This is a genomic window from Peptoniphilus gorbachii (assembly GCF_016908115.1).
GTDB classification, from domain to species: Bacteria; Bacillota; Clostridia; order Tissierellales; family Peptoniphilaceae; genus Peptoniphilus_A; species Peptoniphilus_A gorbachii.
In genome coordinates this window covers 57,672-115,191 of the sequence record NZ_JAFBDH010000003.1, presented here as the reverse complement: position 1 = coordinate 115,191, position 57,520 = coordinate 57,672, and the positions used below count along the sequence as shown (strand labels likewise).

The following is a 57,520-nucleotide window of genomic DNA, read 5'->3' as shown; positions in this document are numbered from 1 at the left end:
TTTTTAAGTCTCTTAATAGTTTTCTTGTCTATGTCTTTTAAATCAAGGTCCACTAAAACTTGGTAGACATAATTAATTTCACGTCTGGCATCTAGGGATTTTTTGTAAATTTTATAGTCAAAATCCTTTTTGTTTAGTTCCTTTTCAATTTTCCCTCGCAAAAACTTTTCGTCCTTGTCGTAGGGAACTTTAATATTTCTTAAAATAATCATATTTTCACCAAAAACATTATAACACGAAAAAATCCCATTTTAACAAATTGTCCTTAATGCTATAATAAAAAAGGAGGTAATAATGAAAAAAGATTTATCTTACATAAAAATTATAATTATTGCAGTCATACTTGCCCTTGTAATAAGGACTTTTCTCTTTAATATAGTTAGAGTTCAGCAAACTTCAATGTATCCAACTGTAAAACCCAATGACATAATTTTGTCCTCATCCCTTTACAGATTCAAAAGAGATTTTAAGAGAGGAGACATTGTTGTCTTTAAATCTTCTTCTGAAAATAAAATGCTAATTAAAAGAATTGTTGGACTTCCTGGAGAAAAGATTGAAATTTATGATGGCTCAATTTATATTGACGGAAAAATTTTAGAGGAAAAATATTTTAAGGAAAAACCCTACACCCTATCACCAACAAGGGATTTTGAAATAAAAGAGGATGAATTATTTGTCCTTGGCGATAACAGAAGTCCTGGAGGATCTGTGGATTCGAGGATTTTTGGTCCCATTAAAATAAAAGATATAAAATCCCATCCTTTTTATAGAATTTTTCCAATAAATTCAAAGAAATTTATAAATGAAATAAACTAAAATAGAGACCTCATTGGGTCTCTTTTATTTTTGGCAAAATTATTTCAAATATGGTTCCTATACTTTCGCCCTTTTCATTTATATTGTCTAAAATTTTTATATCTCCTCTTAATTTTTCCATAATATTTTTTACGAGATTTAAGCCAATTCCGTATCCTCCACTTTTTCGATTTCTGGATCCATCAACTCTATAAAATAAATCAAAAACTTTATCTTTATCTTCATCACTTATGCCAATGCCAGTATCTCTTACTTCAATAAAATAATTTTTTTCATTCTCTTTAAAATAAAAATTAAGACTTCCGCCCTCAATGTTATAAAGTATTCCATTTTTACCAAGATTAAAAAGAACTCTCTCTAACAAAATGTCATTAGAATAAATTATTTTATTTTCCACATTAGAAATAATCTTAACATTTTTTTCTTCTGCCCTATCCTCCAAGTCAAAGGCAACTTCTTCCACTAAATCTTTTATGTTAAAATTTCTTAAAAGGGCATTTTCCCTGCGATTTAAAAATAAAAGTGATTCAATAATTTTTGAAATCCTATCAATATTTTCGTCAAAATTATCTATTAAATCTTTTAACTCTCCATCAGAAATTTTATTTTTCATTAGATAAATTTCAAGAGAGGACTTCATTATGGAAATTGGTGTGTTTAACTCATGGGCAATTGCCGATGAAAGAGATTTTTCCCTTGCATAGCTTGAATAAATTTTATCAAGGGACTTTTCAAAGGCAAGAGAAAGTTCCTCAATTTCCTGAGACTCCCCTGGCATATATATATTTTCTTCACTCTTTATATTATCTACATCAATTTTTTGAACTCTTTCCTTTAATTTTTTTAGTGGTCTTAAAAGTCTTGAAACTAAGACATAATAACCAAGAGATCCAAGAGCAATTGTTGAGGAAATAACTATAAGAGAAAAGTTTTTTATCTCTTTTGTAGATTTTAATTTAGAATCTTCAAGGACTATGAAATAATTGTCGCCCTTTTTCCCTTCTTCCTGGACAATTTTTTCGCCAATATCTAAAATTCTTTTTTCTTGATACTTGCCAATAATGTAATTAGATGTAGCAGTCATAATTATAAAAATTAAAATTATGGAAAAAATCAGCTTGAAAACCAGAGTATTCTTAATATCTTTAATTTTCTTCATCAATAATATAGCCCTTTCCTATTTCATTTCTTATAATATTTTTTCCTAATTTTGCCTTTAATTTTTTTCTAAGGGCAGACATGTGAACTCTAACAACATTGGAAAATATATCTACTTCATCATTCCAAACATGTTCCATGAGTTCTTCTGTTGTGACATATCTTCCCAAATTGAAAAATAAATATTCCAAGATGCCGGCTTCCTTAGCTGTAAGTTTTAAATTTTCTCCCTTTATATTAAAAGTTCTCTTTGTTGTGTCAAAACTTATGCCCTTTGTTTCTATCACTGCATCTTTTATTGTAGTTTTTCTTCTAAGTAGTGACCTAATTCTCGCCTTTAATTCCTCAAAGTGAAAGGGCTTTAAGACATAGTCATTTGCTCCAAGATCAAAACCCCTTACCCTATCATCAATATCAGAAAGGGCAGTAAGCATAATAATATTTACTTCCCTATCCCTAGCTCTAACTTCTTTTAAAATTTCAAATCCGTCTTTTTGGGGCAAATTTATATCTAAAATAATGAGGTCATAATCATTTGTAAAAGCCATAAAAGATCCTTCTTCACCATCAAGGGCTGTGTCAACAGCATAACCACAGTGAACTAAGCCTTCTTTTATAGTTTCCAAAAGTTTTTCTTCATCTTCAACAAGTAAAATTTTCATTTTTTTCTCTTCCATTTTTCGTGATAAACCCTGTAATTTGGATCAAAGATTTCAGATTTATCCAGCAATTCAAAATCCTTAAAGTCTGGAATGAAAGTATCTGCACCTTCAACTACAGTGTCCACTCTTGTCACAATAAGCTCATCAATCCTATCCCACAAAAGTTTTACTATTTCTGCTCCACCAATTACAAAAACTTCCTTGTCTGGATACTTTTTCATAATATTTTCAAGTTTTTCTATTGAATCAACATAAAATAAATCTTTTTTATCTTCTCTATTTGATCTTGTAAAAACAACAGAAATTCTATTGGGAAGTTGTCTTCCAATAGCATCCAGGGTGTGTCTACCCATTACAATAATATTATTTGTAGTGTATTCTTTAAACATTTCTAAATCATTATCTACAAATAAAATTTGTTCTCCATCCTTTGCAATGGCATTTTTATTGTCAACTAATATAAGTAATTTCATTTTATCCCCCTATAAATATGTCTTAGATTAATCCTATCTTACCAAAAAATATTCAAATTGTTTTTATAATTAATACTTTTTATAAAAAATTTTTACACAAATGAATTTATTGTAAATTTATCTTGAAATTTTTATCTTTCTCTGCTATACTAATGTTGTTATGGCGACATAGCCAAGTGGTAAGGCACGGGTCTGCAACACCCTTATCACCGGTTCAAATCCGGTTGTCGCCTCCATAATAATCTACTGATTTTTATTCAGTAGATTTTTTTTTATTTAAATTACTTAACACTTTCTATTGCTTCTAAAATATTTCCATCGGGATCGTAAAAATATATTGCCTTGCTTTTTCCAAATCCATATTTACTTGAATCAAAAACTTGTGGCTCTGACATAACTTTTACACCACTATCTACTAAAAAATTATAAAACTTTTCAATATCTTCTACTTCAAAGCAAAGTTCTGAAATAGAAGTTTTAAAAAGAGATGGACTATCTTTTTTAACTTGTTCTCTTTCAAAGTTTATTAACTCCACATCTGGGTATCCATCACCTTCCTTAGAACTTAAATAACAAACTTTTACGCTTAAATCTTTGCCATTAAATAATTTATCTGTGGACTCACCTTCCATATACATATAGGTAAGAAAGCCCTAGAATATCTCTATAAAATTTTATGGATCTATCAAGATCTGTTACAGTGAGACCAATGTGTGCAATACTTTTTATCATAAAAACCTCCAAATTTCTATCTTAAAAAATAAAATAAATACAAACTTTTGTAATTTTTCAGTCTTATATAAATTTATACCCTGAAAAATAAAATTTTTATAAAAAAAGCAGCCCGAAAGCTGCTAATTTCATTTTTCCTTTATAATTTCTATTGCTTTTTTAAGTTGAGTGTCTGTGTCCATGTAATCAATTCCAATTCCCTTAATATTTTCTGGAAGTTCAATTTCTATGTCTGGTTTTATTCCAATTTTATTAATGGACTTACCCTTTGGAGTAAAATATTCTGAGGTTGTAAGTTTTAAACCATCGCCTTCAGGCAAAGATATTACATTTTGCACTACGCCTTTTCCATAAGTTGTCTTTCCAATAATTTTTGCTCTATCAAGATCTCTTATGGCACCAGATAAAATTTCTGATGCAGAGGCAGAGCCTTCATTAACAAGTACAACCATTTTGATGTCATTATACTTGTCGTCTAATTTATAATCTTGAACTATTTCACCCTTGTTGTCTTTTAAAGTTACAAAAGTGGATTTTGGAAGAATCGCATCGCCTATTTCAACTGCAGCGTCAACTACGCCGCCAGGATTTCCTCTCATGTCAAGGATTATTCCCTTTACGCCTTCTTTTGTAAGTTCATTTAAAGCCTTTACAAAGTCCTTTCCAGTTTCTTCATCAAACATTGTTATGCCAATGTAGCCAATGTCTCCAATTTTATTTTTTATAATAGAATCGATTTTAATTTCTTCTCTTTTAATTTCAACTTCTTTTGTCTTTAAATTTTTCTTTTTTAGAAGCAAAATTTTAACAGTAGTTCCCTTTTCGCCACGCATTTCCTTTGATGCTTCATTTATTTTTTCTGCAGAAAAATCTTTTCCATTGATTTTTAAAATTTTATCTCCAGATTCTACTCCAGCTCTATCAGCAGGCGAACCCTTAATTGGCGAAATTACTGTCACAGTTCCGTCTTCATCGGGAGAAATTATAACTCCAATGCCTTGAAATTTTCCCGTAGTAGTTTCAGATAATTTTTTCATTTCATCTGATGTAAGATATTGTGAATAAGGGTCAGCTAAACCTGCAACGAGACCTTTTAAAAGACCAGCTTCTAAATTTTCATCTTTAATATCTTTATTGTAAAGATAATTTTCTCTCAAATATTTTTCTAAGACTATTACCTTGCCAAAATTTTCATTGGAAGATAAAACCTGTCTTACAGTTATTATTCTTGTAACAAAAGCAGTTGTAATCACAAGAAGTACAACTGCTATAATTTTTAAAAATTTATTATTTTTCATTAAACATATCCCAATGGATTTACAGGAGATCCATTAACCCTCACTTCAAAATGTAAATGTGCTCCTGTTGAAAGACCAGTTGAACCAACAAAGGCAATAACATCGCCAGCTTTTACAGATTCGCCAACACCTACATTTAGAGTTGAACAGTGAGCATACACTGTAACTGTGTCGCCATGATCAACCATTACTACATTTCCATAACCACTCATTAGCTTTGACATAATTACTGTACCAGACTTGGCAGCAACAATTGGCGTGCCACTTGGTGCAGGAATATCTACTCCTGAGTGAAATTTTGAATAGCCAAGTATTGGGTGTATTCTATATCCAAAAGGTGAGGAAATAGAATAGTGACCAGGTACTGGCCAAGTATAACTTTGTCCATTTCTAGGTGCAGAAGATACGGAAATATTGCTGTGAACTCTAGTAGCCTTTCTTGCTCTTGCAGCAGCTTCTTCAGCCTTCTTTTGTTCTGAAATTTGTTTTTGAAGTCTTACTATTTCTGCATCTAAACTATCCCAATTTGCTTGAGCTTTTTCAAATTCTGCCTTGTATAATTCTAAGTTTGACTCTAAAACCTTCATGTAATTATTTTTTGCATCAATAGCAGCTTGATAAGTTTGTCTTTCATTTATGACTGCTGCCTTATTTGCTGATAATTTAGCCTTATCTATTTGAAGTCTTTGTTCACTTTCCTTTATAGTTTCAATTTGTTCACCAATAAATTCAATTAATTCTCTATCAGCCTTAGCTATAGAAGAAATAATTTCATTATTTCTAAGTAATTCTTCTATGTCCTTAGAGTTTAAAATTACTTCAAGGAAATTAACATTACCTCTCTTATACATTTCTCTTAGTCTCATACGAAGTGCTTCTGTATTTTCCTCAAGATTTACTTGAGCTTCTTCTAGTTTATCTTGATTTTCTTTTATGTCTTTATTTAAACTACTAATTTCACCTTCTAAAGTTGAAATTTTTGCAGAAGTTACTTGAATTCTTTCATCTAAATTGACAATTTCATCATTTACAACTTTCTTTTCACTTTCAGTATTTGAAATATTGCTTTTTTGCTTTTTTATTTTATTTTTTACTTCTCTTTGTTCTTGTTTCTTTTTATTTTTTTCAATAGTTAGACTCTTTGAACTCTTAGCAATAGCACCACTTGGGACAGCCATAAGTGCTGCTAGACATATTGCAAGAATCTTTTTCTTACTATACATCACTAATTTTCACCTACACATCCAAAAATTTTTTAGTTGAAAATAAACTTCCAAAGAAGCCTATTCCCACTCCAATACAAAGGAAGATTATAAATAAATCTGTCCTAATAGCAAGAGCGGACACCAAATCCACATGAGTAATATCATAGAGTTGAGGATTTAATCTGTCGAATAAAATTTCATAGAGTTTCATAGTTATAAATCCTGCTATCAAAGCACCAACTACACCAAAAATTATTCCATTAATTAGGAAAGGTCCTCTTATATAGGTATTAGTTGCCCCAACATATTTCATGATGTTTATTTCTTTTCTTCTATTTGAAATTGCAATCTTAATAGTATTGTGAATAATTAGAACAGATACAAGAAATAAAATAAGAACTATTCCTGCTCCAACATACTTTACTCCATTTTGAACTTTTATCATTTGAGTAACAAAATCATAATAATAATTGTGATCTTCAACAATTGGAAGGTCCTTGTATTTATCTTCTATTTCTTTTCCATAAGATAATTTCTTCATTTCAACAGTAACTGATGCTGGTAGAGGGTTTCCACCAGGAATATTTTCTAATATTTTGGAATTATCTCCAAAACTTTCTTTAAATTCCTTTAAAGCTTCATCTCTTGAAACATAAGAAACTTTTTTAACCTTATTATTGTTATGAAGTTCGTCAATAAAATCATTGACATCACTTGGGCTTGCCTCATCTTTTAAGAAGAAAACAACCTTATCCAACTTTTCTCCAGTTTGGTAAGCAAATCCATTTAAGTTTACTATCATAAGCATTACAACGCCAAAAAGTGTCAGCATTGCAGCAATGGATATAATAGATGTAAAAGACATTGTCTTATTTCTCCAAAGGCCAGAAAAAGATTCTTTCACAACATTAAAGAACTGTCTTATTATTTTCATAATAACCTCCTTCTTTAATATCTGAAATAATTTGTCCTTGATCTAAAGTTACAACTCTCTTGTTAAATTTATTTACAATATTAACTGCATGAGTTGCCATTATGACAGTTTTACCATCATCATTAATATTTTTTAAAGCACTCATAATGTCCCAAGCTGTAGACTCATCAAGATTTCCTGTTGGTTCATCACATACAAGGTAGGGTGCTTTATTTACTATCGCTCTTGCTATAGAAGCTCTTTGTGATTCTCCACCAGAAAGTTCAGATGGATAAGCTTTTTTCTTGTCACTTAAATTTACAAGATCAAGAGCATAATCAACTTTTTCATTTATTTCTTTTTTTGACTCTCCAAGAATTTCAAGGGCAAAAGCCACATTTTCATAAACAGTCTTTTTTTCTAATAGTCTGTAGTCTTGGAACACAACAGAAATATTTCTCCTTAACTTAGGTATCATATATTTAGATAGTTTTGTTATTTCATTGTCGCCAATATAAATTTTTCCACGATTAGCTTTTTCTTCTCTAATTAAAAGTTTAATCATAGTAGATTTTCCGGCGCCAGATGGTCCAACTAAAAATAAAAAATCACCACGAGGTATTTCTATACTTACATTTGAAAGTGCAGTAACACCATTGTTGTATTCCTTAAATACATTTTCAAATTTAATCATAATTACACCTTTCTATAATCTCTAATAATTATATTACAAAGTGGTTACAAATGTACAGTGAATTTATTAATTTTATGTATTTTTTCAATTATTCTAAATATTTTTAAATTTTTTCAAAAAAAATATTTTACATTTCAAAAGACATCGTGTATAATTTTGAAGTAAAAAAGTAATTTATTTAAATGTTGTTTAAATGTAGGAGGAATTATGCAAAGATACATTGGAACAGTAGTACGTGGAATCCGTACACCGATTGTAAAAAGTGGAGACAATCTAGTAGATATTGTCGTTGATTCCCTAGGAAAAGCTCTTGAATCAGAAAATATTTCTATGAAAGATAGAGATGTTGTCGCAGTAACAGAATCACTTGTTGCAAGAGCTCAAAATAATTATGTCTCTATAGATGACATTGCTTGTGATATTAATAATAAATATGATGGAGAAATCGGAATTGTATTTCCTATTTTAAGTCGTAACAGATTTTCAACAATATTAAGAGGAATCGCAAAATCAGGAAAGAAAATCCATTTTCTATTCTCCTACCCTTCTGATGAAGTTGGAAACTCACTAATGGATCCAAACCTTCTTTATGAAGCAAAGATCAATCCTTTCACAGATGTGCTAGAAGAAAAAGATTATAGAAGAATTTTTGGTGAAGTTGTTAAACACGAATTTACAGGTATTGACTATGTAAGTCTTTACAAAGAAATTTGTGGCGGCAACTGTGAAATCCACTTCTCAAATGATCCTAAGACAATTTTAAATTATACAGATGAAGTTCTTATTGGTTCAACTCACACAAGATTTTCTATTAAGAGACTTCTAAAAGATGCAGGAGCAAAAGTTGTTCTTGGCCTTGATGATATCTTAAATGAATCAATTAATGGCAGTGGTTTTAATAAAGATTTTGGTCTTCTTGGATCAAACTTTGCATCTGAAAGCAAATTAAAATTATTCCCAAGAGATGGTGAAGAATTTGTAAATGCTGTTCAAAAGAAATTAATTGATAAATACAATAAAGAAATCGAAGTAATGATTTATGGCGACGGTGCCTTTAAAGATCCAGTAGGAAAAATTTGGGAACTTGCTGACCCAGTAGTTTCTCCTGCTCACACTAAGGGACTTGCTGGAACACCAAGCGAACTTAAAATAAAATATATTGCAGATACTGATCTTAAAGACATGGATGCAGAACATGCAACTGCTGCAATGAAAGAAAAAATTTCTCACAAAAATAAAGATTTAGTTGGAACTAATGAAACTCTTGGAACAACACCAAGAAGAATCACTGACTTATTAGGAAGTCTTTGTGACTTGACTAGTGGTTCAGGAGACAAAGGAACTCCAGTAGTTTTAATTCAAGGTTACTTCGATAACTTTGCAACTGAATAATTAATCTAAAAATATAAATTTAAGGAGCCTCGGCTCCTTTTTTTTTTTTGTATATTTTTAAAGCTCTATTTTTATCTTTACTATTCTTTTAAGATTTTTATTATAATAAATTTTAAAAAAATCTTCCTTTTCTTTGATAAAACCTTTTCATTGTATTACAATTAAATAAGAGGTGGTAGATATGAAGTTAAAAACCATGAGCCTAGATAATGCTCTCTTAAAGAGTTTAAAAGACTACATAGATACTTTTGATAATAAGGAAAACAATATTATTAGTATTCTTCACTACGCTCAAGATATTTTTGGATATCTTCCAAAGGAACTCCAAATTTATATAGCAAGACTTACTAATCTTCCTGCAAGCAAAATAAATGGCATAGTAACTTTTTATTCCTTCTTTAATGAAAAGAAAATGGGAAAATTTAAAGTCGACGTCTGTCTTGGTACAGCTTGCTTTGTTAAGGGCTCAGAAGAAATTATGAAGGCCTTTAGAGATGAATTAAATGTGGATGGAGATGGACTTAGTGAAGACGGTCTATTTAATGTCAATTCTATTAGATGTGTTGGTGCCTGTGGCATTGGTCCAGTAGTTCGTGTAAATGACAAAATTTATGGTCATGTTGAAGTGGCAGATGTAAAAGAAATTATTGCATCTCACAGAAAAGAATTAGAAGAAGTAAGTAAATAGAAAAACTATACAAAGGAGGTAATTATGGCAAAAATAGATTCCTTGGAAAAACTTCTTTCTATAAAAGAATCAAGGCATCACCAAACTATTTTAAGAGATATTGGCGAAATGCAAGACGATGATGTTATAGAAATTTTTATAACTGGCAACGAAAGTGAAAAATATGCAGAAATAGAAAAAGTTTTTGATGACTTAAAAAGTTTTGTACGCGCAAAGGGTATGCGCAACTGCAAATTTTTATTTAAAGATGATCCAAATCAAAAAGAAAAGTTTAACATTGAAATAAAATTTAATGTCTGTGCAAATGTAAAAAGCGATTCTCTTAACACTGATGCTATAAAAGATTTTATCTTAAATGTTGCTTCTATGAAGAGTCAAACCCTCGAATACGAAAAAGAGGTGTCACATGAATAATTTAAGATTACAAATACTTATTTGCAAGGGTACTGGTTGTGTCTCTGCAAGAAGTGATTTAATTAAAGAAAATTTTGACAGGGCAATTGAGCACTATAAAATCAGAGATGTTGAAGCAATGATAACTGGATGTTTTGGCTTTTGTGGCGAAGGTCCCATTGTAAAAATAGAACCCGACAATGTTTTTTACACTCATGTAAGTCCAGATGATGTAAATGAAATTGTTGCTGAACACATTATTCATGGTAGACCTGTCAAGAGACTTCTCTACAAAAATCCAAAAAACAAAGAGCCGATTTACAACCAAAAAGAAATGAGTTTTTATGGAAAACAAACTCGTGTCGCTTTAAAAAACTGTGGCAAAATTGACCCAGAAAATATTGACGACTATATTTCCTACGATGGCTATCAAGCCCTTTTAAAAGTTTTAACTGAAATGACTCCGCAAGATGTAATTGATCTTATAAAAGCATCTGGACTTCGTGGTCGTGGTGGTGGAGGTTTCCCAACTGGAATAAAATGGCAAAATACATATAATTCTCCAGGAGAAGAAAAATATATTTTCTGCAATGCTGACGAAGGCGACCCTGGTGCCTTTATGGATAGAAGTATTTTGGAAGGCGACCCAAATTCTATTGTTGAGGCTATGACTATTGGAGGATATGCAACTGGTGCAAAGCATGGCGTAGTTTATATTAGAGCAGAATATCCCCTTGCCATTCATAGACTAAAAACTGCCATTTCTCAAGCTAGAGATTATGGATTTTTAGGCAAAAATATTTTTAATTCTGGCTTTGATTTTGATATTGAAATTAGGTATGGAGCAGGCGCCTTTGTCTGCGGCGAAGAAACTGCACTTATACATTCTGTTGAAGGCAAAAGAGGCGAGCCTACTAGAAAACCACCTTTCCCTAGTGTAAAGGGCTATATGGGTAAGCCTACTACTGTAAATAATGTAGAAACTTATGCAAATATTCCAAAAATTATTTTGCGTGGAACTGACTGGTTCACTTCCATGGGAACAGAAAAATCTAAAGGCACAAAAGTTTTTGCCCTAGCAGGAAAGGTAAATAATGTTGGACTTGTTGAAGTACCTATGGGCATAACTATTCGTGAAATTGTCTACGACATTGGCGGCGGTATTCCAAATGGCAAAAAATTTAAGGCAGTACAAATTGGCGGACCTTCTGGTGGCATGATTACCAAGGAAAATATTGACACGCCAATAGATTATGAAATTTTAAAGGAAATTGGTGCCATGATGGGTTCTGGTGGGCTTATTGTCATGGACGAAGACAACGACATGGTTGAGATTGCAAAATTCTATCTTGAATTTACCCAAGACGAATCTTGTGGAAAGTGCACACCTTGTCGAGTTGGAACAAAAAGACTTCTTGAAATGCTTAAAAATCTTTTAGATGACAAGGGTTCAGAGGAAGATTTACAAAAAATTGAGGATTTATGTCACAACATAATTAATTCGGCTGCTTGTGGACTTGGACAAACTGCCCCTAACCCAATTTTATCCACTATGAAGTATTTCCCTGACGAATACTTAAAATATGCAAGACATGAAGTTAAGAGAGCCTACAAAATAAATAAGGATAAGTGCATTGGCTGTCACAGATGTGCAAGAGAATGTCCTGTAAAATGTATTTCAGGTAATCCTAAGGAAAAGCACGAAATCAATGAGGACAAGTGCATAGCCTGCGGAACTTGCTTTAAGACATGTCCTGTAGGTGCAGTTGTGGAACCTAAATAGAGGTGAATTATGATAAATTGTGTTATTAATGATAAAAAATTAAAAGTTAAGGAAGGCACGACAATATTAGACGCCGCAAAAGAAATTGGCATCGACATCCCTACACTTTGTCATATGAAGCTTCCTAACTTTAATTACAAAAATAAACCATCAAGCTGTAGAATATGTATGGTTGAAGTTGTGGGAAGACCAAAACTTTGTACAGCTTGTTCTGAAGAAATAACTGAAGGAATGATAGTAAAGACAGATACTCCAAAGGCAGTTGAGGCAAGAAAAATTAACCTAGAGCTTCTTCTTTCCAATCATCCAAAGGACTGTCTAGTGTGTCCTAAAAATTTAAACTGTGAACTTCAAGCCTTAGCAGAAAAAATGGGCATAAGAGAAATTGCCTACAAGGGCGAAAGAATGCAGCACAAAGTTGATGCTTCTTCAAATTCTATTTACAGAAATCCCAATAAATGTGTAATGTGTAGAAGATGCGAAACAATGTGTAATGAAGTTCAAACTGTAGGAACTCTCAGTGGACTAAATCGTGGCTTTGACGCCATAGTTGCCCCTGCCTTTAATATTTCTCTCGCTGAAAGTTCTTGTACCTTCTGCGGTCAATGTGTGGCAGTTTGCCCAACTGGTGCAATAGTAGAAATTGATGCAACGGATAAAGTTTTTAATGCAATAAAAAATCCAAAGAAACATGTAGTAGTTCAAGTTGCCCCATCAATTAGAGTTGCTATTGGAGAACTCTTTGACATGGAAGCTGGCGAAGTTACCACAGGAAAACTTGTCACAGCTCTTAGAAAACTTGGCTTTGATGTAGTTTTTGACACAGACTTTTCAGCAGACTTAACAGTTATGGAAGAAGCAAGTGAACTGGTTGATAGAATCGAAAACAACAAAACTCTTCCAATCTTAACTTCCTGCTGTCCAGCCTGGGTTAGATTTATTGAAATGAATTATCCCGATATGTTAGACATTCCTTCAAGTTGTAAGTCCCCACAAATTATGATGGGTTCCATGGTAAAAACATATTATGCAAATAAAACAGGAATCCCTTCCAAGGACATTGTCATGGTTTCAGTAATGCCTTGCACAGCAAAAAAAGCTGAAGCAGCAAGATCAGAACTTGGCACAAAGGATATTCGCGATGTGGACTATGTCCTTTCAACTAGAGAGCTTGGCAGAATGATAAAACTTTACGGCATAGACTTTAAGGGCCTTGAAGAAGGCAAATTTGATAAATTAATGGGCGAATCTTCTGGCGCAGGAACAATTTTTGGCACAACAGGTGGAGTAATTGAAGCAGCTATAAGAACTGCCAGCGAATGGTTAACTGGCAAGGAACTTGAAAAAATTGAATTTGAAGAACTAAGAGGTCTAAAGGGCATAAGAGGAGCCCAAGTTAAAATTGGCGACTTGAATTTAAAAGTTGGCATTGCTCATGGACTTGGCAACGCAAGAAAATTATTAGATGGCATAAGGAGCAAAAAGTACAACTTTGATGCCATTGAAATTATGGCTTGTCCTGGTGGTTGCATTGGTGGCGGCGGTCAACCTTATCACCATGGTCACGAAGAAATTCTTTTGAAGAGACAAAGAGCCCTTTATGACATTGACAAAAATAAAAAATTCAGAAAGGCTCACGAAAATCCAATGATAAAAGAAATTTATGAAACTTACCTAGGAAAACCTTATGGTGAAAGAGCTCACGACCTACTTCATACATCTTACTCACCAAGAGAAAAAATTTAATGTTATTTAAAAAAAATAAAAAGTGGAGGCTCTTGCTTCCACTTTTTTCCTTGCACATTAAAAATTATATGAAACAAAAAAGGCTCCATTAATAGAGCCTAAAATTTTATTTTTCTACTGTAACTTTTACTTCTTCCCTAACTCTCTTACTTACATCCAAATAATGCTTAGTTTTTTTCTTGTCGCGAAAATCCACTTGGGCATCTATTGCAATTCCTTCAACTGTCTTTATAGGTCCCTTAGAATCAATAATCTTATACATTTCATCGTACATTACATATTGACCCTTTTTCTCATGGACTTGCTCATAAAATCTAATCATACCATAAAAAGTAGGATCTCCTTCTTGAGCAGTTTTTTTGTCGCGAATATAAAGAACTGGTCCATTAACTCCTTTATTTTTTTCAACAATTAAATCTTTCATAAGATCTTTAGGAATTTTTATAGTGACCTTAGGATTTCCAAAAGTAAAAGTAGAGTAATCCTTATCTATTTCCTTATTTACAACTTTTTCCTCACTTTTAGTTTTTACTTCTGTATTTTTTGTCTTATTAGAATTATCTAGATCAAATTTAGGAAAAATATTCTTGCTTGGAATTTCAAAAGATTCCTGGAATAATTTTAGAACACTGTCGCTTCCCTTTAGATTTGGGTCCAATTTTTTTAAACTACTGTCAGAAAATTCATATCTAACAAGCACTTTTCCATCTTCATGATAGACATTAAGTGCTGGGAATATTGCCCTTTCATTTTCTGTTCCAATAGATGCAACAAGTCCATTCATGCTTCCTTTTTTATAAAGATTCTTGTCATAAAAATTTACAAGTTTTTCTTGAGGTGATTCTTCAATTAAAATATTTTTCTCGAAGTCTTTTTTTACATAAAGATCAAATCCATATTTTGAAAAATCTAATTTTTTAAATATAGAAAAATCTTTCCCGTCAGCTTTAAGAGCATTTCCTATATAAACAGCCTTGTCATTAGGATTCCAACTTATATCAACATTAAGAGCTTCTGCAACATATCTAATTGGTATATAAGTGCGGTTATTATAAATAATTGGAGCGACATCCATAGTTTTTTTCACGCCATTTGTCTCATAATCTTTGCTCTTTGTATTCATTTTCACTTCATATCCATTAGCTGAAATTTTAATGTTGCGGCTAGCTTCTTCATAGTTGACTTTAAAATTTAAAGTTTCACTTATAAATCTCAAAGGCACATAAGTTCGATCATTGGAAATAAATCCATAATAATTTTGATCACTCTTATAGGCTGTCTCACAATCCACACCATTTATAACAAGGGGTGTGTCAAAGTCATAGGCATAGACCCTTGCACCTAAAAACAAAATAAATATAAGTGCAAAAAATAATTTCTTAAATTCTTTCATTCTTATCCTCCTTCATAAATAAAAGTATTTTATAACTAATATTTTATCATATTAAATTTTTTCTTTAAATTTATATTAAATCTAAAGTTTTTAATTTTATAGCTTTTAAAGGCACAAAAAAACCGCAACAAATGCTGCGGTTTTTAGTCTTTTATTTAAGAGTCGGAATTAATACCATCCTCTAAGTTTCATAGCTTTATCAATAGATCTGATTGCGTACATGTAAACTCCTTCTCTAGGAACTACATCATATTCATCACAAACATGGAATACGCCTTCAATAGCTTTCATCATGTCAGCTTCTTGTTTTGCTTCAACTTCAGCTTCAGTCCAGTACATTCCGTATTGGTTTTGAACCCATTCGTAGTAAGAAACAAGAACTCCACCAGAGTTAGTTAAAATGTCTGGAGTAAGTTTAATTCCTCTTTCAGCAAGAACTTTATCTCCTTCTGGAGTAGTAGGACCATTAGCTGCTTCACAAACTAATTTAACATTAAGTTTTTTAGCAACATCACCAGTGATTACATTTTCAAGAGCAGCTGGAATTAAGATATCCCATTCTCTTGTCCAGAAATCGTCAGCAGAAATTTGTTCTGCATCTGGGTAACCAATTAGAGTGTGGTGTTCGTTCTTATAATCAAGAAGTTTTTTGAAATCTAGTCCATTTTCGTTATATAGAGCATAGTTTCCTTCTTTTTTGTCCCATTCAGCTAAAGCGTAAACTGTTCCGCCTTGTCTTTCAATGTTTTTAACTGTGAAAGATCCAACATTACCGAATCCTTGAACTGCGATTTTAGCGTTTTTGAAATCAATTCCTTCACGTTTTGCAGCTTCTCTAGTTACTACAGCAACACCAAAACCTGTTGCTTCGTTTCTTCCTTCAGATCCGCCAAGTCCAACTGGTTTACCAGTTAACATTCCGATATCTTGTCTGTCTCCGTTAACTTTGATCCATTCATCAAGGAACCAAGCCATGATTTGTCCATTAGTGTTAACATCTGGTGCTGGAATATCAATTCTTTCACCAAGATATTTGTAAAGTCCTCTTATCCAACCTCTTGAAAGTTGTTCTAATTCTCTATCAGATAGTTCAGATGGATCTACACAAATACCACCTTTTCCTCCACCGTATGGAAGGCCAAGTGCTCCACCTTTGAAAGTCATCCAAAGAGAAAGAGCTTTAACTTCATCAAGGTTTACATTTGGATGGAATCTAACTCCGCCCTTAGAAGGACCAACTGCTGATGAGTGAGCTGATCTCCAACCTTTGAAAACTTTTACTGAACCGTCATCCATTTTTACTGGAATAGAAATTTCAATAACTCTTTCAGGTTCTTTTAGAAGTTCATAAACTGCTGGGTCGCAACCTAGCTTGTCACATGCAGCCTTAACCTTTTGTTGAGCTGCTACTAACGGATTTAAAGTATCTGTCATTTTTTTACACTCTCCTTTATGTATATCGTGATAACCATTTCTTACAGTCATAATTATATCAAATAGGCAAATTAAGTTCAAGGATTGAGAATAACTTTAACGATTTGTTTATATTTATACTTTTAGGTTTAATTTTTATTTTTTTTTCCTATAAAATAATTCAATTCGTAAACAATAGTAAAGTTTTTTTATTTTTTTTATTTATTTATTTATATTTTTCCTATTAAAAATTCTATTAATTATTTTACTGTGAGAATATGTAATCATTTTCATCGTCTTCTTAAAAATAAAAAAAATGTAACCTTATAAAAAAACCACGACTAAAAAGTCGCGGCTTTATTTATTTTATCATTTGCCCTGCGGCAATATATATAAAGATTAAAGTCCAATCGTAAATTATGTGAATAATATAAGTTACACTTAAATTTTTCGAAATAACATAGGACATACTTAAACCAGTTCTAATTATTGAAATTATTAAAACTGCCTGTAAAATATTAAAATCATAGGTTGAAAGGTGCATTGCCCCAAAAATTATTGATGAAATTAATATTGCAAGTATTGTCTTAATTATATTATTTTCAATTTTTACCTTATTTATAACAAATAGAAAAGGGATGATGAAAATAATCTCTTCAGCAATAAATTGAATCAATGTTGAAAGGAAAAAGCTTTTGAAATTATCTTCTGTCAAAACATCAAAAATTGGATTGTTACTGCCCTCTATTCCAAGTTTTTGCACTAGAATTGATGAAATTAAAATTGCTATAAGGGAAAAACCAAGTCCAATAATTATATAAAGTACATCCTTGGCCCTTATAGGTAAAAATATTTTCTTAATAAATTTTTTATCTATAGTTAAAAGTGATAGAAGAGAAATTGCACTAACAGCACTTGCCATTATTATTTCATTGTTTATTTTTAAGGCATAAAATAAAAGGCTAACTCCATAAAAGGAAGCAAGAGTTAAAATTAGCGCAAGAATCCACTTCCAAGTTTTTGCTTCTATTTTTGGGTAATCTCTATTCATTTAGCACCAAATTTTACTAAGCCTTGATCTGTCAAAAGATAGTCTAGTTTTTTGTCATAATCTTCGTGAATAACTTTTTCTACAATTTGATCTGAATAGCCAATGCCCATTTTTATGGTATCAACTTTGGCAAAAAATTTGTCATAATATCCTCCGCCATAGCCAAGTCTATAGCCTTCTTTATCAAAAGCAAGTCCTGGTGTAATTGTTAAATCCACATCTTTTACCTCTTCACCAGACTTTGGTTCAAGTATTCCCATTTTATTTTTTTCTAAGTCCTCTATTCCCTTAACTTCAACGGCAATCATTTCACTGCCTTTTACAAGGGGTACCAAGAGTTTTTTGCCATCTTCAATTATCATATTAATGATTTTTTTTGTATCCACTTCACTTTTATAGGATATAAATATAAATACAGACTTTGCATTTTTATAAATTTCTAAATTTTTTAGTTCTTCTCTAATTTTTTCATTTTTTTCATCTCTATTTTGAATTTCTGCTCTTACTTTTGTATATTTTTTTCTAAGTTCTTTTTTATCCATTTAAATCTCCTTATTTTCACAAATTTCTTTGTAATCACACTTATCACAGCTACATGTAGAATTATAGTCTCCAGAAGTAATGCTATTTGTCATATAAATTATCTCTTCTTCAACTTTTTTTAGCAGTTCACTTAATTCTTCCTCTGAAAAATAATATTTCTTACTGTCATCTTTTGGCAAAATATCAGAATTTTTTATAACAGTATCAAGTTCTGCCTTTTTTATAGATCCATAACTTGCCATTGCAATTTTCTTACCCATTTTTCTTCTTGCTATAGCATAAAGTGGCATTTGAAAAGATTTTAAATCTTCAATTTCCTTTTTTGTTCTTCCCTTTGACCTCTTGTAGTCAATTAAAATTTCTTTATCTCCTAAGGCATCAATCCTGTCAATTCTACCCTTTATTTTTAGTCCCCTTACATCCATTAAAAATCCTTCTTCAAAATATTCCGGCATGAAGCCATATTTTTTTTGCTCTTCCAAATCCTTTTCGATGTAATTTTTCAAGGTATTAAAGCTATTTATAACAGAAATTTTTTCAAGGAAGGATAAATTTTCATAATCGCCTAGATTTTCTTCTTCAAGAATTAATTTCTTTAGAGTTTCTATATTTAAAGCACTTTCTCTTTTAAAATACTTCTCCAAAATATGATGATATTTGTCACCCATCTTAATATAATATTTATCCTCATATTCTTTTTGCAACTCTTCAATTTTATAAACTCTCTCAAAGAGAAATCTCCTTGGACAATCCTTTAAGATGTCAAAATCTGTAACAGAATAATTTCTGTCTCTAATTTTTTTATTAACTCCACTTAAATCCTCTGAAGTCATATTGTAATCTAAGTTAAAGCTTTCATGGTCAAGATCTACTCTTGAAGTCCAATAAATTTTTTCATGCTCTTCTATTTTTAAGTCAAGATCGTAAGTCAATTTGTTTAAAAGTTTTGAAAGACCCTTTTCATAATCCTCTATTAAAATAAAAATTTCCTCTGACATAATTAAATCGTAAATTAAATAAATATAGTCCCTTTCAAAATTATCCTTTATAAGACCGATTTTTTTCATATCTTCTTCAGATTCTCTTGAATAAATAAAATTATTTTTACTACTTTTTTCAAAGTTCTGATCAAGACCAATTAAAATGAGATCCTTAAATTCCCTATAATAATTGGAGGCATAATTTGCAATTTCTATTGCATCTAAATTTTGCACATCATCTACTTTTGATTTTTCAATATATTTTTTGCAAATAAGTATAAACTCAAATAGGGAAATTTCTTTATAAATTGAAGAAAGTTTTTTCATTTTCAAAAAGTTTTCTTCCATTTTTTCTATAAATCTTAGGTCCCTTAATGCCAAGCTTTCAGGATTTTCTTTAACTTTTTCTTGGACTCTTTCTCTTGCAAAAGCTAAATATTTTTCAAAAAACTCAAAATAATAATTTAAGTCAGCCTTCTCTTTTATTTCTTCATTTTTTAAAAAGTCCACTCCCCTTAAAAAGTTTTCTACAGAGTCTGATTTTATTTCAAGACTTTTTATTTTTGAAAAGTCTATTTCATAAATTTCCTTAAAATCATAGGCCATAAGAGCCACTTCTAGTGAAATTTCATCTACCTCTATTGGAAAATAAGATAGTCTAAGTCTTTTTAAGGAGTTCTCTTTATTTTTATTTAAAAAATAATCCATTAAAATAATAAATTCACTTTTTAGTAGAGAATTTTCGCTTTTAGCTAGATTAAAATCTAAGCCTTCAAAGTTTTCTCTTGATTTTATTTTCTCTGCAAGCTTTTTTGATCCAGTTAAAATTTCAATATCTTCATTTTTTTTATCCTTTAATAGAATTTTTAGCTGGGAGAAAAATAAATTATAAAAATCATTTTTAGAAGAAATAATTTTTATAGGCTTATTTTTTAAATAATCCTTATAAGCTAAAAATCCTCTGTCCTCTAAAATAAAGCCATCTTCCTCTAAATTTTTTATTGTTGAAAAAATTAAATCAGACTCCATAAAATTAAAGGGCAGGTCAATGTAAATATTTTTGTCATCAATTTTTGAGAGTTTTTTAATAATTTCTTTTTCCTTTTGTCTAAATTCCAAAAATCCAGAAATTATAATGCTATCATAGGAAATATTTTCCACAGAAAATTCCTTTGGTCTTCCGTAAATGTCATACCCCTTCTTATAAAAATAATCTCTGTAAATTTCAAAGGCCTCTCCAAGAGCCTTAAAAATCTCACCATTATTCTCTAGTAGGTCCCTACTTTCCAAATTGTTTTCACAAATATCCTCAAAAAAATCCAATACTATATCTACAGTTTCTGGAAAAATTTCCATATTTTCAAAATTTTCCTTTAAAATCCTTGATAGAATTATGTACTTTAAAATTGGATCAGGCATTTTATTTCTAATTTTTTTACCTATTCCGTCAAAGCTATCAAAATTTGTCTTGGTAATGTCTATTCCTTTTTTTAGCATATTTCTTATGTAAAAATTTATTGAAGCTTGTGAGGGCAAGATAAGTAAAGTATTCTCGCCCTTTAAATTTTTAAAATCTAAATCTTCTCTTGGATTTCTAAAAATTATTTTTTTCATTTAATAAATCACCTAAATTTACATCAAAAATTTCTTCTGCTATATTTGTCATTTTTTTCCCTGGAAGATAAATAAATTTTTTCCCCTTTAAATTTTTAAGCTTATCACTTTCAAAAGTTATTAAATAATTGTGTAAAAATTGGCTGTCAAGACCCTTTTCTCTAAAAATTTTATTTACCTTTTCTAATCCATACTTTCTATCTCCAATTATAAATAGATTTTTTTCCTTTAAGGATGCCCTAATTTGGTGGGTTCTTCCAGTTATTAAATTTACAGAAAGAAGGGAGTAGTCGCCCTTATTTTTTAAGAGATGAAATTTTGTTATTGACCTTTTTCCTTCCTTATTTTCATCAGATTTTTTCATGACATTATTTTTGCCTTTTACTAAATTTATAAAGACATCAAAATCTTTATTAACCTTTCCAGCAACAATTGTCACATAATATTTTTTTATCTCGCGATTTTTTATGGCTTCATTTAAAATTTGTAGGCTTTTTAAATTTTTTGCCCCTATTAAAATTCCTGAAGTATTTCTATCAAGCCTATTTACAAAGGCAGGTCTAAAGGATTTTTCAAGCCTTGGATTATAGTCTTTTTTTGCAATTAAATAGTCAACCATTCTGTCAAGGGCATTGTCTTGATAGGACTTGCTGTCGTTGTGTGTCAGCATATTAACAGGTTTTTTTACAAGAATTATATCCTCATCTTCATATAAAATATCAGGTAGTTTTGAATTTTTTGATTTTTTAATTTCCTTTTTAAATTTATTTATTGTATCTTCTGCCAAAAATAATTTTATTTTATCTCCCTCTTTGATAATATCTTCGGGTTTTGCCTTTTTTCCATTGACAGTGATATTTTTCTTTCTCAAATTTTTATATATAAAGGACAGTGGTGCTTTTTCAAAATATATTTTAAGAAATCTATCAAGCCTTCTGCCATGGTCGTTTTTATTTACAGTAATTTCTCGCATAATATCTCCAAACTTTTCATTTTTTAACTTTGCTGTTATAATTATATCAAAACATGATGAAAAGAGGTTTATTTTGAAAAATTTTAGTAGAGGCAAGCTCTTTTTAATTAAATTTTTGCAAGTTTTGTTGTCAATTTTATTTTTCCTATTTTTGGTTTTTGTAATCAAGTGGAGAATTGACTCTCTTTATCTAAATTCAATTTCAAGTCGCAAAGTTGAAATAGGTATAGTTGATGAATTTAGAAAAACTACAGACGAAATTTTAGTCTTAGCTGGTCTTAAAGAAGAAAAATATGTTAAGCCAATTGTAGTAGTTGACGAAAAAGAAGAGAAAGAAAATCAAGAAGTAGAAAAAGCAACAGCTAAAATTACAATTCCAGAAGGCACAAACGCCCAAGGTCTTGGTGAAATTTTAATGTCAGAGGGCTTAATAAAAGATTTAAATGCTTACAATGCATTAGTAGATGATATGCAAATTGGAAATAAAATTGTTCCTGGAGCTTATGATCTTAGCAAAGAACTTACTGTAAGAGAAGTTCTTGCTATAGTTTCTAACACAAGTCTTGAAAGTTACAGCATAAATATTAGCGAAGGGGCAAGTCCAGCTGATGTAGCAAATACTTTAATGGAAAATGGTGCAATTAAGTCAACGCAAGCCTTTGTAGATGAATGTAATAAGCTTGGCGTAACAAAATTTGCAGCTGGCAGTCATGAAATACTTATGCCATCAAAAGTTTCAAACATAATTAAATCACTTGCACAAAAATAATCTGTGGGAAACCACAGATTTTTTATTGTATTTTACTTAATGGATATTGTGGAAATTTTGTGATATATTTTAAAAAAGAATGGAGGATATATTATGCACAAAAATAGAATTGATAGACTTATTAAAAAAATGAAAGAAAATAATTTAGCTCACTTGATAATCAGTGATCCTTATGCAATTTTTTATCTATTGGATATAAAAATTGAACCTGGCGAAAGAGCTCTTGCTCTTTACCTTCATAAAGATGGCGACTTAAAACTTCTTATAAATGAACTTTTTCCACAAGATAAAGATATTGCTGCCGACTTGATTTGGTATAACGATGTGGAAGATGGCATTGAAAAACTTTCAAAATACATTAAGGAAGATGAAGTCATTGGCATTGATAAATTTTGGCCTGCAAAATTTTTGCTTAGACTTCAAGAAATTTTCCCTGACAAAAAATACATCAACGGATCAGATATTGTAGACGCAGTAAGACGTGTTAAAGATGAAGAAGAAAAAAATTTAATGCGTGAATCTTCTGCTATAAATGATGCAGTTATGGAAGAAATTATACCTTGGGTTATAAAGGGACTTAACGAAAAAGAACTAAGTGCTAAATTAAAGGAAATTTACAAGGCTCACGGTGTTGAAGAAGTTTCCTTTGAACCTATTACAGCTTATGGAAGATCAGCTGCAGATCCTCATCATTCTACAGACGACACTTGTGGAAAATTAGGCAATTGTGTTGTTCTTGATATTGGTGGAATGTATAAAAATTATGCATCAGACATGACTCGTACAGTTTTTATTGGCGAAGCAAGTGAAAGAGCAAGAGAAATTTACGAAATCGTAAAGGAAGCTAATCTTCGTGGCATTGCAGCAGCAAAACCTGGCAATAAGATGTCTGATGTTGATAAGGCTGCAAGATCTTACATTGAAGAAAAGGGTTACGGAAAATATTTCACTCACAGAACTGGCCACTCTATTGGACTTGAATGTCATGAAGCAGGCGATGTTTCTTCAGTTAATGACAGTGAAATTGAAGTTGGACAAATTTTTTCAGTTGAACCAGGAATTTATCTTTTAGACGAAGGTATTGGCGTTCGTATAGAAGATCTTGTATTAATAACAGAAGATGGTTGCGAAGTTCTAAATAAGGTGTCAAAGGATTTAAAAATAGTCCAAGCTTAAAAATTCGCAATAAAAATACAATAAAAAAAAGCTGTGTCTCCACAGCAAATTTTAAAAATCAATTTTATCAAGTATCCCTTTGAAATAGGCTATGACAATGCCATAATTTGTAATTGGGATACTTTTTTCTTGGGCAGTATTTATTCTATTTTTTATATTTTTTGAATTTAACATACAGCCGCCACATTGAATAATAAGATCGTAGTCAGAAATATTTTCTGGGAAGGCTGACCCACTATTAACATCAACTTTTAAATTTTCCCCTACTTTTTTTCTAATCATATTAGGAATTTTTATTCTTCCAATATCTTCTTCTGCTGGAGCATGAGTGCAACATTCAGCAATTAAAATTTTTGAATTTTCATTTAATTTTTTAAGCGCTTCTACTCCCCTCATGTATTCATCAATATCGCCCTTTAACTTGGCAAATAAAACAGAAAAGGAAGTGAGTTTAACATCAGCTGGTTTTTTTTCATAAACCTCTAAAAAAACTGAGGAGTCGGCAACAATTAAATTCGGCTTTTTATTTAAAATTAAAAGGATATCTGACAGTTCCTCTAGCTTTACCATCATGACCATTGCATTTTTATCTAAAAGCTCACGTATTGCTTGCACTTGTGGCAAAATCAATCTATTTTTTGGAGCGGCAATATCTTGAGGAATGACAAGCAAAACTAAATCTTTCTTTTCAACTAAACCATCAAAAAGTTTTTCCTCTTTTTTTGGTTTAAATTTTAAAAGCTCTTCTAAAAAAATATCAAAGCCTTGATTTTTTATTGCAGAAACTTCCACAACTTTAAAGGCAGAAAAATCATCTCTAATTTTTTTTATATCCTCTTTAGATAACTCGTCTATTTTATTTATTAGAACAAGAACTGGAGTCTCCTTAAATTTTTTTATCAATTCTTTTTCACTTGATGTATCTCTGTCAGATACAACTACAACTGCAATATCTGTTTTTAAAATTACTTCTTCAGTTCTCTTTAATCTTTTTTCTCCAAGTTCAGTATCATCTGTTATTCCTGGCGTGTCCATTAAAAGGCAAGGTCCTAAGGATTTTATTTCCATTGACTTATAAACTGGGTCTGTTGTAGTTCCTTTTTTATCAGACACAATGGATATATCACGTTTTGCAAAGGCATTAATAATAGAACTCTTTCCTGCATTTACTTTTCCAAAAAATCCAATGTGAATTCTATTTCCAGAATTTGTCTTATTAAGCTCCATTAAAATCTACCTTTCTTTATTATAGTCTCCTCTTTCAGAAGAAATTTTATAAAAAATCTTATTTAACTTTTCCTCTAAACCCTTAAAATCGTCAGAGTTTTCAACTTGCGTTCCAATTTTATTGTCATATAATTTATAATTTTTCCTTAGTTTTTCTGCACCAACATTGGGCATAAGGACATTTGCACCTGCAAGAATTCCCTTTTCTCGTCCAAAATCGTCAATGCTTCCTAGGGCAGTTGTGGCAGGTAAAAGTAATTTTTCGTCTGCAATTCTTACGATTGATAAAATTTTTAAAACGTCTTCTAACTTTCCCCTCTCAAAATCTCTAAAGGGAGTATCATGTTGAGGTATAAAGGGACCTATGCCAACCATTTGAGGTTTAAGCTTTAAAATGAAATTTAAGTCATCATATAAATTTCTCATATTTTGGAAGGGAGATCCAATCATCATTCCACAGCCAGTTTGAAAACCCAATTCCTTCAATTTATAAATTGAGTTAATTCTATTTTCAAAGCTCATTGAAGATGGATGAAGCCTTTCATAATGACTTTTAGAAAAAGTTTCGTGACGCAAGAGATACCTATCTGCTCCAATATTTTTTAGGACTTCAAAATCCTTAAAATCTCTCTCTCCAAGAGAAAGAGTAATGGCAACATCCTTAAATTTTTCTTTTATTTCCCTTAAAATTTCTTTTAAATATTCTAAATAATAAAAATCATCTTCTCCACCTTGCATAACAATTGTCTTAATTCCAAGATTTACAGAATGTTCTGCTAGTTCTAAAATTTCATCTTTAGAAAGTCTTACCCTCTTGGCATTTTTATTTGCATTTCTAAGTCCACAGTAATAACAATTATTTTTACAATAAGTGCTAATCTCAATTAGACCTCTTATATAAATTTCCTTGCCAAAATTTTTTACAGCCAATTTTCTCGCAAAAGAATAAAGTTCTTCAGCATCTTTTTCATTTAAGTCCATTAAGAATTTAAAATCTTCAAAGGAAATTTTTTTACTTTTATAAAATTTTTCACAAATATCTTTAATTTTATTCATACATATCCAATCTTAGTTAAAAAGTTCACAATCTATTATAATACTTATAAATTAATTATCAAGTGATAGAGAAAAGCCTTTTGAATTTATAGAATTTTGTAATTTTTTTACTTTTAAAGTACAATATTATTTATTCGTGATAAAATTTTTTAGAAAAATAAATTTTAAATATAATGGAATGATTAAATTGAAGGATAAAGAAATATCTAATCTCGAAAAAAATTTAATGACAAGTGGAAGTATTTGGAAGACAATTCTCATCTTCTCCATTCCCCTCATACTAGGAAATCTTCTTCAACAAACCTATAACACCATTGACTCAATGATAGTTGGGAATTTTGTGGGAAGTAGTGCCTTGGCAGCAGTTGGATCAAGCACAGCACTAATAAACTTACTTATATCCTTTGCTCAAGGTATAGCTGTTGGTTCTGGCATAATAGTTGCCCAATCTTTAGGATCAAATGCGAGAAAAGATGTTAGAGTCTCCATCCACACTTCTATGGCTCTTGCCCTTGTACTAGGACTTGTGATTTCTATCATGGGCTATGTCTTTGCCCCATGGCTTTTGGAAAAGATGCAGACTCCAATTGAAGTCATGCCTGAGTCTATAGAATACCTTAGAGTTTTTTCTCTAGGACTAATTTTTAATGTCATCTACAATATGGAGGCAGGCATTTTAAATGCTGTGGGAAATTCCAAGAGGTCCCTTTTGTATCTTTCTATAGCATCCTTTACAAATGTTGTCCTGGATTTTATTTTTATAAAATATCTTGGCATGGGCGTAAGAGGTGCAGCCATAGCTACAAACATCAGCCAATTTATTTCAGCCCTACTTGCCCTCTTATTTTTACTTAGGGTTCCTGAAATTTATAAAGTTAGCTTAAAGAAAATAAAAATTCATAAGGATATGTCTATTCGCATAATCAAAGTTGGCATACCTACAGCAATTCAAGGCACAGTAATATCCCTATCCAATGTAATAATGCAGTCTAGCGTAAATGTTTTTGGTGCAATGCCTATGGCAGGCTTTGGTGCCTTTATAAAAATCGACGGCTTTAACATCTTGCCAGTCCTAAGTTTAAGCCTTGCTATAACCACTTTCGCAGGACAAAACTATGGCGCAGGAAAAATCGATAGGGTCAAAAAAGGAATGTGGACTACTCTTTTTATGACAATAATATACACAATAATTTCTGGCACCATGCTTTATAACTTTGCACCCAAGGTTATAGCGCTTTTCACAAAGGAACCAGACGTAATAGCAGCAGGCGTTCTCGCCACGAAATTTTTCTGTCCCTTCTACTTTTTACTTGCCATTATGCACTCCCTTGCAGGCACAGTGAGAGGCACAGGAAGGACAGTTCCACCAATGCTAATAATGATTTTATCCCTTTGCGTATTTAGGATTCTGGCAGCAAAATTTGTAATCCCACATTATAACACCATAGAAAATGTCTATCTTCTCTATCCAATCTCCTGGACTATTGGAGCCATCTTAATGATAGGATACACAATAAAGGCAGACTGGACAAAAGAAGTTTAAAAAATAAAAAAACATTGTTTGAATAAGATCAAGCAATGTTTTCTTTTTGTAAATTTTTATTTATTCTCCTTAAAACCTTCGTAAAGATTTCCTTCTTCTTCGTCAATATATTTTTGTGCATTCATGGCAGCAACTGCACCGTCACCAGCAGCGTTTACAACTTGGCGAACACTTTTCTTTCTAATGTCTCCGGCAGCAAAAACTCCTGGCACATTTGTCCTCATTTCTTCGTCAGTTTTGATGTATCCATCATCTGTTAACTCCACTTTATCCTTAAACATTTCTGTCATAGGAATATAACCAATGAATACAAAAATTCCAAAAGGATCATCAGATTTAATTGATCTGTCTTCTCCAGTTTTTGTATCATGCAAAATCATTTCATTTACAATTTTGTCGCCCTTAATTTCCTTTACAGTTGTATTCCAAATAAAATCAATTTTATCGTTATTAAAGGCTTTTTCTTGAAGAACTTTTGAAGCTCTAAGTTCATCTCTTCTGTGAATGATGTAAACTTTTTTTGCAAAGTTTGTAATAAAAATTGCCTCTTGAACAGCTGAGTCGCCGCCGCCAACAACATATACAGTTTCATCTTCGTAAAAAGCAGCATCACAAGTAGAGCAATAACTTACGCCACGACCCTTATATTCTTTTTCTCCAGGTGCACCAATTTCTCTTGGAGAAGCTCCTGTTGCAATGATTACAGCCTTAGCTTCATAAGAATCAACATGACCCTTAATTTTTTTTACTTGACCTTCAAGTTCAAGATCCTCAACCTCGTCCATAACAATTTTTGCGCCAAACTTTTTCGCTTGGTCAGCCATTCTCTTTCCAAGTTCAACTCCATCAATAGTATCAATTCCTGGATAATTTTCAACTTGGGTAGTTTCAGCAATTTGTCCGCCTTCAATTCCCTTTTCTATAATTAAAGTTTTCTTTTTACTTCTAGCAGCATAAAGACCTGCAGTTAAACCTGCTGGACCTCCGCCTATTATTATAATATCGTACATCCTATCCCTCCAATATATTTATTATACCCAAAATTATTTTTTTGTATATAATATATAGAGGTGATTAAATGGATTTTAAAATTAACTTATCAAGTACATACTTTTTTATAATAAATATATTATTTATATTATTATCTCTATTAATGAGTTACTTTCTTTTACGTAAAAAAAATGACTCTAGTCTAGAAAGTGATATAGATTTAAAATTCTACGAAAAAAGTTACCTATATAAGGGACCAAATTTTATATACAACACAATTATCGCAATGATTTTAAAAGTTTATGGCGACGGAAATTTAGAAATAGAAAAAAATTTTTATAAAAGTAAAAGTGGAGAAGAAAAAATATCCTACGAATTAAAAAACTTAAATTTTGATGCCCTTGATCCTGCCGAAAAAAAACTTTTCCAAATACTTTTTTCCTTTGAAGAGGATAAAATTTCAACTAGAACTTTAGATAGATTAAGAAGGACAGAACCAGATAATTACAACAAAAAATTTAACGAATTTATATATTTTCTTGAAGATGACATGGTTTTAAAAAAACTTTTAACAAAAGAAAAAAAGACTTTTAAAATTTTAATTTCCTTTGTAATCTTCTCCCTACTATTTTTCATAGGAGTAATAAGTGTATATAATGAAAAATTTTTTGGAGTTATTAGCATAATTCTATCCCTAGTTTTTTATGCAAGCTTAATAAGCAGTTTTTCAAAAATGACAGCTTTGGGAAACAAAAAATTTAAGGAACTAGAAAAAGTTGAAGAAGATTTATGTAAATGTAAGGTCTCAAAATCTGATGATTTTCTCCTTGCTCTTGCCTTTGGATTAAAAATTGAAAATTTAAAAGCACTTTATGAAAAATTAATTTTTGAAAATAAAATAAATAAAGATTATCAAATATTTTTTGACAGCGAATTTTATACAATTTTTAAAAAATCCCTAGTTGGCGATCACTTATTAGTTAGAAATTAAAATTAAAAAAAGAGTTGTGAAAAATCACAACTCTTTTATAATTATAAACTATTTAATATCACTCTTATTTTCTAAAAAAATCTTATTACTGTTCAAGAGATTTTTGTAATAACTATTATATGAAGGACTAATTTTTCTAATCAAGGGAATCCCTTCTTCATAATAATTATTTTCAATCATATATTTTCTTATCTTATCCCTAACTTTCTTTAAGATGCTATTTTCATAGGCTTCACTTTCCAAAAATTCTTCATAAGCCTTTACATTATCTTTGTTTTCCCTTAGCCAGTCCTCTATATTATAAGCCGCCTTAATTTTTTCACTGTTTATTTTTTCCAAATCTTCATTATTAAAATCTCTAGTCAAATTTTCTATATAATTTTTTTCTTCTTCTGTAAAATCAATTTCAGGAAGATGGTCCAAAAAATTTATATAATCATTAAAGGCTTTCTCTTCATCTTCTTTTAACTTTTCTTTTAAAAAGGGTTTATAAGCCATAAAAAAAGCTTGACCAAAATATCCTGGAAAAATTCTTGTAAGTTTCTCATAAATACTCTCTTCCTTTTCCAAAGAATTTAATTCATCAGTGATTTCTTTTAAATCATCGCCCATAATTATTCTTTCTAGCAAATCCTTTTTGACTTTTTCTAGTTCAACTTTATAATCCCTATCTCTTAATATTTTCCCGGTTTCATTTTTATTTGTATCTAAAATATTTTTTATTTCAGAAACATTTAGCCCAAGTCTTCTGTAAAGGGAAATTTTTATAAGCCTATTTAGGTCTTCCTCTGAATAATCCCTATAATTATTTTCCTCTATGGCTGGAGATATCAACTTTTTCTCTTCATAATACAAAATTGCCTTTCGTCTAAGTCCAGTAATTTTTTCAACTTCATTTCTTTTCATAATCCACCTCCACTTATAGTCTAAGCCTGCCCCTTGGGTTCAAGTCAATAAAATTTATAAAAAAAGATACCCACAAAGGGTATCTTCTTTAAATTATTTTAAAATATATTATTTATCTTATCTTCTGCCAAGTTCAGCATCGTAGATATAAAGACCTGCCCAGCTTTCGTTGATTCTTTCAAGTCTTTCGATAATTCCTCTGAAATTATCTTCTTCTTCAACTTGTTCGTCAACATACCATTGTAGAAGTGAAGTTACTCTGTGATCATTTTCTTCAACTGAAAGATCCACTAGTTTATTAATTCTTCTTGTAACTTCTTGTTCATGTTCATAAGCTGTCTTAAAAGTTTCTGTGAATGTTCCAAATTCAACTTCTGGTTTTTCAATTCCTTCAAGTTCTGGTCTTACATCTATTTCAAATAAGAATTGTCTTAACTTTTCTGCGTGAGCAAATTCTTCTTCTGCTTGTTTATTAAAGAAGTGAGCAAATCCATCCATTCCTTTATCTTTTACATAATTGGCCATTGAATAATAAATGTATCCAGATGCTACTTCAAAATTATATTGTTCATTTAATCCCTTTAATAATTTACTTTCCATAATAATAAACCTCCGCAATTTAATTTATTTTATACTATTTAGCCTCAAGCTATAATACTCATATTACTATGTTACCCTCATTTTTTTATTTAAAACATTTAATTAGAAATTCCTAAATTATCTATTGAAATTTTTGAATTACCCATAAATTTAAACTCAATTTTATTTATTTCATCTAAATTTATTTCACTATTTTTATTTTTAAAATCTTCTAGTGGAATTAAAACTGTCTGTGGCATAAATCTCTTTACATAATCACCTGTTAAATAGTCAGTTTTGTAGATAAAGGATTTTGTAATTGGACTTAAAATTTTATATTTTGATAAATTTAGTGAAGATGAATTTCCCCAAGTGTCTTGAATTTCTACACTAATTTTATCTGAATTTTCTTCATAATTTAAATTTTCCATGTCAAATTGTAAAAATTTTCCCCTTGGAATTTTTTCTGTAAATCTCAAGCCATAATTTGAACCTTTTTTTGCCTCCATAAAAACTGCAGTAGTTTTGGAATCACTTTCTCCATAATCATGACTATCTTCATAAATTTGATTTAAGTCATAAAAATTTATAATTCCGCCTTCTATTGAGCTTGTATTTAAGTCGTAATCTTCTTCAAAATTTGCAATTTTATAAAAACTTGAGTCCATATATCTGTTGTAGTAATTTGTCTTTGGAAGGTCATTATATTTATTTGGTCCTTCCCTAAAAATTTCTCTGTTATAAGTTTTTCCAAAGGCATTTTCCAAAAAGTTAAGGCTATAAATTGATAAAATTTCTCTTTGATCGTCGCCCTTTAATAGTTCTTTTCTGTTTAAGAAAAATCCCTCTGCTGGATCTAAATCATAATCGCCCCAAAGTGAATTGAAGTTGCCATGATTTCCATATCCAAAGTAAAGAGCTGCTTTAAAATTATCTTTCTTACCAGAAAATATTACATTGTCATAAAGAAGCATACCTTCAAAACCGTCTACGTCGGCGTCATTACTGCCAGCTATTGTAAGATAGTCTACATCCTTTAAAATTATACTCTTATCTGATGGTTCGTATTGATCGTAAGTTGGAGAAACTGTTATAACTGCCTTTATATTAAAATTATAGGCGTGATAAATATTTCCATCGTCAGGATGAAGATTTAGTTCATTGAAATTATAGGCTATAGCTGCTGCTTCTCCACCACGAGAATGGCCAAGTAGGGCTATATTTTCTGAGTCGAATTTGTTATAAAGGACGCTATCTTTAATTTTATTTCTCGAAAAAATATTTTTTATATTTTCTAGAAGTAGAACTGCTCTGGCGTCATTTTCATTGGAAAGACCAAATTTAAAAAATCCATTTAGCATATTTTCATCAACAGATACAAGGGCAATTCCTCTCTTGGCTAAATAGTGTCCTAAATAATCATAGCCCAAATAATTTTTTGTAGTGAATCTGTGATTTCCATGAAGGACAAATAAAACTGGCGCTTTTTGTAAATTTTTTGGAGCATAAATTCTTCCCTTAACTTCTGTTTCCTTTAAAGTCTTGCCAAAATATTTGTCTCTTACTTTTTTTATCCTACCACTATATCCTACAAAATCAGATAAATCTACAGGTCTTCCTTCATAATCAATTACTTCAACTTCATATTTTTCTGCTTTTGTGGCAATTTTATTTTTTTCACCTGCTAGATCATAGATTTCTCCGCTATTAAATCCAGGAAATAACATAAAATAAATAGAAGCTCCAATAATAAACGTGCTTGGAAGTAAAAATATAAGTGCCTTTTTCTTTTTATTCTTTGCAAAAGAAATTAAGGATTTTGCAAAGGCGACTATGACGATAAAAGCTATCCCAATAAAAATTACTTCAAAATAATCTATATCAACATAATATAGACACTCCTCATAAAAATATTTTATTCCATAAATTAAAAGCCCATAAACTGCGAGATTTTTTGTCCTAATTCTCTTTAAAAGTAGAAAAATAAATTTAAGTAAAAAGCATACTATAAGATAAAAAATAAAAAATAGTACCGCAAAAATTGTAAGAGAAAGAGCTTTAGGCACCTTAAAATCTTCTATGTAGTAATAAAAAAATGTGGCAGAAAATAAAGACATTATCGCCACAATTATAAAAGCAAATCCACTAGCTCTCCCAAAGTGTTTTTTGAAAAAATTATTTATTTTATTTGATATTTTTATTAAAAAATTATTTATTCTCATAATAAGGGGATAAGAAAAAACTTATCCCTAATCCCTCTCTAATTCTACAAGTTCACTTTCGTCGTACTCTTCTACATTAAGTGATTTTGATTCATTTATAAAAGTTTTGTTAAATTCACGAGTTCTCTTAATCTCATCAAGTTCAAGATAAACAGTTTCTTTTTCATCTTCAACCTCATACATAACCTTTACAAGTTCTTGTATTGTATAAGTTGATACTACTGTTGCCTTACCTCTTTTTGTTTTTACAATTTCGCCAGCTCTAGGCATTTTTTTGTTTATACATTCGTAGCCATCTTGTTCATACTTTAGGCAGCACATAAGTCTACCACAAATCCCTGAAATTTTTGTAGGATTTAAACTTAAATTTTGATCCTTTGCCATTTTTATTGACACAGGAGAAAATTCACTTAAAAAAGTTGAACAACAAGTTGGTCTGCCACAACAACCAAGTCCTCCAACAAATTTAGCTTGGTCTCTTACTCCAATTTGTCTTAGCTCAATTCTTGTTTTAAAAATTGAGGCAAGATCTCTTACTAATTCTCTAAAGTCAACTCTACCATCAGCTGTGAAGTAAAATAATAATTTTGAGCGGTCAAAAGTGTACTCGCATGAGATTAATTTCATATCAAGACCATGCTCTTCTACTTTTTGTTCACAAATTATAATTGCTTCCTTGGCCTTATTCCTATTTTCCACATTGATATTTTTATCTTCTTGGCTTGCTAAACGTATAACAGGTTTTAATTCTCCCTTTATACTTTCTTCATCTATATCTTTTAAAAGCTCAACTGCACCAAACTCAAGTCCACGAACAGTTTCAACTATTACATAATCTCCAATTTTTAAATCTATATCAATGGGATCAAAATAATAGATTTTGCCAGTTCTTTTAAATCTGATTCCAGCTATTTCTATCATCTAATTCCCCCTAATTCCATTAAAAGTGTCTCCACATTTAAGTCAAAATTTATATTTTTTTCCCATCTAATAAGGGCATTTATAATTGCATCATAGGATTTTATAGCTCTTTCTATATTTACATCCTCTAGTTTTAATAAATCTATTTTATCAATATTTACAATTTTTTCTTCTCTTCCACTTTTTACATAAACTAAATCCAAATACCAAGTTAGCATAAAATTTAATATCTCAGGAAAATCCTCACGATTATCTTTAAAAAATTTATGCTCGTCAAAAATAAATTCAGTATTTCTAATAATTTTATCAAGAACCTTTATTAGGTCCTCTCTTTTTGACAAAAGTTCTGGATCTTCAGAATATTTAAGGGCAAGACTAACATTTCCATTGGAAAGGCGAGAAAAAAGTCTTGCATTTTTTTCTGTAATATTTGCTTTTTTTAAAAAATTTTCTATTCTTTTTACTGTAACATCAGAAAATTTTAAAACCCTGCACCTAGAAATAATTGTCGGAAGAATTTTTTTCATGGTGTTTGAAATTAAAATTAAAATCAAATAATCCATTGGCTCTTCCAAAGTTTTTAAAAGTGCATTTTGTCCTTCTACTGTTACCTTGTCGAAGTCGTCAATAATTACAATTTTATGGCTTCCAGTATAGGGTTTAGAAAAAGAATTTTCAATAATTTCTTCAATTTCTTCTTTTTTTATATTGCCCTCACTTTTTACAATAAAAAGATCAGCATCCTCATAATCATCTATTCCACTAAAAAATCTAATAGATTCACTATCTTCTTTTAAAATAGCTCTCGCAAAATTTTTTGCGTGAGAAAATTTTCCTATTCCCTTTGGACCACAAAAAAGATAAGCGTGGCTGTAAGACTTATTTACTAAATCTTTTTCCAAGCTATTTATTATTTCATTATTTTCTAAAAACATTAAATTCTCTTAGACTCTTCTAAGTCCACAACAAAAATTGTTGCTCCAGAAACTTTAAAGTCACCTTCATCTATGTGAATATCTTCTGGTTCAGTTAGTTCCTTAAATATAGAATAGATTTTATCAAGATCACTTTCTTCACATCCTAATAAAAGTGTAGTATTACCTGATTTAAAAAAACCTCCAGTGGAAGAAAGTCTTGTAACATAAATATCTTCGTCTAAAAATCTATCAATTATGTCATCTGTGTATTTTTCTTGCACTATTGCTATCATCATTTTCGTATTCATAATATCACCTAAAACTTTTTAAAATCAACTACATCTATTACAAAAATTGTAGCTCCGCCAACTTTTACACTTATTGGCACAGGAATCATTGCTTGACCGGGAATATTTATTGGTTGAATAGTTCTTTTAACTTCTCTAGTTTTTGAGTTTTCTTCCAAAATTCCCATAAACTTATCTTTTTCTTCGTTTTCAATACCCGAAAGAAGTGTAACATTTCCAGATTTCAAAAAACCTCCAGTTGAGCTTATTTTTGTAACCTTAAAATTATTTCTGTTGAGTATTTTTATTAAATTCTCGCTGTCTTCATCTTGAACTATTGCGATTACAAGTTTCACAAAATCATCCTTTCTTTTAGAACTTTCATGCAGTCGCAAAAAACTTCCTCAATACTTTTACTAACATCTATAAAATAATAGTTGTCTTCTTTTTCCAAGTTGTTATAGTAGTCGCGAACTTTTTTGTGAAATTCATCTGGCTCTCTTTCAAGTCTGTCATAAGAAGACTCATCTTTTCTATTAAGAGTTTCTCCCCTGCTTCTAAAAACAAAGACAATATCTGGCTTAATCCTTCCCGTTGCAAAATTATTTATAGAAAGAATATCTTCCAAATTTTGACCCCTTGCATAACCTTGATAAGCAAGAGATGATAGGACATATCTCTCACAGAGAACTGTAGTTCCCTCCTCTAAGGCAGGGATTATTTTTTCATAAGTATGTTGAGCTCTTGATGCAGAATACAAAAGAGCTTCAGTCCTCATGTCCATTTCACTTAAATCTTTATCTAGTATGATTTCTCTAATTTTTTCAGAAATTCTTGTTCCACCAGGTTCTCTAGTTTTTATTGCTTTAACTTTATTTTTTAAAAGTTCTTCATAAACTAAATTGCAAATTGTGGATTTTCCAGACCCATCAGGTCCTTCAAATGTAATAAATGCACTCATTTAACTACCTCAATTTTATCTTTGTGAAGTCCAATTACTTCTATTCCTTCTCTTAAAAATCTTTCAATGCTTTCTATCGCGTTATTATCTATAATTTCACCAAAACTCACAAGAGGCACTCCTGGAGGATAAGCTGCAATAATTTCCTTGGAAATTCTTCCATAAGAATCCTTATAGGAAATATATTCTCCCTGAGATAAATTAGCTTCTCTTGGACTTAGTCCCATCTTTGGAATATCAAATTTAAAGGGCAAAATTTTCTTAAAATTATAATTGTTATAGGATAAAATTGCATTTCTTAATTTTTCTATTTCCTCTTTAGTATTTATTGGAGAAATTATGGCAAGAGCGTAATATAAGTCTCCCATCTCAAGCCTTATATTTTTATTTTTTAAAAAATCTTCTACAACTTCTTCGCCACTCATATCCCCAATTCTAAATAAAAATTTCATGGGGTCATTTCCTATTATTGACTCATGATATAAGTCAATATTATAATTAATATCTCTCTTTAAATTTTCAAGGTCTCTAGTCCTATTTTTTAGCTCAATTCTTCCGACTTCATCCATATATTTTAAACCTGCTTCAATTGAAAGCATAAATAAATAAGATGGCGATGTTGAGTTATAAATATTTACATACTTTAATAATTCTTCATGAGAAAACCTATCTGTTCCCCTGTGAATTAGGGCAGTTTGCGTAAGTGACGGAATCATCTTGTGAGTAGAATTTATAACTAAATCTGCTCCTGCATCTAGGGCAGAATATTTCTTTAAGTCTGAAAAATAAAGATGTGCCCCATGAGCTTCGTCTACAATTACTGCAATATTTTTTTCGTGAAGAATTTTTATTATTTCTTTTAATTTTAAAATTCCGCCATAGTAATTGGGACTTACTAAGACACAAGCAGAAATATTATTTTTTTCTATCTTATCTCTTAACTCTTTTTCATCAATGCCAAAATACATGGCCCTGTTTTTGTCATAAATTGTATTTAAATAAACTGGCTCTAAATCATTTAAAAGAAGAGCATTATAAATGGACTTGTGGGCATTTCTCTGGATTAAAATTTTATCTTTTGCTCTTGTCGCCATAGCTATAGAAATGTGAAGTGCGCCAGTAGATCCATTTGTAGTTATAAAGGACTCCTTTGATGTGAAAAGTTTTTCTATTTCCCTGTGAAGGTCCTTAATTGCTCCCTTTGGATTTAGGAGATTATCTGTGTCTAAAATTTCTGTCAAATCACTTTTTATGTCTAAATCAAAAAAATTTTTGCCCTTGTGAGCAGGCATACCAAAGGAAATTAAATTTTTTACTTTATCAATTTCATTTTTCAAAGGGCTCTTCATCTTTTCTCCTCAACTTCCTTTAATTATACTATAATTTAAAAGCATTTAAAAGTTATCCCTTTTTATAAAAATCTCCTTTTATAGAAACTTCGCCACTAGAAAGAGTAATTCTTTTTTCTCCTGTGTCTACAATTAAATTGCCCTTGTCGTTAATATCAACACCCTTGGCAGTATATTTTTTACCATTTAATTCAAAAGTTAGATCTTTTCCAATTACTAGGGAATGGGTCTTATAATATTCAATAATTTCCTTATCTTTTTTTTCATAATTATTTTCATAAAAGGCATTTAAAATGCTTGATAAAATTTCATTTCTTATAACATCAGTTCCAATATAACCTGCAATGTCCTTTAAATCTTTAAAACTGTCGTCCTTTGGCTCATTTACATTTATTCCAATGCCAACAATTACAGATTTCACACTTCTGGATTCAAAATCTGCATCAAGCTCAGATAAAATTCCACAAATTTTTCTGCCATTAATAAACAAGTCATTTACCCACTTTATTTGTGCAACTTTTCCTGTTGCTTCTTTTATTCCCTCTACCACAGCGACAGCTGCCTTAACTGTTGTCAAATCAAAATAAGAAAAATCATAAAAATCTTTAGGGTGAAGAATTATGCTAAAGTAAACTCCACTGCCCTTAGGTGATGCGAAACTCTTTCCTGTTCTTCCACGTCCACCCTTTTGCATGTCAGAAACTATTACAGTAAAATCTTTTACATCACTTGAATAAAGTCTCCTCTTGGCTTCAGTGTTAGTTGAATCTATTTCGTCATAGACAATTATATCAATGTCCTTTAATTCTTCCCTAAGTCCCTTTCTTATTCCTTCCTCAGATAATTTGTCATCCTTCTCCAAAAGTTTGTAGCCTAGTTTTGTTTGCGACTCAATTTGAAAGCCACTTTCCTTTAAAGTATTTATTGCCTTCCAAATTGCAGTTCTTGAAATATTTAATTTTTCTGCTAATTCTTGACCAGAAATATAATTTGCTCTATTTTTTTCTAATTCTTTTAATACAATATCCTTCGTTTTCAATATATCACCTTATTCTTGACAATTTTGTAAATCTACTGTAAAATAATTTTCTAGGCTATGGAGAGATGTCCGAGAGGCTGAAGGAGCCCGCCTGGAAAGCGAGTATACATGAAAATGTATCGGGGGTTCGAATCCCCCTCTCTCCGCCATCGCCATGCTAAGCGGGAAATTAGCGATGTCCTGTACCTGCAATTCGCTACAGCAGGGCTGAATTCCCATTGGAGGACTTTAATTTTGCAGTCTGCCCCTTATAAGTGGTGTTGATGATTGGGTCCTGCGCAACAGAAACTTATGAACCGTGTCAGATCTTGATCGAAGCAGCACTAAGTAAGATCTTTTGTGTGCCGCAAGGGTCGCCTAATTTGAGCTAACTGTAAGGGTAACGTGTGAGGTTAATTTTCGATATTGGGTGCATGGCTACATATAGTCCCATTTATTTGGGACTTTTTTTATTGCCCTTTTTTAAAAAATAAGAAACATTTAAAAGTTCTCCATCCTTTAAAATATTCTTTTCTCTCAAATGCTTTTCTGCTCTAGAGTAAAATTCTCTTTTTGAGCCTGTCACATAAAAATAATCTCTTATGTAATTTTCCTTTTTGTAGTTATAATCTTCTAAAATGGCATCAGTATTGGAAAAAATTTCAGTGCCAGTTTTTTCTAAATCAAAATATTTTATGAAAAAATCTTTTTTTAAATGAAGTCCACTTGAAGCCAAAAAAATTAAATCAAAGGAGCTTAAATCTAAAGAGGAAAAATATTCCTCTGAGATCATTTTAAGAATTTCATCAGCAATTCCATCGTTACAAGCATTTATAAGTAGTGGCACATCTATATATAAAACATCTGAATCTGTAAAATTTTCTAAAGTTTTTTCAGATGAAGTGAGTTTTGTCCCTAGACACAAGATTTTTTTATCCTTTAAATGTTTTTTTAATGCCCTTTCTCCAAATTCTGCTTTATCATTATCCTTAAAAAAATTTATGGCATCAAAATCCAAGACATAAATCTTTTTATCCTTTTTAAAAAATTTTTGCAAAAATTCTATTCGAGCATTTACAGCATCTCTTTTGTAAAGCCCATAATATTCAAATTTGTCATCAACATAATAGTTTAAATAGTCTCTTTTTACTTCATAAAGTCCTACAATGCCAGGACCTGTGTCAAAAACTGCCAAAGCCTTCACCTACTCTTACTTTGTATGTATACTTATAAATTTTTTTAAAATATAGATAAGCTTCTTCCAGGGATTTTTTATCTTGAAAAATTCCAAATATGCTGGCACCACTTCCACTCATAAGAGCAGCCGAATTAAAGGATCTCAATTTATTTTTTATCTCCAATAAATCTGGGTGCATCTTAAAAACAACATCTTCCATTTTATTTCTTAGATAAAAATTTAATTTTTCTATGTCTAAATTATAAAGACCCTCTAAAATGTTAGAAAAATCAATTCTCTTTTCCTCAATTTTTATTTTTTGGTAGACTTCTTTTGTTGATACGCCGTAGCCAGGGTTTATGATTAAAACATTTTCAAGTTCAATTGGCCTTAGGCTTTTTAAAATATCTCCTATTCCCTCCGCTATTTTTGTTCCACCAGTCATCATATATGTAAAATCTGCTCCAAGAATTTTTGAAATTTCTATAAGTTCAGATTTTGGAATTTTTAAATCGTAAAGCTCATTTAAGGCGTAAAAAGTTTGTGCTCCATTAGATGTTCCACCAGCAAGACCTGCTGCAATAGGAATATTTTTTTTAATCTCAACTTTAAAGGGAAGATCATAGCCCACTTTTTCTTTTAAGATTTCATAAGCTTTATATATTAAATTATCTTTATAATTAAAGGAAAATTCTGGTATTATTTCTAGTCTATTACTCTTAGTAAAAGTCATCTCGTCATATAGATCTGTCATTACCATTAAGGTCTTTATTTCGTGGTATCCTCCATCTATTTCTCCCAGAACATCAAGAGATAAATTTAACTTTGCATGAGCCTTTTTTTTAATCATAATACACCTCAAGTTAATTATAATTCATAATTTATTTTTTTGCATCATTGTAAAGTCTAGATTTAATATTAAAAAATTTTTAACAAAATTAAATTTGGGCAAAAAAATAAGCTGCCTAAGCAGCACTTATTTTACGAAATCATCTTTGCGTCTTTATAACTTACATCTTCATCTAAAACTGTAACTTTTACAGTAGAAGTAAGTACATCAGAGTAAGTATAACTTGCAGTAACAAGCTCTTCTCCATTAAAGACTTCAAGTACAAAAAGACTTGGATAAATTGCCTTTAAAACTCCCTTGCGAGTGACAATTTTTTTTCTGCCTTTATTGGCCTTTACAATAACTTTTTTTCCTATATGGTTTTCAAGCTCTTTCTTTATTAATTGCATTTGATTCATTTGATACCCATTCCTTCCAAAGACTTTTAATACTTGTTCATTATACTATAAAAATAAATTTCTGTCAAATAAATCTATAATTTTACTCCATAAATTTTTCTTTGTCAATAAATATTACAGTAATTTTTTTTGAAATTTTTTTATATATTTTATTTTTATAAAAAATATTTTTATAGTAGCTTTTTTGAAATTTTTATTTTCTTCAAATGTGTCTATAATCTTGTATTTTGTTAAATAATGCTAGATTTTTCAAGCGAACTATTGTATAATTATGTATTGTTATTAAGTGGATTGGAGGTATTGATGCAAAAAAACAAAAAAGTCATTCTCGGAATGAGTGGCGGCGTGGATTCATCCGTGTCTGCAATTCTTTTAAAGGAAGCTGGATATGATGTTACAGCTGTCTTTATGAGAAACTGGGCTGAAGATGACGGAATGTGCACTGCAAGAGAAGATTACATTGATGTTGTCTCTGTCTGTTCACAACTTGACATTAAATATTTTACTGTCAATTTTGAAAAAGAATATAGAGATAGAGTTTTTTCTTACTTCCTTAGTGAATACAAAAAAGGCAGAACTCCCAATCCAGATGTAATGTGCAATACTGAAATTAAGTTCAAGGCCTTTCTTGACTATGCAATGGATTTTGATGCTGACTATATTGCAATGGGACATTATGCCAGAACAAAAAAAATTGATGGGAAAACTTATCTTTTAAAGGGTGCCGATCTAAATAAGGATCAGTCTTATTTTTTGTCAAGAGTTAAGTCAGAAGCACTTGCAAAAACTCTCTTCCCTGTTGGTGATTTAAATAAGGCTGAAGTAAGGCGCATTGCTGAAAAATATAAGCTCTCTACTGCTTCAAAAAAAGATTCTACTGGAATCTGTTTTATTGGCGAAAGAGATTTTAATGAATTTTTAGATCAATTTCTTTTTACTAAACCTGGTAAAATTGTGGACGAAAAGGGCAAGGTAATTGGAGAACATTCTGGTCTTATGCACTACACAATAGGTCAAAGGCGTGGGATTGGCATTGGCGGCGTTGGAAGTGGTGAACCCTTCTTCGTTGCCGACAAAGATTTAAAAAACAATCTTTTAATTGTTGCTCAAGGTATTAATAATCCTGTGCTTTATAAAGATGAATTTGAAGTCGAAGATATTTTTTGGATTACAGAAAATCCTTCTCTACCTATAGATTTATCTGTTAAAATAAGATATAGAGCAAAGGATGAAGAAGCGACATTAGAAAATAATAAAGGTAAATATGTTGTTAAACTGAAAAAACCACTTAAGGGTGTTACACCTGGTCAAGTATGTGTTTTTTATCAAGGCGATGTATGTCTTGGTTCAGGTATTATAAAATAATTTTTGGAGGTATATATGAAATTAGTTTTAAACAAAAGAGAATCTAAAGGTAAAAACAAAGTTGATAAACTTAGAGCTAATGGTGAAGTTCCTGGAGTTCTTTATTCAAAGGGAAATGAAGCTAAATTATTATCAGGTCTTGAAAAAGATTTATTAAAAGCTTTTTCTGATGAAGGATATTCAAACATCTTTGAAATCGAAGTTGATGGTGAACCTACTTCTGTTCTTTTCAAAGAAGTTCAAATGCACCACATTAAAAATGCAATGGTTCACTTTGACTTATATGAAGTTGATATGAACACTGAACTTAGTGTTGAAGTACCAGTTGTTCTTGAAGGTAGAGATGAAGTTAAGGTTCAACCTTCTTCATTAATCCAAGTATTAAATGAAGTAACTGTAACTTGTCTTCCAAAATATCTTCCATCTGAAGCAATTGTTAATGTTGTTGATATGCAAATTGGCGATGTAGTAACTGTTGCTGATCTTGATATTTATGGCGATGAAAATATTAAAATCGAAGTTGATTCTGAAGAAACTGTTGCAACTCTTGTTGAACCAACAGAAGAAAAAGAACCAGAAGAAGGAGAAGAAGCTTCTGCTGAAGTTCCTACTGTTTCTGAAACTGAAGCAAAAGAAGAAACTGAAGAATAATTTGTATTTTAAAAGGGCTCTTGGAGCCCTTATTTTTTTGCAAGTTTTTTTCTTGCTATATTTTTTATTTAAATTATTATGAGATAAGTTTTAAAACTCCCCTTGGATCTTCTGCTATATTTTCTGTGTACTTCAAAAGCATTTCTCTTGAACCTGTGCCACACAAGACGCCAAGTTTTATGGTGTCCTTTCCAAAAATCATATCAACTTTAGAATCACCAACAATAATAATTTCTTCATCCCTTAGAGAATATTTTTCTTTAAAAATTTCAAGACTTTCAGTGCTAGGTTTCTTTTCATATAAATCTGCAGCTGCATAAAAATCTATAAAATCATTTAATTTTAAGTATTCCATAGAAAATTTTGCATTTCTAAAGTTATCTGATGTGAAAAGTCCAATAATTATGCCTCTACTTTTTAAATCACTAAATAAATTTTTTAGGTCGCAAGTTTCTACTATTTCTTCTTTATTTTCCTTTAAAAATTCTAAAAGAAAGTCGTCGATTTCCCTATATATTTCATCTATTTCTCCATCTAAAAATTCTGAAAAAATAAGAGCCAAGTCCTTTACTGTTTCTGATGATAAAATGGAATTTTCTTCCACTTCATTATTTTCCTTAACACCAATTTTCTTAAATAGCTTTTTCTTTTTATCTTCACTTAAATTTTTTTCATTTAAAAATTTTACAATTGAATCTACCCAAATATCTGAAAATTTGAGTAGAGTTCCATCTTTGTCAAATAAAATTGCCTTAATCATAGTAAGTCTTGAAGTTCCTTCCAAGTTTTTATTTTTTTCTCACTTTTATCCAAATTGTAGAAGTGGGGATTGGTAAAGCCATAAAGTTCTTTATCCTCACACCTCACATTTGCCCTTACATAGTGATAATTTTCATCTAAATCTAAATTTACTTTTAAATTATCTTCATAAGTTTTAAAAATTTCGCCATCTACTATTAATTCTATATGAAGTTTTTTACCATGGAAAGTATTTTCTTCTAATTCCATGACAAATTCACTGTCGCCAATCTTTTTAAGTTCAAGTAATTTTTCACGAGATACAGAAATTTTACCTGCAAGCATGGATCTTTTTATTTCATCTTTTGAAAGATTTTTTGCATGTATAAAGGTCTTTGGATCTCCAAGAAGTGATGGATAATCTGCATTTTCATATTTTTCACTAGGATAAAGATGGGAATCACTTCCTCCAATTCCATAGACTTCGTAGCCATTTTTAAGAAGTATATCCCAAGCCTTTAAAGCTTTTTCCATGGCATCAATAGAAGTCATATAAGTTGGATCATTTATTATTTCCATAAATCTTAAGTCCTCTAAAGAATATTCGCCAACTAAAAATTCATATGTTTCCATAAAGGGATGGTTTATTGAATATATTTCTCCTTTTAAATCTTTTAAAACTTCTAGCATCCACTCTTCTCTATTAAGCCCCTTAATTGAATGCTTTTCGAAAACTGACTTATTAGTGAAAAATACATTTACATGACCAAATTTTGATGTTATTTCTGTTCCTTCAATAATTAATAAGTCTGTGTCAGGAAATTTAGTCTGATTAAAATTGTGGTCTGTTGGAGAAAAAAATGAAAGTCCTCTTTTTTTTGCAACTTCTATATTCTCTTCTTGTGATAATTTGCCATCAGAATAAAAAGTGTGAGTGTGAAAGTCTCCAGCATACCACTTCTCTTCCCTGCACTTTATTTCATCTTTTTCTATTTCAATTTCTTTTATTGCATCAAGGGGACTTTTTTCATCTTCAATTTTTAAAAGGACTTCTCCTTCTTTATAAAGAAGATAAGTTATTCTATAGTCCCCACTTTCTAAATTTTTAAAGCCATTAGAGGATTTTAAAATATCCCTTGCCATAAATCTTTCTACATCTCTATTTGCAGTGATGCTTCCCACGATTTTATCATCTCTATAAATAAATAGGCTTATAAAAAATTTTTCTCCCCTTATGCTAAATTTTAGAGAATCCCCATTTAAGTCTTCTAAATTTACATTCAATTTAATTTCACTGTAGCCATCTTTTAAATTTTCTATTATATTTTTCATATTTCTCCTTAAAAAAAAGCTTTGGGAATTACCCAAAGCTTGATTTTTTAAATTTTTATTTGTTTAATTCATCAAGTGCTTTTTGTGCAGTTTTTGCTGCTTCGTCAAGAGCAGTCTTTGCATCTACATTTTGAAGTTCAACCTTATCTGCTGCAATTGAAAGTGCATCTGTAATTTTTCCATCAGTTGGGTCGATAAAGGCAGGAGATGCGTGCATTGCTTGTTCATAAGGAACTCCTGCATAAGGATTTTCTTTTATAAATTTTTTATATTCAGCAACATCTGCTGCAGATTTTCTTACTGGAATGTAACCAATTTTTTCTGACCACTTAGCAGAAACTTCTGGACTTGTGAAATAAGCTATCCATTCATAAGCTGCTTTCTTTTGTTCTTCACTAGCTGCTGCAGGCACAAGAAGTGAGTGAGCATTTGCTACTGGCTTTCCTGGGTTTCCATTAAGTCCTGGTTGTGGGAGAGAAGAAATTTTTGTAAAGTCAAGATCTCCCTTGTCTCCTGATGAACCAGTGTAAGACATAGCTTCTCCATTCATTACATTATCAATAGTTCTATACCAATATTCCCAGCCTTGTCCGCCTGATTCAATTTTTGTAGTTTTATTTTCAAAAATTTGTTGTCTAACAAAATTCCATGAGTCAACCCATTCCTTGCTGTTGATTAAAACTTTTTTGCCATCATCAGATAAAATTTTTCCACCATTAGATAGAGCAAGGTCCATTAAATTTTCATGATTATACATTACAAGGTGTCCCCATTTTGCTATGCCCTTGTCTTGAATTTCTTTTGAATATTTAAAAGTATTTTCCCAAGTGCTATAAACTTTCTTTGGATCAAGACCTGCTTTTTCAAGTAAATCCTTTCTGTAATAAATAACTTGAGTTGTACCATAAGCAGGGAAACCATAAACCTTTTTGTCTACAATTGCTGGTTTCATAAATACATCTAGATAATCATCAAGAGGAGTTCTGTCATCCATGTATTTTGTTAAATCTGCAAGCATTCCATCTTTAACTCTTAATTCAATGTTTGAGCCAATATAAACTGCTGGTGGTTCTTTAGCTGCAATAGCTGCTTGAACCTTTTGAAAAGTTTCATTGTAGTCAGCTTGTTGAACTCCAACAACTGTTACCTTGTCTTGTGATTCGTTAAATTCCTTAATAATTTCTTCCATAGTTTCGCCAGCAACTGATCCAAGTCCATACCAAAATTGAATTTCAGTTCTTCCCTTTGAATCTGCTGTTTTTTCTTCTGTCTTCATTGCATTTTTTGCAGAGCTAGAGCAGCCTGTAAAAAGCATAAGTCCGCATAGCATAATTAATGCTGTTTTGAATAATTTTTTCATTTTTTCTCCTTTAAATTTTTTATGTTAATTAATATTAACCCTTAATACCGCTATCAGAAATTCCCTTTATAAACCACTTTTGTAAAACAATAAATAGAATTAAAAGAGGAAGAACTGAAATAGTGTTGCCCGCCATTAAAAGGGGCAAATTTTCACCAAAATTTCCCTGTGATGTGAAAAATTTATTTAAACCCACGCTTATCAAATACTTTGACTTTGAATTTGTAATAAGTGAAGGCCACATGTAATTGTTATACATTGTTACAAATTGAATTAAGGCATTTGTAAGTATTGTCGATTTTGAAATTGGAAGGACCACCTTTAAAAGTATGTCCAAATCACTGGCACCGTCCATCTCAGCAGCTTCTATTAACTCTTTTGGCACTTCTTTAAAAGTGTTATAGAGCATATAAATTGTAAAAACTGCCACTGCATTGGAAATAATAATCCCAGATAAAGTGTCTATTAAATTTAATTTTGCAAGTATTACATAACTTGGCACATAAGTTGTGGCAGCTGGAAGCATATAAGTTAAAAGTATACCCTTAAACATTAGACCTCTCAGTTTAAAAGAAAATCTATACATACCATAGGCAAGCATTACTCCAGTTATAATTTGAAGAATAACTATTACTATTGATGTGACAATTGAATTTATAATATATAAATCAAAGGGCGCTAAATTTAAAGCTCCTATAAAATTTCTCAAATCTAAAAAATCTGGCATAAAGCTAAGAGGCTTTCGCATAATAGATTCTGTAGTTTTAAAAGAATTTGACATCATCCACATTAGTGGAAAAAATGTAATTATTGATAAAATTATGAGAACAAAATGTCTACCTATTTTTTTCATCATGATTCTACCTTCTTTCTCATAAAAATCATAAGAAGAGAAAGAATTGCAGTAATTAAAACAATAATAAGTGACACTGCACTTGCCTTTCCCATATTAAACTCTTCAAAGGCCATTTGATAAAACAGATATAAAAGTGTCCTTGTGGAGCCAGCAGGTCCACCTCTTGTTAAAACTGAAAACTGATCATAGGCTTGAATTGATGTGATTAAATTCATAATTAATAGAAAAAAAGTTGTCCTCTTTGTCATTGGAAAATAAATATATTTTATTTTTTCAAAAATATTTATTCCTTCAAGCTTGCCCACTTCAAATAAACTATTGGGAATCTTGCTCATGGCATCGGTGTAAAATAACATTGCCCAGCCAGAGTTTTTCCAAATAGTTACTATAATTACAGCTATCATTGCTGTATTTTCATTAGATAACCAGTCAGGTCCACTTATACCAATCATGGCAAGGCACCTATTTATAAGACCAACATCCCCTCTTAACATCCAGGACCAAACAATTGACATGGCAACCATGGGAGTGACCCAAGGTGAAAACAAAAATCCCTGATAAATTACCTTTCCCCTAAAATTTCCTTGGAGAAAAAGCGCAAATACAAATCCAAAAAATAATACAGGCACAAGAGTTCCAATTCCAAAGACAAGGGTGTTTTTTAATGCTTGCCAAAAAAAATCATCTTGCAAGATGTATTTGTAATTTTCTACTCCAACTAAGTCAAAATTGGGACTTACATAATTCCAATTTGTAAAGGAAATTAGAAGGGATGCAAGCATTGGCAAAAACCAAAAAATTATAAGTGGGGCTAAGGGAATAAAAAAATAAATAAAAAATTCTTTAAGTCCAAGCCTTCTCTCATAAGACTTTCTTCCACTAACTCTCATAGTTTTCACCTATAAAAATTCTGTCTCCAGAATTCCTGTCAAAGAAATAAGCCTTATCTCTTGGGATTTTTACAAAAAGTTCTCCATTGTCTTTTGGATTTTTTTCAAGGTCGCATTTTAAAATTATTTTATTGTCAAATAATTTGCCAGAAATATTATAATCAGACCCCAAAAGTTCAATTAAATTGACGCTAAAAGGCATGCCTTCATCTCTTGAAAGTTCAATAGATTCTGGTCTTATGCCAAGAGTTACTAAGCCATCTTCTAAATCTATTCCACTTAAAATTTTATTTTCTTCCTTGTCATAAAAGATCTTATCCTTTATTTTTCCCTCAATAAAATTCATTGCAGGAGACCCTAAAAATCCTGCCACAAAGGCATTAATTGGATTAGTATAAAGTTCTCTTGGGCTTCCAATTTGTTGAATTATTCCATCATTTAAGCAGACAATTCTTGTTGCCATTGTCATTGCCTCAGTTTGATCGTGAGTTACATAAATAACAGTAGAACCCAACTTGTTTTTTAAATTTACAATTTCTTCTCTCATTTCAACTCTTAATTTTGCATCTAAGTTTGATAGAGGTTCATCCATTAAGAAAATGTCAGATTCCTTTACAATTGCTCTTCCCAAGGCAACTCTTTGCATTTGTCCTCCAGAAAGATCCTTTGGCTTTCTATTTAAGTAATTTGTAAGATTTAAAATTTCAGCAGTGCTTCTAACTTTCTCATCAATTATTTTCTTGTCAAGTTTTCTGATTTTTAATCCAAAAGCTATGTTGTCGTAGACAGATAAATGAGGATAAAGTGCGTAAGACTGAAAAACCATAGCAATGTTCCTATCCTTTGGGGCAAGATCATTGGATAATTTTCCATCAATGTAAAGTTCTCCGCTAGTTATGTCTTCAAGACCTGCAATCATTCTTAGACTAGTGGACTTGCCGCAACCTGAAGGACCAACAAAGACGATAAATTCATTTTCTTTTATGTCAATAGAAAAATCTTTTACAGAATAATCTTCATTTTCTTCATACTTCTTGCAAATATTTTTTAAGCTAATTTTGGACAATTCCCCTCCTCCTTTCACCTCAACCATTCTACTTATTAATTAAATAGAAAAAATATATAGAAAGTAAAGAATTTGTAAAGTGGGACAATTTTATTATTATTTTTTTCGCAAAATAAAATTTGTTAAATAAAAAAAAGATACTCCTATAAGAATTTATAGTAAGTATCTTTTTTCGATTAAATATTAATCTAAGAAAATAGAATTTTTAATTAAACTTCATATCCAAGTTTAATTAATTCCTTTCGTATTTCTTCTCTAAGCTCTTTGCTACAAGGACGAAGTGGAAGACGTGGTGCTCCAAAGTCAAAGCCCAACAAATTTAGCACCTCTTTAACGGGAGCAGGATTTGGTTCAGATTCAATTAAAATAGATAATCTTCTTAAAGATTCATCAATTTTTAAAGCTTCCTTCCAATTATTTTCCATTAATAAATCATACATCTTTACCAATTCTTGTGGCACGATTGTACACATAACTCCTACGCCACCACTTCCACCTTGACATAAATTTGCAAGTATCATATTTTCACGACCTGTTGCACTTTCAAAGTAATCATTTTTTGTTCCTTCAATTACTTTATTTGTAAGAGTTGGATCAGTGCAATGTTTCATTCCTGTAATATTAGGGACCTTCGCCAATTCAATTATATCTTCAACGGGCAATTCTACATTTGTATTATGTGGAACATTATATATACATACTGCCAAATTTGGAAAAGTTTCTGCAACTTTTCTGTAATAATCTTTTGTAGCTTCAAAGCCTGGTTGTAAATAGTGGGGTGTAACTAAAAGGATACTTTCATATCCTAAATCAACAGCATACTGTGTTAGTTCAAGAGTTTTACTTAAACTATGACATCCCGTAGTTGCCATTTTTGGAATTCTATCCCCAATAGCCTCTGCTGCAATTTTAAAAAGTTGCTTGCGTTCCTCTATTGACATTGTAGACCATTCACCTGTACTACCTCCAACACAAATACAATGAACTCCTCTTTCAATGTCATAATTTAATAAGCGCTTATATTCTTCTTCGTTAATTTTGTCATCCTTTGTAAAAGGTGTAGGTGGTGCAGGAATGATTCCCTTTGGTGCATATAATTTTTTCATGATAATATCCTCCTTGTCATTTTGCTTAGAAATCCTTTACCTCCTTATTTTAACATATAGTTAATAAAATCAAAATTATTTCCATTTAATATTAAAATAATAAAACTCTATATCTTTATAAAAATTTTTATAAAAAATCCCCGATATTAATCAGGGATCATTAAAGTAATTTATTTATTTTCAAACCATTCTTTCATAGTTCTCATAACTTTTCTAAGTTCGTCTTCCTTTATGACATAGGGAACCATGCTGTAAATATATTTTAAAAATGGTCTTGCAAAGACTCCTCTTTCGTAGGCAAATTCTTGGAAACCTTCTATATCTTTTCCATCTTTTAATTCAATACATACACATCCACCCATTACACGCACTTCTTCTATCTTTGGATGAGAAAATCCTTCCATCTCTTCTTTTTCAATTTCTTCAATTCTCTTAATTTTGTCCATGAAATTTTCTTCTTCAAAAATTTCTATTGCACGAAGAGAAACTGCACAGGCAAGGGGATTTCCCATAAAAGTTGGACCATGCATTAGGGCGTGAGTAGGCTCATCATCATAAAAGGCGTCAAAAACTTTTTTATTGGCAACAGTTGCTGCGTGACCAATATAGCCACCAGTTAATGCCTTTCCAAGGCAAATTATATCCGGCAAAACTAAGTCTGCAACAAATCTATTACCCGTTCTTCCAAATCCAGTTGCAACTTCATCAAAAATCAAAAGCACCTTATATTCGTCGCAAAGTTCTCTCGCTCTTTCAAGAAAAGAAATATCATACATTCTCATGCCGCCTGCACCTTGTAAAAGTGGTTCAACTATAAAAGAATTTAATTTGTCTCCATATTCTTCAAAGGCTTTTTCTAGGGCAGGAATTTCTGTTGGAATGTGAACTACATATTTGCTTTTGCCATAGGCTTCTAGGACAAAGTGATAGTCTTCGTCGTCGCCAACTTCCATAGTTTTAAAAGTATCGCCATGATAAGCGTGGTTAAGGGCAAGGACCATAGTTCTATTTTCTTCACCCTTATTCATGTAAAATTGAAGTGCCATCTTTAAGGCAACTTCAACTGAAACTGATCCAGAATCAGAGAAGAAGGGATAGTCCAAATCACCTGGCAAAAATTCTTTTAATTTATTCGAAAGTTTTTCCACTGGATCGTGAGTGAGACCACCAAGCATTACATGAGAAAATTTATTCACTTGATTTATAATTGCTTCATTTAACTTTTCATTTTTGTAGCCGTAAATATTGCTCCACCAAGAAGATACAGAGTCAATCATTTTATTATCTTTTGTGTAAAGATATATTCCCTTGGCATCAATTACCTTGTAGGGTGGCTTCATGGTTTTCATTTGTTCATAAGGATACCAAATCATAATAACTCCTATTCATAAATTTCTTTTAAAACTTCTAGATCAATATCAAGGTCTTTATCGCCCTTTTTCACACAGGCAAGAACTTTAAGACCGCTCATGATTTCACACATCTTAATGTTATCTTCTTGCATAACATCGCCAGGAATGTAATTGTTAAAAATTATTCCCTTGACCTTCATGCCCTTTTCCTTCATATAAAAAGCAGTTAAGACTACACTGTTTATTGTTCCAAGACCTGCATCAGCTACAATTATTGATGAAAGACCACATTTTTTTATAAAGTCTTCTAAGAAAATTTTTTCTTCATCATATCTTAGGGGACACAAAATTCCACCAGATCCTTCTAAAGTTATGAAGTCACATTTTTCCTTTAATTCATCAAATTTTTCTATTACAAAATCCAAATCAATAGGACCGCCTTCTATTCTTGCTGCCAAGTGTGGAGAATAAGCATTTTCATAAACATAGTGGCACATTTCATCAAGTGGCTCATCTATATTTGCAAAATCTTTTACAAATTTTGCATCTCCTGGAATTAATTTTCCATTTTTATCTCTTACATTTCCACTCATGGCAGCCTTGTAGTAATAAGATTTAGCTTCGGCTTCAGCTAATTTTTTTACTAATAGACCTGCAACATAGGTCTTTCCAATTTCAGTTCCTGTTCCTGTTACAAAAATATTTTTACTCATTTTTTTCTCCTTAGTTATAGCTCTTATTTACAATTGGGATTAATCTCTTGCCGAGAAAAGCTCCCACAAAACACAAAAATATATCTCCTGGCACTGCAAGTAGGAAGCAGTAAATTATAATTGCCTTTACTCCAATTGGAGATGCCAAATAAAAATTGCTGATAAAGTAATAGTAAACCATGCCAAATATGTAAACTATAGCTAGTCCCACGAAGTTTGCAGTAAGAAGTCTTTTCATGTCTGGTCTCTTTTCTTTATTTGCAATTTTTCCTGTAGCGTAGGCACCCACTGCAAAGCCAACTATGTATCCAAAAGTAGGCTTAAAGATATATCCAAATCCTCCACCCTCTGTGAAAACTGGAAGTCCTATTAGACCCAAAATTATGTAAACAAGAACACAAATTGCACCAAGTTCTGGACCTAAAAGTAAACCTGCAAGCATAGTAAATAAAAGTTGCAAGGTAAAGGGTAAAACCGGTATGGGAATTCTAATAAAAGTCCCCACAATAATTAATGCCACAAATAGAGAACATAATACTAATTCTCTCGCTTTTAAATTTTTCAAATCTTCCTCCAAATTTTAAAAATTGTAAACAATTACTTTAAATAAGTTAACACTCGCAATGATTTTTGTCAACTATTTTATTTTCTTAGTTAACTTTTATGTAAAAAAAAAAGAGTTCACTAAGAATCTAGTGAACCCTAATTTTTTAATTTGACTAAATTTTAATTTACAGAAATTCTATTTTTGTGCATGTAATAAACTGCAAAAAATAAGGCTATTGTTTCTAAAAGCATTGGAATTAGTATTCCTATTCCCATCCCCCTCATGAACACATCTCCATTGTTAAGGAATAGTTCTATATTCGTAAACAAGTCAAATTTGTCTAAGATATAGATTACTGCTCCTTCTATCATTCCTAGTCCTATATATACAAGGACTGGTCCACCTAGTCCAAATCTTCTTAGTTTTTTACCACCACCAAGTGTAACTGCGAAGATTATGCTAATTATATTATTAAATAAAGCTATTAAGACCCAAGCAAGTAATACTAATATGTTTCTTACTCCAACTTCATTAATTGCCTTACTTATATCTGCCCAAGTTATATTTACTACTCCACCATCAACAGATGGAACTGCAACAAATAGGAAAACCATTAATCCTAAATAGAGTGAATAGATAATAAACATTATAAGATAATATAAAAATCTTGAAAAAGTTTTTGCTGAAGGACTTATTGGTGTTGATTCATAAAATAAGGCGCTGTCGCCAAAGAACATATTATAGTCGCCAACTATAACTGTTATAGCTGCTGCCATGTAACCAAACATTAGGGCCATCACGCCTAGGACAATTGCACTGTCTCCAACTTCATTATTAACATTTGAAAATAATAATCCAAAAATAATTAGGGCTACTGGCAAAATTGGAATGAACCAATTATATCTAAAGTGATTTTTTATTTGATGTCCAAGTAATTTTCCCATTAAAATACCTCCGTAAAGTAGTCTTCTATACTCATATTCTTTTCACTTCTTATTTCATCTACTGTCTTGTTAAGGCTAATCTTGCCTTCTGAAAGGAAGAGAACCCTGTCAAGTAGTGGTTCGATTTGATTTATTAAATGAGTTGATAAAATAATTAGAGAGTCTTCTTCAAAATTATTTAAAATAGTTTGGATGATTGCCTTTCTCGCCGAAGGGTCAACTCCAGAAATTGGTTCGTCTAAGAGGAAGATCTCTGCCTTTCTTGAAAGACTAAGGGCAATTTGCATTTTTTCTCTCATACCCTTACTCATTTCTTTGACCTTGGCTCCTTGTGGAAGTTTAAATTCTTCATAAATCCTGTAAAACTTTTCTTCGTCAAAGTCCTTGAAGAATTTTTTATAAGTTCTAACAACTTCCTTTACAGAAAGCTTGTCGCTAAGAGCAAACTTATCTGGTTGATAAGAAAGAATTTCTGCCGTCTTGTAAGAAATTTCTTCTCCATCAATTACCACACTTCCCTTGTAAGTTTTTTCTAATCCTGCAAGGATCCTAAGTAGGGTTGACTTACCTGCACCATTGGGACCAACAAGTCCTACGATTTGTCCCTTTTCAAGTTCTAAATTTAAATTATCAAGGACTTTATTTTTGTAGCCCATAGATAAATCTTTTATTTCTATTTTACTCATATTTCCCTCCAATACTCATCTAAAAGTTTTATTGATTTTTCCTTTGTCAGTTTAAGTTCATCTGCAACAGTGATTAAATCGTCGCAGGACCTATAAAAAGCTTCCTTTGCCATATCATTAATTTTTTCCTCGTCCTCAGTTATAAATCTTCCACTAGTCCTATTTGACTTGGCAAGACCTTCTCTTTCAAGCTCTTGCAGTGCCCTTTGCACAGTATTGGGATTTACTCCATAAATTTTAGCTAAGTTTCTAACTGTGTCCATCTTGTCTCCACTTTTCCAAACTCCACTTGAAATTTTTAACTTAAAATCTTCAAGAAGCTGTAAGTAAATAGGTCTATTATTATCAAATTCCATATAAACCTCCTCTTCTATTTAGAAATTTCTAATATATTTTTTGAATTTAAAAAATTTTAAGCAATAAAATTTTTGTACCTTTGTATTGATTCCTTAATACAATAGTTATTATAATAAAATTATTTTACAAAATCAAGAAAAATTTTTTATTTTATTAAATTTTTTTAAAAAAATATAGCATAATGTAAAATTGAATTTATTATATACCACAATGCTTTACTTTATCTTCTTGAAATGTTATTATTAATTAGCTAAAGGAGGTTTTTTATGAACGAATTACTAATAATATTTTTAATAATGGTCCTTGGTTACGCCTTTGGACATATTAATTTTTTTGGAATAAAATTTGGCGCCTCAGCAATTTTAATTGTTGCCCTTTTCTTTGGGCATTTTGGCTTTGAAGTTCCAAAATTTTTAGCAAAATTAGGACTTGTCCTATTCCTTGCACCAATAGGATTAATGGCTGGACCAACTTTTATGGCAAACATTAAGAAAAACGGAGTTTCCTTTTTGGCAATTTCCTTTATTACAACAGCCGTTGGCGGGGTTTTAATAGTATTAATTTCAAAATTATTTAATATTGAATTATCACTTTCTATGGGACTTGCCACTGGAGCCATGACATCTACATCAATGCTTGGAACAGTAAAGGGTCTTACAACTTCAAATTTACCTGGAGTTGGCTACGGGATTGCCTATGCCTTTGGTGTTGTTGGCGTTGTTTTAATTGTTCAACTTGTACCAAGAATTTTAAAGGTTGATATTGATGAAGAAAACAAAAAATTAATTCTTCCTGTAGAACACGATACTGAGGAAAAAGTTGAAGCAAAAGATTTAATAAATTTTGAAAAAAATGGACTATTTGCAGTTGCACTTGCTTCAGTTCTTGGTGTTTTACTTGGATCAATAAAAATACCTGTTGGCGATAGTGTTAATTTATCCCTTGGTGCAGGTGGTGGATCCTTAATTATGGGTTTAGTACTTGGACATTATGGAAGAATTGGAAAAGTTAATTTAACTGTTTCTAATGAAAGACTTTCACTTGTTCGTGACCTTGGCCTTGCCTTTTTCCTTTTGGAATCAGGTGTAAGTGCTGGTACTGGATTTGTTGAAGTTATAACACAATATGGTGCAAAATTATTTTTAGCGGGAGTTATTATGACACTTGTTCCTGCTCTTGTATCCTTATTTGTTTCTTATAAAGTTTTCAAGTTGCCACTATTTGCAGCACTTGGTGCAACAACTGGATCAATGACATCAGCACCATCTCTTGGAGCCCTACTTCAAGTTACAAATGATGACAAAGTTTCATCTTTTTATGCAGCTACACAACCAACTGCAACAGTAATGATGGTATTCTTGCCACAAATTATAAATGTATTTTTCCCAGTTAGCTAAAATTTAAAAGAATAAAAAGTTAAATTTGTAGAAATTTTCTACACGAAAAAATCCTAAAGCTTAAATAGCTCTAGGATTTTTTTATTTTCTATCTTATTTATTTTCTTTAACTTTTCTATTCTTTTTATTTTTTACTTTTTTAAGTCTAAAAAAGTCTTCTCTTTCTTTTTCTGCTAATATATCTTCAATTTCTCTAATAATGTGCTTGTACTTAGGAATTTGAATTTTATCAAGAGCATTGGCTCTTTTTGCAGTCTTTTTTATTTCATTTGCAAGTCTAAAAACTGAAGTCTCAATCTCTGCAAGTTCATAAATAACACGTAAAATTTCAGAAATATTTATCTTTGCTCTATCAAAAGCTGCATTAGATTGATGCAGAGAATAATCTGCCTTGACTTTAGTCTTTTCATATTTAATTTTTGGAAGTTCAAGACCCATTACTGAACGAGAAATAACTTGATATTCCTTTTCAAGCGGTGCAGTTTCTCCCATTTCCTTTAAAGAAAGTGCCCCCATAGAAATTGTGGCTTCAGTTAGCTCAGCATAAGATTTTTCAAATTTTTCTTCTATTTCAGATTGAAGCTTCTTTGCATTTTTATTTAAGTCCATCATTTCTTTTATTAGGACAGTTCTTTTCTTATCAAGAAGGTCATAACCCTTCTCTGCAAGTACAAGAGCATTTTTTGATGCTATTAAATTTGCCTTAGTAGGAGTTACCTTAATTGCCATTCTTATCACCTAAATATTTTTCTTTTAACTTAGGATCAATTCTATCAATCATTTGAGTTGGAAGTATCTTTAATAATTCCCAACCTAAATCTAGGGTTTCTTCTATATCTCTATTTTCATTTTGGTCTTGTGTCAAAAATCTCTTTTCAAACTCATTTCCAAATTTTAAAATTA

Annotated in this window: 60 protein-coding genes, 2 tRNA genes and 1 other RNA gene (2 of these 63 only partly in view); 16 read left to right on the top strand and 47 right to left on the bottom strand. The window is 30.9% G+C overall.

All coding sequences use genetic code 11. The features are described from left to right. A protein-coding gene (locus JOD41_RS03995; protein ID WP_205051679.1) for an NAD(P)/FAD-dependent oxidoreductase crosses the window boundary here: on the bottom strand, positions 1-212 show its 5' portion. Its footprint begins 1,345 nt before the window's first position; the window shows 212 of its 1,557 coding nt (coding positions 1-212); the start codon lies at positions 210-212; its stop codon lies off the left edge, out of view. An 82-nt stretch (positions 213-294) separates the two neighbouring features. Between JOD41_RS03995 and lepB the strand changes: the two genes are divergently transcribed. Further along, positions 295-816: a signal peptidase I gene (gene lepB, locus JOD41_RS03990; protein ID WP_205051678.1), complete on the top strand. Its 522-nt coding sequence runs from the start codon at positions 295-297 to the stop codon at positions 814-816. Positions 817-826: 10 nt separating this feature from the next. Here lepB and JOD41_RS03985 read toward each other — a convergent pair whose 3' ends face one another. The 3 genes from JOD41_RS03985 to JOD41_RS03975 are packed head-to-tail and all read right to left on the bottom strand — an operon-like array spanning position 827 to position 3,109. Then, positions 827-1,975, bottom strand: a complete 1,149-nt coding sequence (locus JOD41_RS03985) for a sensor histidine kinase (protein WP_205051677.1) — start codon at positions 1,973-1,975, stop codon at positions 827-829. Then, positions 1,962-2,636, bottom strand: coding sequence for a response regulator transcription factor (locus JOD41_RS03980; protein ID WP_205051676.1), 675 nt, complete (start codon positions 2,634-2,636; stop codon positions 1,962-1,964). The genes JOD41_RS03985 and JOD41_RS03980 overlap by 14 nt, the downstream gene beginning before the upstream one ends. Beyond that, complete coding sequence (locus JOD41_RS03975) at positions 2,633-3,109, bottom strand: dihydrofolate reductase (protein WP_205051675.1); 477 nt, start codon at positions 3,107-3,109, stop codon at positions 2,633-2,635. Before JOD41_RS03975 ends, JOD41_RS03980 begins: the two co-directional genes overlap by 4 nt. Positions 3,110-3,271: 162 nt before the next feature. Between JOD41_RS03975 and JOD41_RS03970 the strand changes: the two genes are divergently transcribed. Beyond that, positions 3,272-3,345 (top strand) — tRNA-Cys (locus tag JOD41_RS03970). A 45-nt stretch (positions 3,346-3,390) separates the two neighbouring features. On the opposite strand, the gene JOD41_RS03965 is transcribed toward JOD41_RS03970, so the two are convergent. The 6 genes from JOD41_RS03965 to ftsE form a co-directional block, all read right to left on the bottom strand. Continuing rightward, positions 3,391-3,747 (bottom strand): VOC family protein, encoded by a 357-nt coding sequence (locus JOD41_RS03965; RefSeq protein ID WP_239540999.1) that lies wholly within the window; start codon positions 3,745-3,747, stop codon positions 3,391-3,393. After that, on the bottom strand, positions 3,731-3,841 hold the full coding sequence (locus tag JOD41_RS09175) for a VOC family protein (protein ID WP_239540996.1): 111 nt from the start codon (positions 3,839-3,841) through the stop codon (positions 3,731-3,733). Before JOD41_RS09175 ends, JOD41_RS03965 begins: the two co-directional genes overlap by 17 nt. Before the next feature lie 128 nt (positions 3,842-3,969). Continuing rightward, on the bottom strand, positions 3,970-5,139 hold the full coding sequence (locus tag JOD41_RS03960) for a S41 family peptidase (RefSeq protein ID WP_205051674.1): 1,170 nt from the start codon (positions 5,137-5,139) through the stop codon (positions 3,970-3,972). Then, positions 5,139-6,362 carry a murein hydrolase activator EnvC family protein gene (locus JOD41_RS03955; RefSeq protein ID WP_205051673.1) on the bottom strand — a complete coding sequence of 408 codons (1,224 nt, stop codon included), beginning with the start codon at positions 6,360-6,362 and terminating at the stop codon, positions 5,139-5,141. The genes JOD41_RS03960 and JOD41_RS03955 overlap by 1 nt, the downstream gene beginning before the upstream one ends. A gap of 13 nt (positions 6,363-6,375) precedes the next feature. After that, positions 6,376-7,278 (bottom strand): permease-like cell division protein FtsX, encoded by a 903-nt coding sequence (gene ftsX, locus JOD41_RS03950; protein WP_205051672.1) that lies wholly within the window; start codon positions 7,276-7,278, stop codon positions 6,376-6,378. Next, positions 7,253-7,951, bottom strand: coding sequence for a cell division ATP-binding protein FtsE (gene ftsE, locus JOD41_RS03945; protein ID WP_205051671.1), 699 nt, complete (start codon positions 7,949-7,951; stop codon positions 7,253-7,255). Before ftsE ends, ftsX begins: the two co-directional genes overlap by 26 nt. Before the next feature lie 207 nt (positions 7,952-8,158). On the opposite strand from ftsE, the gene JOD41_RS03940 reads away from it, so the two are divergent. The 5 genes from JOD41_RS03940 to JOD41_RS03920 all read left to right on the top strand — a co-directional run bounded on the left by JOD41_RS03940 (position 8,159) and on the right by JOD41_RS03920 (position 13,953). Next, complete coding sequence (locus JOD41_RS03940) at positions 8,159-9,343, top strand: coenzyme F420-0:L-glutamate ligase (protein WP_205051670.1); 1,185 nt, start codon at positions 8,159-8,161, stop codon at positions 9,341-9,343. A 181-nt stretch (positions 9,344-9,524) separates the two neighbouring features. Continuing rightward, a complete protein-coding gene (locus JOD41_RS03935) occupies positions 9,525-10,031 on the top strand; it encodes an NADH-quinone oxidoreductase subunit NuoE family protein (protein WP_205051669.1) in 507 nt (168 codons plus the stop codon). A gap of 24 nt (positions 10,032-10,055) precedes the next feature. Then, positions 10,056-10,445 carry a hypothetical protein gene (locus JOD41_RS03930; RefSeq protein ID WP_205051668.1) on the top strand — a complete coding sequence of 130 codons (390 nt, stop codon included), beginning with the start codon at positions 10,056-10,058 and terminating at the stop codon, positions 10,443-10,445. Beyond that, on the top strand, positions 10,438-12,207 hold the full coding sequence (locus JOD41_RS03925; protein ID WP_205051667.1) for an NADH-ubiquinone oxidoreductase-F iron-sulfur binding region domain-containing protein: 1,770 nt from the start codon (positions 10,438-10,440) through the stop codon (positions 12,205-12,207). The genes JOD41_RS03930 and JOD41_RS03925 overlap by 8 nt, the downstream gene beginning before the upstream one ends. A gap of 9 nt (positions 12,208-12,216) precedes the next feature. Continuing rightward, complete coding sequence (locus JOD41_RS03920) at positions 12,217-13,953, top strand: NADH-dependent [FeFe] hydrogenase, group A6 (protein ID WP_205051666.1); 1,737 nt, start codon at positions 12,217-12,219, stop codon at positions 13,951-13,953. A 106-nt stretch (positions 13,954-14,059) separates the two neighbouring features. On the opposite strand, the gene JOD41_RS03915 is transcribed toward JOD41_RS03920, so the two are convergent. From JOD41_RS03915 to JOD41_RS03890, 6 genes are all read right to left on the bottom strand, one after another. After that, a complete protein-coding gene (locus JOD41_RS03915; RefSeq protein ID WP_205051665.1) occupies positions 14,060-15,346 on the bottom strand; it encodes a copper amine oxidase N-terminal domain-containing protein in 1,287 nt (428 codons plus the stop codon). Between the two features lie 168 nt (positions 15,347-15,514). Further along, on the bottom strand, positions 15,515-16,780 hold the full coding sequence (locus JOD41_RS03910) for a Glu/Leu/Phe/Val family dehydrogenase (RefSeq protein WP_205051664.1): 1,266 nt from the start codon (positions 16,778-16,780) through the stop codon (positions 15,515-15,517). A gap of 340 nt (positions 16,781-17,120) precedes the next feature. Continuing rightward, a complete protein-coding gene (locus JOD41_RS03905; RefSeq protein ID WP_205051663.1) occupies positions 17,121-17,810 on the bottom strand; it encodes a CPBP family glutamic-type intramembrane protease in 690 nt (229 codons plus the stop codon). Beyond that, positions 17,807-18,352: a 5-formyltetrahydrofolate cyclo-ligase gene (locus JOD41_RS03900; protein WP_205051662.1), complete on the bottom strand. Its 546-nt coding sequence runs from the start codon at positions 18,350-18,352 to the stop codon at positions 17,807-17,809. Before JOD41_RS03900 ends, JOD41_RS03905 begins: the two co-directional genes overlap by 4 nt. After that, a complete protein-coding gene (locus tag JOD41_RS03895; RefSeq protein ID WP_205051661.1) occupies positions 18,353-20,947 on the bottom strand; it encodes a PD-(D/E)XK nuclease family protein in 2,595 nt (864 codons plus the stop codon). Beyond that, positions 20,928-21,920 (bottom strand): RluA family pseudouridine synthase, encoded by a 993-nt coding sequence (locus JOD41_RS03890; RefSeq protein ID WP_205051660.1) that lies wholly within the window; start codon positions 21,918-21,920, stop codon positions 20,928-20,930. The genes JOD41_RS03895 and JOD41_RS03890 overlap by 20 nt, the downstream gene beginning before the upstream one ends. A gap of 73 nt (positions 21,921-21,993) precedes the next feature. Here JOD41_RS03890 and JOD41_RS03885 point away from each other — a divergent pair, with 73 nt between their 5' ends. Together JOD41_RS03885 and JOD41_RS03880 are read left to right on the top strand one after the other, a co-directional pair. Next, positions 21,994-22,689: an endolytic transglycosylase MltG gene (locus JOD41_RS03885; protein WP_239540993.1), complete on the top strand. Its 696-nt coding sequence runs from the start codon at positions 21,994-21,996 to the stop codon at positions 22,687-22,689. A 93-nt stretch (positions 22,690-22,782) separates the two neighbouring features. After that, entirely contained in the window at positions 22,783-23,865 is a 1,083-nt protein-coding gene (locus JOD41_RS03880; RefSeq protein WP_205051659.1) for a M24 family metallopeptidase, read from the top strand. Between the two features lie 51 nt (positions 23,866-23,916). Here the strand turns inward: JOD41_RS03880 and hydF are convergent, their stop codons facing one another. Then, positions 23,917-25,092 carry a [FeFe] hydrogenase H-cluster maturation GTPase HydF gene (hydF, locus tag JOD41_RS03875; RefSeq protein WP_205051658.1) on the bottom strand — a complete coding sequence of 392 codons (1,176 nt, stop codon included), beginning with the start codon at positions 25,090-25,092 and terminating at the stop codon, positions 23,917-23,919. Positions 25,093-25,098: 6 nt separating this feature from the next. Further along, entirely contained in the window at positions 25,099-26,148 is a 1,050-nt protein-coding gene (gene hydE, locus JOD41_RS03870; protein ID WP_205051657.1) for a [FeFe] hydrogenase H-cluster radical SAM maturase HydE, read from the bottom strand. 187 nt (positions 26,149-26,335) lie between these two features. Here hydE and JOD41_RS03865 point away from each other — a divergent pair, with 187 nt between their 5' ends. Continuing rightward, on the top strand, positions 26,336-27,691 hold the full coding sequence (locus JOD41_RS03865; protein WP_205051656.1) for an MATE family efflux transporter: 1,356 nt from the start codon (positions 26,336-26,338) through the stop codon (positions 27,689-27,691). A gap of 56 nt (positions 27,692-27,747) precedes the next feature. Here the strand turns inward: JOD41_RS03865 and trxB are convergent, their stop codons facing one another. After that, positions 27,748-28,701: a thioredoxin-disulfide reductase gene (gene trxB, locus JOD41_RS03860; protein ID WP_205051655.1), complete on the bottom strand. Its 954-nt coding sequence runs from the start codon at positions 28,699-28,701 to the stop codon at positions 27,748-27,750. A 68-nt stretch (positions 28,702-28,769) separates the two neighbouring features. Between trxB and JOD41_RS03855 the strand changes: the two genes are divergently transcribed. Next, complete coding sequence (locus tag JOD41_RS03855; RefSeq protein WP_205051654.1) at positions 28,770-29,672, top strand: DUF2207 family protein; 903 nt, start codon at positions 28,770-28,772, stop codon at positions 29,670-29,672. Between the two features lie 48 nt (positions 29,673-29,720). Here the strand turns inward: JOD41_RS03855 and JOD41_RS03850 are convergent, their stop codons facing one another. From JOD41_RS03850 to JOD41_RS03805, 10 genes are all read right to left on the bottom strand, one after another. After that, positions 29,721-30,578 carry a MerR family transcriptional regulator gene (locus JOD41_RS03850; protein WP_205051653.1) on the bottom strand — a complete coding sequence of 286 codons (858 nt, stop codon included), beginning with the start codon at positions 30,576-30,578 and terminating at the stop codon, positions 29,721-29,723. 117 nt (positions 30,579-30,695) lie between these two features. Then, complete coding sequence (locus tag JOD41_RS03845; RefSeq protein ID WP_205051652.1) at positions 30,696-31,178, bottom strand: ferritin; 483 nt, start codon at positions 31,176-31,178, stop codon at positions 30,696-30,698. Positions 31,179-31,276: 98 nt separating this feature from the next. Next, on the bottom strand, positions 31,277-33,274 hold the full coding sequence (locus JOD41_RS03840; RefSeq protein ID WP_239540990.1) for an alpha/beta hydrolase family protein: 1,998 nt from the start codon (positions 33,272-33,274) through the stop codon (positions 31,277-31,279). 132 nt (positions 33,275-33,406) lie between these two features. Continuing rightward, on the bottom strand, positions 33,407-34,300 hold the full coding sequence (locus tag JOD41_RS03835) for a PSP1 domain-containing protein (protein ID WP_156702767.1): 894 nt from the start codon (positions 34,298-34,300) through the stop codon (positions 33,407-33,409). Then, a complete protein-coding gene (locus JOD41_RS03830) occupies positions 34,297-35,235 on the bottom strand; it encodes a DNA polymerase III subunit (protein WP_205051650.1) in 939 nt (312 codons plus the stop codon). Before JOD41_RS03830 ends, JOD41_RS03835 begins: the two co-directional genes overlap by 4 nt. After that, positions 35,235-35,525, bottom strand: a complete 291-nt coding sequence (locus JOD41_RS03825) for a cyclic-di-AMP receptor (protein ID WP_205051649.1) — start codon at positions 35,523-35,525, stop codon at positions 35,235-35,237. The genes JOD41_RS03830 and JOD41_RS03825 overlap by 1 nt, the downstream gene beginning before the upstream one ends. 8 nt (positions 35,526-35,533) lie before the next feature. Further along, a complete protein-coding gene (locus tag JOD41_RS03820; protein WP_205051648.1) occupies positions 35,534-35,860 on the bottom strand; it encodes a cyclic-di-AMP receptor in 327 nt (108 codons plus the stop codon). Further along, positions 35,857-36,465: a dTMP kinase gene (gene tmk / locus JOD41_RS03815; protein ID WP_205051647.1), complete on the bottom strand. Its 609-nt coding sequence runs from the start codon at positions 36,463-36,465 to the stop codon at positions 35,857-35,859. The genes JOD41_RS03820 and tmk overlap by 4 nt, the downstream gene beginning before the upstream one ends. Then, the gene (locus tag JOD41_RS03810) at positions 36,462-37,814 is read right to left on the bottom strand and encodes an aminotransferase class I/II-fold pyridoxal phosphate-dependent enzyme (protein WP_205051646.1); all 1,353 of its coding nucleotides are present in this window, start codon (positions 37,812-37,814) and stop codon (positions 36,462-36,464) included. The genes tmk and JOD41_RS03810 overlap by 4 nt, the downstream gene beginning before the upstream one ends. Before the next feature lie 52 nt (positions 37,815-37,866). Next, positions 37,867-38,853 (bottom strand): biotin--[acetyl-CoA-carboxylase] ligase, encoded by a 987-nt coding sequence (locus tag JOD41_RS03805; RefSeq protein ID WP_205051645.1) that lies wholly within the window; start codon positions 38,851-38,853, stop codon positions 37,867-37,869. Positions 38,854-38,912: 59 nt separating this feature from the next. On the opposite strand from JOD41_RS03805, the gene JOD41_RS03800 reads away from it, so the two are divergent. Together JOD41_RS03800 and ffs are read left to right on the top strand one after the other, a co-directional pair. Beyond that, positions 38,913-39,002 (top strand) — tRNA-Ser (locus JOD41_RS03800). Between the two features lie 3 nt (positions 39,003-39,005). Then, positions 39,006-39,270, top strand: an RNA gene (ffs, locus tag JOD41_RS03795) — signal recognition particle sRNA large type. 16 nt (positions 39,271-39,286) lie between these two features. On the opposite strand, the gene JOD41_RS03790 is transcribed toward ffs, so the two are convergent. From JOD41_RS03790 to JOD41_RS03780, 3 genes are all read right to left on the bottom strand, one after another. Next, positions 39,287-40,036, bottom strand: coding sequence for a hypothetical protein (locus JOD41_RS03790; protein WP_338046851.1), 750 nt, complete (start codon positions 40,034-40,036; stop codon positions 39,287-39,289). Beyond that, positions 40,014-40,859 carry a 4-(cytidine 5'-diphospho)-2-C-methyl-D-erythritol kinase gene (gene ispE / locus JOD41_RS03785; protein WP_205051643.1) on the bottom strand — a complete coding sequence of 282 codons (846 nt, stop codon included), beginning with the start codon at positions 40,857-40,859 and terminating at the stop codon, positions 40,014-40,016. The genes JOD41_RS03790 and ispE overlap by 23 nt, the downstream gene beginning before the upstream one ends. Positions 40,860-40,990: 131 nt before the next feature. Next, on the bottom strand, positions 40,991-41,257 hold the full coding sequence (locus tag JOD41_RS03780) for a Veg family protein (RefSeq protein WP_019124852.1): 267 nt from the start codon (positions 41,255-41,257) through the stop codon (positions 40,991-40,993). Between the two features lie 303 nt (positions 41,258-41,560). On the opposite strand from JOD41_RS03780, the gene mnmA reads away from it, so the two are divergent. Then, positions 41,561-42,622, top strand: a complete 1,062-nt coding sequence (gene mnmA, locus JOD41_RS03775; protein ID WP_205051642.1) for a tRNA 2-thiouridine(34) synthase MnmA — start codon at positions 41,561-41,563, stop codon at positions 42,620-42,622. A gap of 15 nt (positions 42,623-42,637) precedes the next feature. After that, a complete protein-coding gene (locus tag JOD41_RS03770) occupies positions 42,638-43,273 on the top strand; it encodes a 50S ribosomal protein L25 (protein ID WP_205051641.1) in 636 nt (211 codons plus the stop codon). Between the two features lie 76 nt (positions 43,274-43,349). Here the strand turns inward: JOD41_RS03770 and JOD41_RS03765 are convergent, their stop codons facing one another. From JOD41_RS03765 to JOD41_RS03705, 13 genes are all read right to left on the bottom strand, one after another. Then, positions 43,350-44,057 (bottom strand): HAD family hydrolase, encoded by a 708-nt coding sequence (locus JOD41_RS03765; RefSeq protein ID WP_239540987.1) that lies wholly within the window; start codon positions 44,055-44,057, stop codon positions 43,350-43,352. Beyond that, the gene (locus JOD41_RS03760) at positions 44,030-45,343 is read right to left on the bottom strand and encodes a CehA/McbA family metallohydrolase (RefSeq protein WP_205051640.1); all 1,314 of its coding nucleotides are present in this window, start codon (positions 45,341-45,343) and stop codon (positions 44,030-44,032) included. The genes JOD41_RS03765 and JOD41_RS03760 overlap by 28 nt, the downstream gene beginning before the upstream one ends. Positions 45,344-45,398: 55 nt before the next feature. Further along, positions 45,399-46,703 (bottom strand): ABC transporter substrate-binding protein, encoded by a 1,305-nt coding sequence (locus JOD41_RS03755; protein ID WP_205051639.1) that lies wholly within the window; start codon positions 46,701-46,703, stop codon positions 45,399-45,401. A 34-nt stretch (positions 46,704-46,737) separates the two neighbouring features. Then, positions 46,738-47,559, bottom strand: coding sequence for a carbohydrate ABC transporter permease (locus JOD41_RS03750; RefSeq protein ID WP_205051638.1), 822 nt, complete (start codon positions 47,557-47,559; stop codon positions 46,738-46,740). Continuing rightward, positions 47,556-48,449 carry a carbohydrate ABC transporter permease gene (locus JOD41_RS03745; RefSeq protein ID WP_205051637.1) on the bottom strand — a complete coding sequence of 298 codons (894 nt, stop codon included), beginning with the start codon at positions 48,447-48,449 and terminating at the stop codon, positions 47,556-47,558. Before JOD41_RS03745 ends, JOD41_RS03750 begins: the two co-directional genes overlap by 4 nt. Next, positions 48,439-49,515, bottom strand: coding sequence for an ABC transporter ATP-binding protein (locus JOD41_RS03740; RefSeq protein WP_205051636.1), 1,077 nt, complete (start codon positions 49,513-49,515; stop codon positions 48,439-48,441). Before JOD41_RS03740 ends, JOD41_RS03745 begins: the two co-directional genes overlap by 11 nt. A 209-nt stretch (positions 49,516-49,724) precedes the next feature. Next, positions 49,725-50,621, bottom strand: a complete 897-nt coding sequence (locus JOD41_RS03735) for a dihydrodipicolinate synthase family protein (protein ID WP_205051635.1) — start codon at positions 50,619-50,621, stop codon at positions 49,725-49,727. A gap of 170 nt (positions 50,622-50,791) precedes the next feature. Then, on the bottom strand, positions 50,792-51,994 hold the full coding sequence (gene bioA / locus JOD41_RS03730) for an adenosylmethionine--8-amino-7-oxononanoate transaminase (RefSeq protein WP_205051634.1): 1,203 nt from the start codon (positions 51,992-51,994) through the stop codon (positions 50,792-50,794). A gap of 8 nt (positions 51,995-52,002) precedes the next feature. Beyond that, the gene (gene bioD / locus JOD41_RS03725) at positions 52,003-52,686 is read right to left on the bottom strand and encodes a dethiobiotin synthase (RefSeq protein ID WP_205051633.1); all 684 of its coding nucleotides are present in this window, start codon (positions 52,684-52,686) and stop codon (positions 52,003-52,005) included. Positions 52,687-52,696: 10 nt separating this feature from the next. After that, entirely contained in the window at positions 52,697-53,251 is a 555-nt protein-coding gene (locus tag JOD41_RS03720) for a biotin transporter BioY (protein WP_205051632.1), read from the bottom strand. A 161-nt stretch (positions 53,252-53,412) separates the two neighbouring features. Then, entirely contained in the window at positions 53,413-54,177 is a 765-nt protein-coding gene (locus tag JOD41_RS03715) for a hypothetical protein (RefSeq protein ID WP_205051631.1), read from the bottom strand. Next, positions 54,177-54,863, bottom strand: coding sequence for an ABC transporter ATP-binding protein (locus JOD41_RS03710; protein WP_205051630.1), 687 nt, complete (start codon positions 54,861-54,863; stop codon positions 54,177-54,179). Before JOD41_RS03710 ends, JOD41_RS03715 begins: the two co-directional genes overlap by 1 nt. Further along, on the bottom strand, positions 54,860-55,219 hold the full coding sequence (locus tag JOD41_RS03705; RefSeq protein ID WP_205051629.1) for a GntR family transcriptional regulator: 360 nt from the start codon (positions 55,217-55,219) through the stop codon (positions 54,860-54,862). The genes JOD41_RS03710 and JOD41_RS03705 overlap by 4 nt, the downstream gene beginning before the upstream one ends. 267 nt (positions 55,220-55,486) lie before the next feature. Between JOD41_RS03705 and JOD41_RS03700 the strand changes: the two genes are divergently transcribed. Continuing rightward, complete coding sequence (locus JOD41_RS03700) at positions 55,487-56,617, top strand: aspartate-alanine antiporter-like transporter (protein WP_205051628.1); 1,131 nt, start codon at positions 55,487-55,489, stop codon at positions 56,615-56,617. Between the two features lie 93 nt (positions 56,618-56,710). Here JOD41_RS03700 and JOD41_RS03695 read toward each other — a convergent pair whose 3' ends face one another. Both JOD41_RS03695 and JOD41_RS03690 read right to left on the bottom strand, forming a co-directional pair. Then, complete coding sequence (locus tag JOD41_RS03695) at positions 56,711-57,346, bottom strand: V-type ATP synthase subunit D (RefSeq protein ID WP_205051627.1); 636 nt, start codon at positions 57,344-57,346, stop codon at positions 56,711-56,713. Further along, a protein-coding gene (locus tag JOD41_RS03690; RefSeq protein WP_205051626.1) for a V-type ATP synthase subunit B crosses the window boundary here: on the bottom strand, positions 57,336-57,520 show its final stretch. It continues 1,207 nt past the right edge of the window; the window shows 185 of its 1,392 coding nt (coding positions 1,208-1,392); its start codon lies beyond the right edge, outside the window; its stop codon occupies positions 57,336-57,338. Before JOD41_RS03690 ends, JOD41_RS03695 begins: the two co-directional genes overlap by 11 nt.

Excerpts from the sequence above, each read along its gene's own strand:
- lepB (WP_205051678.1), top strand. The coding sequence starts at position 295 with ATGAAAAAAGATTTATCTTACATAAAAATTATAATTATTGCAGTCATA.
- JOD41_RS03985 (WP_205051677.1), bottom strand. The coding sequence starts at position 1,975 with ATGAAGAAAATTAAAGATATTAAGAATACTCTGGTTTTCAAGCTGATT.
- JOD41_RS03980 (WP_205051676.1), bottom strand. The coding sequence starts at position 2,636 with ATGAAAATTTTACTTGTTGAAGATGAAGAAAAACTTTTGGAAACTATA.
- JOD41_RS03975 (WP_205051675.1), bottom strand. The coding sequence starts at position 3,109 with ATGAAATTACTTATATTAGTTGACAATAAAAATGCCATTGCAAAGGAT.
- JOD41_RS03965 (WP_239540999.1), bottom strand. The coding sequence starts at position 3,747 with ATGTATATGGAAGGTGAGTCCACAGATAAATTATTTAATGGCAAAGAT.
- JOD41_RS09175 (WP_239540996.1), bottom strand. The coding sequence starts at position 3,841 with ATGATAAAAAGTATTGCACACATTGGTCTCACTGTAACAGATCTTGAT.
- JOD41_RS03960 (WP_205051674.1), bottom strand. The coding sequence starts at position 5,139 with ATGAAAAATAATAAATTTTTAAAAATTATAGCAGTTGTACTTCTTGTG.
- JOD41_RS03955 (WP_205051673.1), bottom strand. The coding sequence starts at position 6,362 with ATGTATAGTAAGAAAAAGATTCTTGCAATATGTCTAGCAGCACTTATG.
- ftsX (WP_205051672.1), bottom strand. The coding sequence starts at position 7,278 with ATGAAAATAATAAGACAGTTCTTTAATGTTGTGAAAGAATCTTTTTCT.
- ftsE (WP_205051671.1), bottom strand. The coding sequence starts at position 7,951 with ATGATTAAATTTGAAAATGTATTTAAGGAATACAACAATGGTGTTACT.
- JOD41_RS03940 (WP_205051670.1), top strand. The coding sequence starts at position 8,159 with ATGCAAAGATACATTGGAACAGTAGTACGTGGAATCCGTACACCGATT.
- JOD41_RS03935 (WP_205051669.1), top strand. The coding sequence starts at position 9,525 with ATGAAGTTAAAAACCATGAGCCTAGATAATGCTCTCTTAAAGAGTTTA.
- JOD41_RS03930 (WP_205051668.1), top strand. The coding sequence starts at position 10,056 with ATGGCAAAAATAGATTCCTTGGAAAAACTTCTTTCTATAAAAGAATCA.
- JOD41_RS03925 (WP_205051667.1), top strand. The coding sequence starts at position 10,438 with ATGAATAATTTAAGATTACAAATACTTATTTGCAAGGGTACTGGTTGT.
- JOD41_RS03920 (WP_205051666.1), top strand. The coding sequence starts at position 12,217 with ATGATAAATTGTGTTATTAATGATAAAAAATTAAAAGTTAAGGAAGGC.
- JOD41_RS03915 (WP_205051665.1), bottom strand. The coding sequence starts at position 15,346 with ATGAAAGAATTTAAGAAATTATTTTTTGCACTTATATTTATTTTGTTT.
- JOD41_RS03910 (WP_205051664.1), bottom strand. The coding sequence starts at position 16,780 with ATGACAGATACTTTAAATCCGTTAGTAGCAGCTCAACAAAAGGTTAAG.
- JOD41_RS03905 (WP_205051663.1), bottom strand. The coding sequence starts at position 17,810 with ATGAATAGAGATTACCCAAAAATAGAAGCAAAAACTTGGAAGTGGATT.
- JOD41_RS03900 (WP_205051662.1), bottom strand. The coding sequence starts at position 18,352 with ATGGATAAAAAAGAACTTAGAAAAAAATATACAAAAGTAAGAGCAGAA.
- JOD41_RS03895 (WP_205051661.1), bottom strand. The coding sequence starts at position 20,947 with ATGAAAAAAATAATTTTTAGAAATCCAAGAGAAGATTTAGATTTTAAA.
- JOD41_RS03890 (WP_205051660.1), bottom strand. The coding sequence starts at position 21,920 with ATGCGAGAAATTACTGTAAATAAAAACGACCATGGCAGAAGGCTTGAT.
- JOD41_RS03880 (WP_205051659.1), top strand. The coding sequence starts at position 22,783 with ATGCACAAAAATAGAATTGATAGACTTATTAAAAAAATGAAAGAAAAT.
- hydF (WP_205051658.1), bottom strand. The coding sequence starts at position 25,092 with ATGGAGCTTAATAAGACAAATTCTGGAAATAGAATTCACATTGGATTT.
- hydE (WP_205051657.1), bottom strand. The coding sequence starts at position 26,148 with ATGAATAAAATTAAAGATATTTGTGAAAAATTTTATAAAAGTAAAAAA.
- trxB (WP_205051655.1), bottom strand. The coding sequence starts at position 28,701 with ATGTACGATATTATAATAATAGGCGGAGGTCCAGCAGGTTTAACTGCA.
- JOD41_RS03855 (WP_205051654.1), top strand. The coding sequence starts at position 28,770 with ATGGATTTTAAAATTAACTTATCAAGTACATACTTTTTTATAATAAAT.
- JOD41_RS03850 (WP_205051653.1), bottom strand. The coding sequence starts at position 30,578 with ATGAAAAGAAATGAAGTTGAAAAAATTACTGGACTTAGACGAAAGGCA.
- JOD41_RS03845 (WP_205051652.1), bottom strand. The coding sequence starts at position 31,178 with ATGGAAAGTAAATTATTAAAGGGATTAAATGAACAATATAATTTTGAA.
- JOD41_RS03840 (WP_239540990.1), bottom strand. The coding sequence starts at position 33,274 with ATGTCTTTATTTTCTGCCACATTTTTTTATTACTACATAGAAGATTTT.
- JOD41_RS03835 (WP_156702767.1), bottom strand. The coding sequence starts at position 34,300 with ATGATAGAAATAGCTGGAATCAGATTTAAAAGAACTGGCAAAATCTAT.
- JOD41_RS03830 (WP_205051650.1), bottom strand. The coding sequence starts at position 35,235 with ATGTTTTTAGAAAATAATGAAATAATAAATAGCTTGGAAAAAGATTTA.
- JOD41_RS03825 (WP_205051649.1), bottom strand. The coding sequence starts at position 35,525 with ATGAATACGAAAATGATGATAGCAATAGTGCAAGAAAAATACACAGAT.
- tmk (WP_205051647.1), bottom strand. The coding sequence starts at position 36,465 with ATGAGTGCATTTATTACATTTGAAGGACCTGATGGGTCTGGAAAATCC.
- JOD41_RS03810 (WP_205051646.1), bottom strand. The coding sequence starts at position 37,814 with ATGAAGAGCCCTTTGAAAAATGAAATTGATAAAGTAAAAAATTTAATT.
- ispE (WP_205051643.1), bottom strand. The coding sequence starts at position 40,859 with ATGATTAAAAAAAAGGCTCATGCAAAGTTAAATTTATCTCTTGATGTT.
- JOD41_RS03780 (WP_019124852.1), bottom strand. The coding sequence starts at position 41,257 with ATGAATCAAATGCAATTAATAAAGAAAGAGCTTGAAAACCATATAGGA.
- mnmA (WP_205051642.1), top strand. The coding sequence starts at position 41,561 with ATGCAAAAAAACAAAAAAGTCATTCTCGGAATGAGTGGCGGCGTGGAT.
- JOD41_RS03770 (WP_205051641.1), top strand. The coding sequence starts at position 42,638 with ATGAAATTAGTTTTAAACAAAAGAGAATCTAAAGGTAAAAACAAAGTT.
- JOD41_RS03760 (WP_205051640.1), bottom strand. The coding sequence starts at position 45,343 with ATGAAAAATATAATAGAAAATTTAAAAGATGGCTACAGTGAAATTAAA.
- JOD41_RS03755 (WP_205051639.1), bottom strand. The coding sequence starts at position 46,703 with ATGAAAAAATTATTCAAAACAGCATTAATTATGCTATGCGGACTTATG.
- JOD41_RS03750 (WP_205051638.1), bottom strand. The coding sequence starts at position 47,559 with ATGATGAAAAAAATAGGTAGACATTTTGTTCTCATAATTTTATCAATA.
- JOD41_RS03745 (WP_205051637.1), bottom strand. The coding sequence starts at position 48,449 with ATGAGAGTTAGTGGAAGAAAGTCTTATGAGAGAAGGCTTGGACTTAAA.
- JOD41_RS03735 (WP_205051635.1), bottom strand. The coding sequence starts at position 50,621 with ATGAAAAAATTATATGCACCAAAGGGAATCATTCCTGCACCACCTACA.
- bioA (WP_205051634.1), bottom strand. The coding sequence starts at position 51,994 with ATGATTTGGTATCCTTATGAACAAATGAAAACCATGAAGCCACCCTAC.
- bioD (WP_205051633.1), bottom strand. The coding sequence starts at position 52,686 with ATGAGTAAAAATATTTTTGTAACAGGAACAGGAACTGAAATTGGAAAG.
- JOD41_RS03715 (WP_205051631.1), bottom strand. The coding sequence starts at position 54,177 with ATGGGAAAATTACTTGGACATCAAATAAAAAATCACTTTAGATATAAT.
- JOD41_RS03710 (WP_205051630.1), bottom strand. The coding sequence starts at position 54,863 with ATGAGTAAAATAGAAATAAAAGATTTATCTATGGGCTACAAAAATAAA.
- JOD41_RS03705 (WP_205051629.1), bottom strand. The coding sequence starts at position 55,219 with ATGGAATTTGATAATAATAGACCTATTTACTTACAGCTTCTTGAAGAT.
- JOD41_RS03700 (WP_205051628.1), top strand. The coding sequence starts at position 55,487 with ATGAACGAATTACTAATAATATTTTTAATAATGGTCCTTGGTTACGCC.
- JOD41_RS03695 (WP_205051627.1), bottom strand. The coding sequence starts at position 57,346 with ATGGCAATTAAGGTAACTCCTACTAAGGCAAATTTAATAGCATCAAAA.